Raw genomic sequence first — 57,671 nt, 5'->3', positions numbered from 1 at the left:
ACCGCCTGGAAGTCGTCGATCTTCGTGTAACCCGATACGTAACCCAGGAACACGTCGTTCAACCCAATGTTTTTCAACCAGGGCGTGTAGGTCAGGGATATTCCTGCATCCTCTTCGGCAAAAGCGAGTCTGGAAATGTTGTAGGCGATGGCATTGGCATCCCCCGAGATGGCTATTCCCGCATCGCCCATCGCCCCACTCCGCGCATCGGGTGTGATTGAGAGGAAAGGTACAGCGGTGGGTATCGCGTTTGGACACTTGGTACCATCCGGGTATTGAAGTTCTCCGGTGACGGGGTTGAGTTCGCACTGAGCCTGTACATATAGACCTGAAATCAGGAAAAGAAAAAACAGTACTATTTTTTTCATATTGTGGGTTGTAATTACTGAAACCATTTAAAATTCCTTTTTAAACGACCTCATTCAAAAGTCGGCAAATATAAAGTATATTTTGTACAATTAATTCAAGAGCAGAAGCTTTTGAAAGTCACTGTCCAATTGAGTGGGTTTATTGCCTGATTGTTCTACTATTTTGATTTTATAAATGTATACGCCATTGGCCAGTTTCTGAGCCCATTGATCTGTCCCGTCCCAATAAATACCACGAACCATTTGTCCGGTGGAATTTCGATTTTCTATAATTCGATGCACCAGCCGACCCGACGGTGTGAAAATATCGATGACGATCTTAAGATCCGCCCCGATCAATGGGTTCTCAAATTGAAATTCTGTGCGATCAAAAAACGGATTGGGGTAGTTCAACACATGCTCAATGGCCAACTCTTTCTTGTTGACATAGAATTCAACCGTTTTTTCTGATAAATTATTATAACTGTCCCATACTTTAATCGTCAGCGTATGTTTGCCCGGTTCCAGATTGTCCAGAGGAAATTCGACACTGCCCTTCGAGTAGGAATTCAGATCATATTTAAAATAGTTGTTGAGAACCGTTTCGGATTCCAACTGGTCATCGAGATAATAGATCAGATCATGGCCGATACCATTGCCGCTGACATTGATCCCGCTGGGATCTTCGATGTCCAGAAGCAATAATGCGTTGGGCTCGACCTCATCACCGCTCACAAAATTTTTATCACCCAAAAACACGTCGATGGCAGGACCCTGGTGGTCGTTCTCAATAGGTTGATCCGCCGATCCACCGATCAGAATGCTGTCTCCTGCGCCCCAGGCGTCCGAATTCATTCCGTCATCGGCGTACAAGCTCATTCGGCCAGGTCCGATCGTGTAATCAATATCCCGGGGTACGATGAATTCAAATTCAAACCGTCCCCGATCAACAGAAGCCCGACCTTTAAAAATGACATTTCGCCACACCTCAAAGCGTTCCGGGTAGTTGTCGTTCCCCTGGCCCAAGGTCTGCAGAGATTTCTTTTTGTCATAGAGCGTCGGAGCCAGTTCGCCATAGAAGTTGTCCTGAATTTGCCCCTGGCGGTTCTGAATATGACCGCTAACGGTAACTTTCTCCAGCGCACCCAACCGGATAGAATCTGCGGAGGCCGGATCTTTGCCGTTTATAGCGGTTATGACAGCTTCGTATTCCGGTATTCCGATTTTTAGTGCAGGATCTCCCAGGAGAGTGAATTTCCGCGAATTGATATCGAGGGTGTCGGACCGGTGTGCATTCTTGGCCAACCGGATCCATTCTCCCAATTCAGGTGGGGTGTCGATCCGTTCCATTAGTCGGTTAAACAATGATGTAGTCAGGCGGTCATTGCTGTTGGCATAGACCACCCGAGTGGTCGAAAATAAAGCAATGGCACCTTTGCCCGGCAGGACGAGTGAATACTCACCTGCCGTGACTTCGCGCGGGTCGTCATACCCGGCGAACGTACAGGTGGCTGTCACCAATACCGGGTATTTTTGGAAGTTGTTCCATTTTTCCAAATCGGCTTTGGCCAGGATCGCCTCATCAGCCCACCCTCTGGAGTTCCCGTGCCCCTGGTAGTTGATGATGAGTTGTCCTTCGTATGCGCTGTTGTTGATGATGGCATTTGTCTTTGGACTCAGTGTCCCGTTTGGTGTGATCTGTTTTTGCGTAGCATCTACGTAGGCTTTGTTAATCTGAAAAGGAGGCACGGTTTGTTCGATGTTGGCACTCAGGCGTTCGGTATAACCCAGGAATAAATTGTAGTTGCCGTCATCGGCAACCATAAGCATCTCTTTTCTCCACTCTCCATACCGACGCGGGTCTGTGTCATAAGCCAGTATTTTTTGGACCATAATCGCTGCTTCTGAAGCGGTCCGTACCGGGATGCGGCCGATGGAAATGTCAAGTGCTCCTTTGAGATCGCCACCCTCCCGGTCGTCGAGCAATGCATAGTAGTCGTCGGAAGGGAAAGCACGGATCGGATTGAGGGAGTTTTCAGTTTCAAAAACAGGAATAAAATTTTCATCCGCATAATTTGCATTTTTGGCGAGTTTGTAGTCAAAACTTCCATCTCCAAAAAGTAAAACGCGGATATCCTTGTTTCCGCGGTCGTACAACATCTTCAAAAAATTCCGAAGCGCGGAAGGATCTGTTTTCCCAGACGAAAACTCCTGATAGATATCCAGGATATTCACCATTTCCACTTTGAAACCATTGTGCTGCTGCCGGTGATTTGCAAGCTGCTGCACCTCCTGGCGGAATCGGGGGTGGTATACGATCAGATAATCTACAGACTGGATGCCATGAAGGTTTTGAGGGTCTACCTTTTTGATGCTGGATACTTTTGCAGCCTGTTTGGGGTTAAAAACCACGAAGTGCTGAGGTGTACCTATGACGGGATTCCCTCCTTCAAAAAAGAAAGATGAATTCTCATGCAGAGCCGGCACAACCGAGATCTCAAAAGGATTTGTGATCTGAAACGCCAACAGCCCCTGGCTGGCCTGCGTCACCTGGAAAGCTTCCGCACCGGAAAAGTCATGAAACTCCAATGGGACGTTCTCATATTTCAGAGGTTTGGTATATGCCAGTTCCAGGTAATCCAGCCACCCACGGCTGTTCCCTTGTTGGGTCTGATGTCGCAAGGAAAGATGAATCGGGTCCAGGGACAGGTTCTTCTGGAAGGTTGCTATCCGGGCGGCTACTCCATACCGGTCAGCCATTTGTACCGGTCCCACACTCTTGCTGTATTTCTGGTCACCAACCTCAAATGTTATCGTATTTTGAAAATCAGATCGCCCGGCAAAAGCTGCTGAAAATAAAACCTCCCGGTCCTGATCGATGGGAAGTGCTCCCACCATTGCGCTGTAATCCCGCGAGGTCGAACCGGTAAAAGCCTCTGTGTACCAGGTGCGTCCCGACCCCTGGATGATGCTTTCCAGGATGTTGTAATTGTCCTCTTCGTAGCGCCAGACATCAGCGCCTTTTGACACCGCTGCCGCTGGTTTTGCTGTTAGTGGTGGTGGTGGGTCTATTTGTCGACCGTTTTCTTCACCGTATCGCAGGTAATAATAGTTGGTGTCTGCATACACGTTGTGTTGAATGGTGAGAAACCCCGGTTCCTCGGATACCTCTTTCCGGTGACTCCCCACGGCATAAAACACCATTCCGTCTCCCTGTCGTGTCATTTCTCCGTCCAGATAATAAGGTACTTCCTGAAGGTCGTCGATTTTGGGATCGTCGACGCCATAGGGCAGGGGGCCGGGGTGTCCGGCGAACAGTTGGATCCGCTCCGGTGAAAAATTTTGGCTCGTCCACGCATCGGGTAGCTGCTCATAGTCAATGCGATATACCGTGCTTTCCAGTATAGGAAACCGGACAACCTGACCTTCTGAAAGGGCTGATTTGTTTGTGAAATCAACCCGGCGGGTCCGGATAGCGGGTTTACCAGGGATGATTGTAATTTTAAGCTGACCGGATTCAAGAACGGTCACATCACTGTGGCTGTTTTTTCGAATGGGGTAGAGATATATCGTTCCATACTGTTGGTCTTTTTCTGTCTCTGTATATGTGACGATTCGATAATCAGCAGAAAGATCACCAGGTGCCTGGTAATTGGCGAATCTTTTTTCCTGGCGGGCCACCAATTCAACCCGCAGGCTATCGCCTGAACCGATGGGTACTCTGCGAAATATAACCGGCAGGTTGCCAGAATCATGACCTTCATTCATCAGAACAAGTTGCTCTCCCCGGTTTTCCTTCCAAGTCAGGTCAATAGAAAGGGTGGATTGGCCATAAGCAAATCCGGCGGCAAACCCCATGATGGCAATGATGTAAAAAATTCTCATGGACTCAGCTTGATCTCAATATCATCGATTAAAAAATCCTGTTCTTTATAGTTCCAAAGGTAAAACTCTGTCTTCACCAAAGGCGGTTCGGGTTCCTGTAACGAAAATTGACCTTCCAGAGTATGCCATTTATCAGTATCTAACGATGTCAAATAGTGAATGTTATATGATTCATCATTCTGAGAATAGGTTTTGGCTACGACGGCCACATCGACAGGTGCTGCAGCTTTTAATCGGAAACGATATCCGAGCGCAGTTTTTCCTTTGAGCGCACTGCGGTGAAGCTGGAGAGTCGCACTGTATTCTGCGTTGGCGTCAAAAGATTCGGCTCGGTATCCGTCAAAAGAATCCCAGGGGGTGATTTGATCAGCCTGTACAAACCAAAAGGGACGGTTTGATTCATAATTCATCACATAATCTGCGGGTTCCCTTGAGGGTTCCTTTTCCTTGCTCGCCGGTTTGTTTTGGCCGGTGTTCAATACAAATACCATCAGGATGGGAATACCCGGTCCAAAGGCACTCAGGGGGAAAGTCTTCGTCGATATCATGAATATTACCATCAACAAAATCACCACCATGGTAACTCCAAAAAGGTGAAGTAATCCATCGGATCTAAATAGAAAAGTTGCCGTGTGCAGCCCAGGTTTTACCGCAATCTTCATCATTCCGGTATCGGTCGGGTGAACAGGGACGCGCTCCTGGTCGATGTAAGCAATCCAATCTTTGTGATAGTTTTGATTCAAGATCAGAAACTTTTCATACTGATTCAGAAATGACAACTCCCAGTGATGGTCGGAGTGGGAAAGGATGGTGATGTGCTCTTGAAGATGTGTATAAATTGGTGTGGCACTCCCGGTTGTGTCACGGCTAAGGTAGAACAAAGGGTAGCGTAGTTGTGCATTGTGATCCGGAGTGTCCATGTGCGTCGTCTGTCGGTCTGACCTCCACGGCCAGTAACCATCCTTGACCAGGGTCCTGGTAAGCGTTCCTATATTCCGTTGCCGATTTGGCCATGAGAAGTCACTATCCCTGAATTTGCCGACCGGTTGGTGAAGTTCGATGATCCCGTTCGATACACCAGCGGTGGCATGGGGTCGTTCAGTAGTAGTCCCTATCAGGTTTGGGGTGCTTAAATAGCTTTCCTGATTGATTCCCAGTTCTACCAAGATAAGTGAAGCTAAAGCGATCCATCGCCACCGTGGGAGACGGATAAAACATACGACAGATGCTATCAGGAGAAAAGAGACTGATTTCCAGAGGTCGGTTTGCTGTAGTCCAAATGGAAGTCCACTTGGATTCAAAAGCTTTAGAACGAGGGCTGTACCGACTGCGAGTCCCCCACTGATCAAGAAAAGGAATGGCAGTTTGCTTTGTGTGGTCGGTTTTACACTCTTGTCCAATCCCCTCAATCCCAGTACGATCAGAGCGCCGACGAAAAAAAATTTAAATCCGACAAGAGCTTCTGTTGTGATTACTGAAGTGCCGACCGTAGTAAACGATCGCAACAGAAGTAGCATCAGCGTCAATCCCAGAAAGATGAACGCTGCTAATCCGAGTCGACGATCAGTTCTCGTGGGGCGATGCATCCCGGTAAACACCGTCAGAATGATCAGAAGTATTCCGATATGCATCATGTGGTGTCCCGATTCTGCGCCAATCGGTAAATTTGCCTCCAACGCGGGTGTTTTTGGCAAGGCAAGACCGACCATATCCTGAAAAAAGTGAGATAATGTGGTGGGTGCTGGAATGAATTCGGCGGAATAATCGTACGTGCGCCACCGGATCAGATAGATTTTCCATACCAGGAAACCGGATAGCCCCGGAATACCGAGAGCATAAATTCGACGGTGCCTTCCCCTATTGTGATCGTGCGGTGACCACATCATCGTTTGAGCGAGTAGAAGTGTCCCGCCGGCCAGGACCAGACCCGGTGAGGTGGCAGTAGCAAACAGATAAAAACTCAATCCGAGAATCGCACCATAGCGGAATGTGCCTTTTCGCAAATAGCTCCTATGACTATAGAGTAGCACAGGCATCCATGCTGCAGTATTAATCACGTTAAGATCAGTACCGTGAGTTGTAAAAAAGCCGATGAGGGGATATATCAACCCGGCGAGAAAGACACTGTTTTTATTTTTAAGATAGCTTCCGGCCCATTTATAGAATCCCAATCCACTGACAAAAATCAAAAAAAGATGCAGAGTGTTCAAGGCGATACCGGGGGAGGAAAACAAGAGCGCTAATACTAAGTAGACCGGGTTCCAGTACACGGGGAATATCGAGGTGTTCAGGCCCTGGAGCTGGTACTTATTCCAAAGCGGGAATGTACCTTGTTGGAAGGCCTCCGCCATGTGCGAAAATGCAGAACAGATGAGGTCTGCCGTGCTTCCAGTCAATGTATACGTTCCAAAATAAAGCGGTCCGTACACTGCCAGAGTCAACATCCCCAGCGTCAATAAAAAAAGGTATGTAGGTCGGTGTCTGGTGCTCATTTCAGGATATAGATAATGCTTTTATGGCAAATAATATCGCTTGATAAAATAAGAATTCAAAAAAGCCGTTTTGAAAAGGACTGGAAAGAAATTAAATTTAGTTTACTTTTGAGCAAAAATTGAGATTTTACATGCGAACATATAGTTATATCGCTCTTACGGTAGCGTTTTTATTGGGCTTGGCTTCCTGTAAGAAGCAAGATGTTTCCTCCACCACAGGTTGGAAATACAACAGTGAAGAATGGGGTGGCTTTCAGAAGCTGGATTATGAAGGACAGATTACGGGACCCAACCTGGTATTGATCCCGGGCGGCACGTTTACCATGGGCAATCCCCAGGAAGATGTGATGTATCGCTGGGATGCGGTTCCACGTCGGGTGACGGTTTCTTCGTTTTATATGGATGAAACAGAGGTAGCGAATATTGATTATCGAGAATTTGTATACTGGAACAACCGGGTATTTGGAGAGCAATATCCGCAGCGGATCAAAGATATTCTGCCAGATACCATGGTATGGCGGGAAGAACTGGCTTACAACGAGCCCTATGTTGAAAATTATTTCCGGCATCCATCCTATGACGACTATCCGGTGGTTGGCGTATCCTGGGAGCAAGCGGTTGAGTATTGCAAATGGCGTACCGACCGGGTGAACGAGATGCTGTTGATCGAAAAAGGCATTCTCAATCCCAATCCGGATCAGAAAAATGCGGACAACTTCAATACAGAAGCCTACCTGGCGGGAAAATATGAAGGTTCTGTGAAGAAAAATTTGAAAGATCTTTCGACGGGTGGTGAACGTCCCGTTAATTATTCAGACGGTATTATGTTGCCCAGTTACCGGCTGCCCACGGAAGCGGAATGGGAATATGCCGCCTATGCGCTGGAAGGAAACCTCGAGTCAGAAGTCAACGATCTGATTACGGATCGCAAAATATATCCATGGAATGGAAATACGGTGCGCTACAAATGGCGCGGTAAATATCAAGGCGAATACATGGCGAACTTTAAACAAGGCGCTGGTAATTATATGGGTGTCGCCGGTCATCTGAATGACAAAGCTTCCATCCCCGGACCAACGGTCAGTTTTTATCCGAATGATTACGGCTTGTACAATATGGCCGGTAATGTGAGCGAATGGGTGGCTGATGTGTACCGTCCTATGCATAGTTTGACATTGAGAGATGCCGATAACCAGGATTTAAATCCATTTCGGGGGAACACATTTTCCACAGCTGTCAAAAACGACGACGGTTCACTAGCTGATAAAGATAGCCTGGGACGAATTCAGCGTCGGTTGATGACAGAAGAAGAAGTCGATAATGTGCAATCCATCTCCGTGGCTGATGCACGGAACTACAAGGATGGTGATGAAGATTCCGGTGCAGAATATATATATGGTGAGAACTCCTTGGTTTCGGACAGCACCCGTGTCATCAAAGGAGGTTCGTGGGCAGATCGACCATACTGGCTGAGTCCCGGAACAAGGCGGTACATGAATCAAGATATGTCAAGCCGGTCGGTGGGCTTCCGATGTGCCATGACCAGAAACGGACCGCCCAGCGGAAACGATGGTGATGGAGGGAATATGTTCAAAAAACGTAAGAAGTCAAAAAGAAGATATTGATTTTGGTGTACTGAAAAAAGTGCGTGCCGAGGCATATACCTTGCACGGTGTTTTTAAAATCATAAGAATTAGCACGAAAAGCTTCCATAGTTCATGGGAGCTTTTTTTATTTTAGAGCCATGAAAAAAGACCTTACTTTACTCGACCTTTTGCTGGAAAGCACAGGTGCAGACATTGACAGCCGGACCATTGAACCCGGTAACCTGTTTTTTGCATTGCCCGGTTCAAAGACCGATGGTTCCCGGTTTGCCTCGGACGCCCTTGAGAAGGGAGCCCGGGCAGTCATAGTGGCTCGGGACAGTGGGTTGGAAGGGGATGATTATTGGCTGGTGGAAGATGTGCTTCAGACCATGCAACAATTGGCCGGGGAATATCGTCGATGGCTGAATGTGCCGGTGTTGGCCATCACAGGAAGCAACGGTAAGACCACCAATAAGAATTTGCTGGCTGCTGCGTTGGGTACGAAGTATCAGGTTCATGCGACGGCCGGGAATTTTAATAACCATATTGGCTTACCACTGACCCTGCTCAATGCACCCAAAGAGACCGAATTTTTATTGTTGGAAATGGGAACCAATCACTTTGGGGAGATCGCCACGCTGTGCGAAATTGCCCAACCAAATTATGGGAGTATTCTCAATATTGGAAAATCCCACCTCGAGTTTTTACATTCAGTGGAGGGCGTCCTGAAAGCCAAAGCGGAGCTGGCTGATTACCTGAATCACCACGATGGTTATTTATTTCTCAACCTGGAGGAAGATAGTCTGGGTCCATTGAAGTCACATCCAGTTCAAAAGATTCGTTTTGATCGGAATCATCTTCCCGAAACGGATTACGTTGTGGAGATGGAGAAATTTTCAGGGGGCATCGAGCTTCGGTTGAAGTCGAAGAATGTAGACAAGACATTGACGTTAAAATCTTCTTTATGGGGTGGGCACAATGTCCAGAATCTGATTCATGCCCTTGCTGTGAGCAGCTACTTTAAAACAGACCTGGCCTCGGTGGTGGAGGCGCTTGCTGGTTATGTGCCCAAAAACAACCGGTCTCAAATACTGACCTGGAAAGGACACCGGGTTTATCTGGATGCATACAATGCCAATCCGACAAGTATGCGTCATTCTATTTCATTCTTTCGAGAAGAATACCCACACCAAGGGGTTCTTATATTAGGTGACATGGGGGAGTTGGGTGCTGCGACCCTTGAAGAGCATCAAAGTATTTTGGAATTGATCGATGCGTTGGGATTTGAGCAAGTGTGGCTGGTGGGGGAGTATTTTAGGATGGCCGCCGGGAAGGAATACCCTCATTTCAATTTTTGCCCGGAGGTGGAATTTGTGGATGAAAGAGCTATTCAAAAAGGGGATCCCATTTTGATCAAAGGATCCCGATCGATGGAGCTGGAACGATTGGTAGGGGGGTGAACTCCGGCAGCTGATCGACGACGAACGACTGCAAGCAACACACCACTGACCGTCGACAGATAAAGTTTTAAATATATCAGGAGTTGGTTATCTGCACTCCTATGTGAATTTTCTGCACAAAAAGTACACGGTCAGTGGTTCTACGGTCTTCCCCTTTTTCGGTTCTTCATTTCATGCCTGCAAAAATTGCTGTTTAATTCTGCATACTATCCAAGGAAGGAGTGAAAATATTTCATTGGTCTGCGACCCGTAGCCGGGTCGTTATTTGGAAAAGATCCAGCAGCTAATAAAATGAGACTTCCCTGAGGTCTTCCGTTGGCCGTCTCCGAAGTTATGCTGTTTGAAAAGTTATGAATGTCCGGGCTTTACAATCCTCCCGGCTCCAAGCTTCCACCGGCTTGCAAATCCCACACTCTGGAGGCACCTGTCGGACCCGATCGCGGGAAACATTATTTTAGCCTGGAATCTATGTCAAATATTTCATTGGTCTGCGACCCGTAGCCGGGTCGTTATTTGGAAAAGATCCAGCAGCTAATAAAATGAGACCTCCCTGAGGTCTTCCGTTGGCCGTCTTCGAAGTTATGCTGTTTGATAAGTATTGTGAGATGATACAATAGGATTTTAGTCTAAGCACCGATCGGAATTGACCTGGTTAGGGGCACAGGTAATTCGTTAGCCTGGATGGCAAATTATGTTCAGGCAAGGTCCATTTCGATGAATTTGGGAAATTTATGACAGGGCGTATGGGCGTGGATGTCCGGGCTTTACAATCCTCCCGGCTTCAAGCTTCCACCGGCTTGCAAATCCCACACTCTGGAGGCACCTGTCGGAATTAACCCGGTTAGGGGTCACAGGTTTAAGCTACTACTCTCCCACACAGGCGACGCTGCAAGTTCCTTCCATGGTCTTGGTGGAAGGCACCTTTGAGCGTGCCTTACACCTGGTCTGCTACACAGGTGTAAGGTACTACCTGCCTGCACAGGCGAGGCTGCAAGTTCCTTCCACCAGCGCAACCGCCCACGGTCTGCTGCCTGTGGTCATTTCACCACCACTCTTTTCTCGTTCACCCCATTAACCTGGACCGAATAAATGCCCTGCGCGAGGTTGCCCGAGGAAATGGTGATGGAGGATTGAGGCTGGCCATAGACTTTATCCACGACAATCTGGCCGAGCATATTGTATAATTGTACCGTGCTGATTTTTTGACCTTGAATGGTGATTTCGGAACCGGGGGCCACCGGATTCGGGAATACATTCAAGCGACTGTCTGCACCCAGGGTGACCAAGCGTACCAGACTGTAATCAAAGGAACCGTTGTAATCCACTTGTTTCAGTCGGTAGTAATTTTTGCCGGATCCGGGCTGCTCATCCGTGAATGCATAGCCGATGACTTGGCTGGAGGTCCCGGCGCCTTTTACTTCACCGATGGTGGTGTAATTCCGTCCGTCTGCCGATCGCTGTACTTCGAAATGGCTGTTGTTCAATTCCGTGGCGGTCTCCCAGTCCAGATCGACCATGTCCTGATGAGCGGAAGCGGAAAAGCTGAGGAGTTCGATCGGGAGGATGCCCGAAACAGCGACCGATGTGGTGCTGTTATTGTTTTCGATCTTGTCGTTCTCCAGCGGTGGGCCATCGAAAAACAAGGTGGATGAGATAGTTCTCGAATCTTGTTCTGTAGCGCCTTTGATAAGTATAATTACCTCGTTGCATTCTCCAGAGGGAATGGAGCCTATATTTTTAAGCAAAATATCAACACCATCGTTACTTATAATAGACCACATGGCAGTACTTTCAGAATCCAGTCCCACGATCTCCGTGGATACAGCGGGAACAGATACCTGAGGGTTTAATCTTTCTGCTGGAATGTGAATTTCAGGATTACCAAAATTGCAGATTTGAACACTAAGATGACCAACCTCTCCAACCTTTATGGTAGCTGGTGTCATCACAATATTAATATTGACTTCCTGCGCCTTGGATATCGCTTGGAGTGACACGCATAACAAAATGAAGCACAAGTTTTTTATAGAACATTTCATATATCAAGTATTTTAATTCTGAGTTATTTTAACAATGGCTGAATTGTTCGAAGAGTTTTTTTCTCCACCTGACCCTGCTACTATAGTTGTTGTAATGTTTTGCGAAGTATTTACAGGCGTATCCTCTTTGGAAGTTATGGTAAGGCCTAATATACTTTTGCTATTTCCCGGAATGGTTATCTCTGGTTTGGAGGTGAACGTTATAAAACCTGAATTTTCCGAAATGTCCCATTTGCCATTTTCATTGGCTATATTGCCAAATACATCGGAAGTGCCACTATTCGGTTCATAGGAAATTGTAAAAGCGGTTAATTTATTGATCCGTACTTTGATGGGACCCTCTGTCGGGGTATTATTTACCTCAAATATATTGACAATAAAGTCCTTTGGCGTAGAATATTGATCGAAGTTCAATCCCTTGATTCTTATCGTCGGAGTCAAATCCGGCACCGCCTGCTCCACCATCACATGTACCGTCGCCTGTGCACAGACCGATCCGTCATTGGTTCGGCAGGTGGTGTAGGTAAAGGTATGCGCACCGGAAAATCCGGCGGCGGGGGTAAAGGTGTAGCTTCCATCTGCAGACAGGACAAAGGTGCCTACGCCGGGTTCCGTGAAGTTTTGCGCGGTAACGGTTTGCGGTTCACCTTGCGGGTCTACATCGTTTGTGCTGACATTCCCGGTCATTGGCTCGCCATACGGTGTACGACCATAGTCGTCGGTAGCATCGGTCCAAGGGTCGACTCCATCCGGATTGACGGTAAAGTACTGCCAGGCCGTGCCACAGTTCGCAGGCGTTCCCTGGTCACAAATCTGATACTCCAATGAATCACGGCCTGTAAAACCAGGCTCCGGGGTGTATGTAATTTCTCCGGTGGTGGTATTGATCGAAGTCGTTCCATTATTTGGGGGTGTGACTATACTTATGCTGCTGGTATCCAGCGGTATGTTTTCGTTGCCCGGTCCGTCATTAGCTACGCTGTTGATCACGATCGGGGTGCCCTGTGGGCCACTTCCAAAGTCAGGATTTACGACCGGTGGATTGCTGGTGCTGTTGCCGTCCAACACGGTGATCTGCAGGGTGCGGGAGGTGATCGTTCCATTAACGGTGATGGGAACATCGTACCGGTATACGCCCGGGCTGCTTGTGGTAAAATCGTAGCTGCCATTAGCATTCAGATGTAATGCCCCTTCCGTGGGATTACTTTCACGTGGACTTGCCGGACCATAATGGGCCGGACCGATGGGTTGGTCATTAGTAGATACATCTCCTAGGACCGGAACATCGACCCAGGTGGTTTTGATATCTGGGTTGAGAATCCCCAGGCCGATGATGTTTTCCGAGCAAAAGGATTTTAAGGCCATCCCAAATATTTTAGTAGTGCCGATTTCAGTATCCGTTTGTGCCATGGTTATCTGAACTTCGTCAAAATCCCTGGTGGTAATAAATCCAACGGTTTGCCGATTAGGTTCGGTTTCTGTGGTCGAAGGGATGGACAGTAAATTTTCACCCGAGGCCTTTTCCTGTTGAGTCCCCGCCAGGTAGGTCGTGATGGTCAGATATTGCAACAATTGGGCACCCGGAAAGTCCGGATTGTCAATATCCATCCCGGCAAAACTCCCCTCTGGATAAGTCGAGACCTGATCCCGGATGGAAAAATGCCCCGTAGCGCTGCCCAAACCGACGGGCATTTCGATAGCGGCGTAACTTTGGGTATCGTTATCAACGGCATCGTGGGGTCTAGATACAGCCCCTAGATTCACGCCGGAAAAACCGGTGCGATCGGATTCTACGATGACTGCAAATTCCGGGTTCGCTAAGGTGGTATAGGTGCTGCAGGCCAACGATGAACCCGGGCCAAATTTCTTTACTTCGGCGTAGTAAACATCCAGCGAGCCCATAGCTCCTTCAAAAGTTACCCGAATCCGATCAAAATCTATGGAGGTATAAAATCCGATTTTTTCCTTTGGTCCCGGGAGCCCGAAGGCCAGCAAATTTCCGCCTCGGATAGATTCTGAAACGGTGCCGTCAGATACCGTAATCAAAATCCGTGCTGCAATACTAAACTCCGATTCCACCACAAACCCCGCCCAACTGCCTGCAGGAGCCACTTCATTAAACTGAACTTCAAGCCAGTCCCTCGACCCTAAGTTGGCATTCATGGAGGCAGCAGCACCAGGCTGTGCTGCGATGTTTTCCAAATTGGAAACACAGCCATTAAACAAACTGCAGCTGACATCACTGGAGTTCAAAACCGGATTCAGTCCATTAACCGTGGTGATCGGCGTGTATTGATTCGGCACCAAGTTGCTTGTTTGAGCAATTGTTTTCGAACCACAGTACAGGCTTATAAGCCCCATGAGCGCCACTATGGAATACATGCGTTGCAGGTTGAACTGCACGCCATATTGTATGGATATCATAGACGTTTTTCTTTCCCTATTGAGCGTAACCTCAATGTGATTTTAATTATAGTTTCTGTTTCGATAGTGGGGGAGCCAATCTGATGCTTGCACCAGGATGAAGCTCGAATGGCTTCAATTTGAGAAGGCAAAGCTATATATTGGTTTGGCTATAATCAAACGTTCAATTAAAATAAGCTGTAAAAAAGGAAAAACCCAATTATATTTTGAATCGTAACCCTCAGTACTGGTGCGGTTGCTGTGGGATAGCCGATGGTGGGATAATTTATTTGTTAAATTTATTATGAAATGAATTACGCGGTAAAAGTACTAATTTGACTCATTTGGCGTTCCTTTATGTGTGTATTATTTTCTATTTAAATATATTAATTGTCAATTTAAATAGATCTTAGATTCGATATAATTGTAAATAAATTGTGGTAGGTTAATCACGGTTGGCGAGGGGGGCGTATTCTTGATTAACTGCTCGCTTCCCTTTTTCTGCACCAGAAGTTAGCGGTCTGCGGTCTTGCCCCGTTGTGGTTTTTAATTTTATGTCTGGAAAGATTGCTATATTTAATTCTGTATACAATCTACACAAAGGATGGAAATGATTCATTGGTCTGCGACCCGTAGCCGGGTCGTTATTTGGAAAAGATCCAGCAGCTAATAAAACGAGACCTCCCTGAGGTCTTCCGTTGGCCGTCTCCGAAGTTATGCTGTTTGAAAAGTTATGAATGTCCGGGCTTTACAATCCTCCCGGCTCCAAGCTTCCACCGGCTTGCAAATCCCACACTCTGAAGGGACCGATTGGAATTGACCCGGTTAGGGGGCACAGGTATAAGGCACTTTTCTCCCGCACAGGCGGCAATGCAAGTCCCACCACCTTATTGGTTCTGGTTCGTCTAGGTTAGGTTTAGGATTTTTGGGATTGGGGAAGCTTGGAATCGGCTTGTGAGAGAGGAAGATTTCCGAGCCCCCCCTGATCTTGCAGATTTTCGCAGAACCTGCGCAGCATATAGCGGTATTTGCTATCACACCAAACCACAGGCTTAGTATTATCTGTGTTGATCTGTGTAATCTGCGGGGAAAAAAATAATGATACGGGCTTTGATCTTTGTGCTCTAGCTTTCTTCCACAAACGGGCTCGGTAAACCCGCAGACGCACGTCCTTGCGCACGGGCTTGCCGATCCCTTGGTGGAGGGCACCTTCGAGCGTGGCTTACACCTGGTTCGTTCTATAGGTGTCAGGTACTGCCCTCCCGCACAAGCGGCGCTGCAAGTTCCTTCCACCAGCTTCAAGTTCCTTCCACCAAAAAGCGGCGGTCCACGGTCGTCGGTCCCTCCGTCACTTCACCACTACTCTTTTTTCATCCACGCCATTTACTCTGGTGGTATAGATGCCCTGCGCGAGATTACCTGAGGAAATAGTGATGGAAGATTGGGGGTGGTCGTAGACTTTGTCCACGACGATCTGACCGAGCATATTGTAGATTTTGACAGTGCGGATTTTTTGGCCCTGGATGGTGATTTCGGAACCGGGAGCCACCGGGTTCGGGAATACGCTCAAGCGACTGTCTGCACCCAGGGTGACCATGCGTACCGGACTGTAATCAAACGAACCGTTATAATCCACCTGCTTTAGCCGGTAGTAGTTTTTGCCGGGTGTGGGCTGCTCATCCGTGAAGGCATAATCGAGGACCTGGCTGGATGTGCCGGCGCCCCGGACTTCACCGATGGTGGTGTAGTTCCGTCCATCTGGGGATCGCTGCACCTCAAAATGGCTGTTGTTCAACTCCGTCGCCGTCTCCCAATCCAGGTCGACCTCATCTTTATGGGCAAAAGCGGTGAAGCTGAGGAGTTCGATAGGGAGTATGCCTTCAACTGTACCTTCATTTGATGGATCATCATTTCCTGCGTTTGTGCTTGAATATGCTCCCGGAACTCCATTAGCTTGATAACGTACAATAGAACCATCTGTAGCTGTTTCAGGTACAGTTCCACAAACATTAAACCATGAATAATTTGCGAAGGGGATGGTAGAATTTTGTACAAAGTGGATTTGGACATTTGGATCTTCTGGCACGGTTACAGTGAAAAAATTTTCGTCGAGATAAACATCAGAAGAGTTGATAAACTCTACTGTTCGATTAATTAAATTTTGTGTTGATACATTTATCTCAAACGGAGCATTTGGCATAGGAGGATAATTTAAATCATTTCCAACAGCACCCATTTTAAGCACAAAACAAACAGTTTCATTCCTTTTAAAAGGTGTTCCTGTGCCGTCTGATTGACTGTAAATAGGTTCTCCTTGTACATCAGGATCTTGCGAAAAAGCTAAAATTGGAATAAAAAATAATAAAAGACTATAGAGTTTCATGTGATATAATTTTAAGGATTATAGGTGCTCGTTTCTTGATCTGTGTTATTCGATGTGTTTATTTCTCCTCCTGATCCTGGGGCAAGTGTTGTAGTGAAAATATATTTACCTGATCCTGAGCCATTAAAGGTTGCAGGAACTTGAAATTCAACGATTCCAAAACCGGGGATTATCTGTGTGTAATCAAAACGATGGAAAGGACCTTGTTGGCCTATATATGTCCATCCATTGATCACGTCATTTTGATTTATATTTAAGGTCCAAGTTGAACTTTGAGAAATAAGTACAGAAGTTGTTCCTTCTGATGCTGCATTCTCAAACTCTAAAACTCTAATTGTAATGTTGAATGATTGATTACTAGAGAAGATAGATGGATTAATAATGATATTTGGAACCAAGTCTGGTACCCCTGCTTCCACCATCACATGCACCGTCGCCTGTGCACAGATCGATCCGTCGTTGGTACGGCAGGTGGTGTAGGTGAAGGCGTGGGCGCCGGAGAATCCGTCGGCGGGGGTGAAGGTGTAGCTTCCATCTGCAGTCAGGACAAAGGTGCCTACGCCGGGTTCTGTGATGTTTTGTGCGTTGACGGTTTGCGGTTCACCCTGCGGGTCTACGTCGTTCGTGCTGACATTGCCAGTCACTGGCTCGCCATACGGTGTACGACCATAGTCGTCGGTAGCATCGGTCCAGGGATCGACGCCATCCGGATTGACGGTGAAGTATTGCCAGGCCGTGCCACAGTTGGCAGGTGTTCCCTGGTCACAGATCCGGTATTCCAGAGAATCTCTTCCTGTAAAACCAGGCTCCGGGGTGTAGGTTATTACTCCGGTGGTGGTATTGATCGAAGTCGATCCATTATTTGGAGTCGTGATGATGCTTACGCTGCTGGTATCCAGCGGTATGTTGTCGTTGCCCGGTCCGTCGTTGGCCACGCTATTGATCACAATAGGATCGCCTTGCGGACCACTTCCAAAGTCTGGGTTAACCACTGGTGGATTCGATGTGCTGTTCCCGTCTAATACGGTGATCTGCAGAGTGCGGGAGGTGGTCGTTCCACCTCCCATGATGGGAATGTCGTACCGGTAAACCCCCGGACTGCTTGCCGTAAAATCATAACTACCATCAATGCTTAGGTTTAAGGACCCCCCTGAGGGGTTACCGCTTTGTGGGCTCGCTGAACCATAGCTGGCCGATCCGTTGGGTTGATCATTGGTCGATACATCGCCCACCACAGGCAGATTAATCCAGGTGGCATTAAAGTCGGGATTGAAGGTGCCGATGTTGCACGTGTAAGCACCCCCGTCATTGACATAACGAAGGTCCGCAAAGGCGCTGTAGACATGCGCATGATTGAGCACGTTCGCTACGCCGGCAAAAGATATTTGGACCTCATCAAATGGCAATGTCGTCATGAAACTTGGTTGGAATTCGGCACCGGGGATGGTAATTATTCCCAGCAGGTCCAGGTTCAACAGATCATCACCGGTACCTGTTTCCTGTGGTGTCCCATCCAGATAGGTGGTGATGGTCAGCGATTCAAACAAATTTAGCTGTGACAGCGAGCTTTCGTTGCTGATCACAAAACCAGCAATTGCTCCTGCCGGATAGGTATTCGTGGCATCAACAACAGAAATCGATGCGGATCCGGCTACATTGGCAATCACCTCCACATCAGCAAAGTCATCCGGATTGTCGTTGGCTACATTCCAGGGGTTTTCGATTTTACTCGCACCGACGACCCCGGATGTTCCTGTTCGTTCCGAATTGATGTACACGGGCAGATTGTCTTTCCCTCCGATGAGGAAGTTCGTTTCGTTACAACTTAAGGTTCCGGCGCAGGTCGTGGTAAAGAGCGCATGGTAAATGCGGATGGTTCCCAGGTTAACCTGAGCGTTTTGATTAAAAGTGATTTTTACTTCGTCAAAGGTTTGATTGGCTATAATTCCTACGGGTTGTCGGCTGAATCCACCTTGCAATATCGTCGAGGTCACACCGGCCAGCAGGGCATCGCCGCTGCCCGTCTGGACAGAGACACCATCATTAAATAGTTCTATGGTCGTCGAACCCAACACATCCACGTCGAGCAACGGCTGAAGTCCCAACTCAAAACCGACAAAGGTGTTGGCGTCGTACTCGTCCAGGGCATTGGCGACGGAAAGGCTGATGTCTGTGAGCGCACCCACGGCAAAATCCACCGTCGCATAACTGCTCATGTCGTTATCGATCACATTTTCTGTATTGTTGATGGAACACGCGGCGCACACACCGATATCTACCCCCGTATTGGCTCCGTTGATGTACACCGGGAATTCCGGGTTGGTGCCCGGGGTGAGCGTATTGCAATCGGCGATGGTGCCCGGACAAAATTCTTTCACGACCATCCCATAGATCCGGGTGGTGCGGAGATCGAGGCCTGTTTGAGCCATGGTGACCCGAACTTCATCGAAGTCCTTAGTGGTTTTAAATCCGACCGTTTGGCGGCCGGTTCCCGATAGTAGTGATGATGGAACGGAAAGCAAGTTGCTCCCCGATATGGCTTCTTGTGACTGGCCGTCCAGATAAGTTGTAATGGTAAGACTTCCCAGCAAGTTTAAACCCAGGAGAGCGGGGTTGTCCAGGTCTATCCCGGCAAAGGCGCCCGCTGAAAAGGTTGTGGCTCGATCCTGAATCGAAAAATTGGCTGTAGACAGAACCCCTAGCGGCATAGTAATCGATGCCGAAGTGTTGGGATCGTCGTCAACAGCATTTTCGCGATTGGTGATAGTCCCCACATTGACTCCTCCTGTAAACCCCGTCCGATCCCGCTGTACAATTACCGGATACTCCGGACTGGTCAACGTGGTGTTGGTGTTGCAAGCTGGTTGTGGTCCCGCCATAAATTTCTTGACTTCGGCGTAATATACGGTGACATTATTTAGTAAACCTGCTGCAGAAACCGTTAGTCGAATCTTATCAAATTTTTGAGATGTGTAGAATCCAACTCGGGATTGACCCGACAGTACACCAAGTGTTAGTAGTGATCCGGCTGATACTGTTTCCTGTGCGACGTCGTCTAAATAGGTGGTCACTGTAGTATTGCCCAATAGTTCAAGGAGTCCACTGTTTCCTACCACAAATCCCGCATAACTACCCGCAGGATATTCCTCTCCGGTGGTCGCATTGGCGTCCTCTACTTCAATCCAGGCTGTTCCGCCTATAAGATAATCCCATGTTGCATTATTGGTGATCGTAGGATCTATGACATTTCCTTCACTTGAAAAATCATCAGTGCATATGTCAGGAAGTATTGGAACTGAATTAGGTAGACAAGTTTCACTTGATTTGACCGTCACGCCCCCAACAATATTTGTCGTCAGTGGCGTAAACTCATTCGGAGTCAAATTGCTTTGCTGGGCGCTTACTTTGGACCAGCTACCCAGGGTTAAGAATCCCCCCAGTACAAGTGAGAACACAAAGCGCAGCCGACAACACAGCATCGTACATAGAATTTTATTCATGGTTATGCAATTTTATACCCATATAGAACACAAAGTCCATTGGGTTTCCAATAAATTAAAATTTCTTTTGGTTAGCGGAGATAGTGCTGAAAAGCCATACGTTCCATATGACGATAGAGTGTATGGGTGTTAGATGTAAAGCAAATATAAGAAAAGGTTCAATATTAGGCAAGTGTGATGTATAGTTGCTTACGTAAATCAATGCAATATATAATTTTACAGAGGTTGTAATCGCCTGCTGGCCTAACGAATAGCATGTTCTCGAATATTAAAGTTAAAATTTTCTATAGAGCTTGTAATATTGAAAAATACATTAATATGAGATATAAAGGTCTATATATCTTTATGTTTTGTCGATAATGAATTTAACAGTATAGGTTATGCGAGCATAAAATGCTGCTATCTGATGCAGTGGGAGTATTTGCACATTTGGTAGCTCTGATTTTTTTAGTACAAATATGATTAATATATATATAAAATTAGCTGATATACATATAGTAGAATGTGTTTAAATTTATTATGACATGGTTATTTTCAATCATAGAGAAGTTGTACTATGGGGCAGGTGTGGTATGAATCAATTCGTCTAGTTGTTAGGGTGTAATATTAATGGAGTTTTTGATGTGACTTCATATTTGATGTGTATTTTCATATTTACATAAATATGTATAAATCATAAGTTGTATGATCATATTTATGCAATATCATACCATTCTAAAATGCGGTGCGGGATGTCCTCGTTCGCGGTAGCCTGGTATTCGTCGTAAGAGGTGGTGATCCACTGATGATGCGCAAGTTCCGGAGCCAGTTTAAAGGGGATTTTGTGAAACCACTGGTTGGTCAGCCGATCTTTGCAAAATTGCAGATTGCCGGACATCATGGACGATTCAATGGTGAAATCCTGTCGACGGTCTTCGGGGATCGGCCAAATCTGTGGTTTGGTGGCGGCTGCGTATTGATAGTACCACAGGATTTGCACCACGCTGTTCAGGGTCAACTGGTGAGGGTCGCGGTGGGGATGGTCCAATCCGTACAGCACCAAAAATTGGTTTTTGTGGCTTTGACCGGCCATGTAGGCGAGTTGATTGGCTTCTTCGGTAGTCAGACCACTGGGGTTGTTTCCGGATTGGGCCGGTGCATCCGCCCATCGAAGCGCATTGAGATTGATAAATAGTATGGTACTGTCTGCCAGGTGGGGGCGTGCTCGGGCGATATCCTGGTGCAGGGCACCCAGTCGCAGGTCATGTGGCAAGGCATTAATTTCCCCCGTCAGATGGAGTTGCTCCGCTAAAAAATTTTTTATTAGGATGTTTTCTTTGGTATTTTCCGTAAAATAAGTAAATTGAGGGTCTCTAGCTGCTGATTCCCCAATATATGAAACGGAGATTTTGTGATCTTGCAACGTCAATGCCTGGCTGATCATACGTAAGGCGCCTTTACCAGAGGTGAATAATGTATGCCTGGCGTTTTGTTCCTGGAAGCGACGATATACTTCGGTTTGATCGAAAAGCGCCTCCAGGTCAATATGGTGTTTTTGATGTTGTGCAGCATAAATTTCGAACAATGGATCGAAATGTTGATCGATCTGCTGCGTCAATGACTTTGAAAGTGCGAAGGTGTGAATAATCATAATTAAACCTAAATGTGAATTTGATTCCAAACTTAAATCTGTGAAGGTGGCTTTAATCTTCCGGATTTTATACATTATTTCCATTAAAATAATGTTATACTAGAAAAATAAAGTATTTTCATTTTGTGAATTAGTATCTTTGCTTGCAATCCGAAAAATATAAAATCTAATCCTATGACACGTATCCTACAAATTTTCTTTGGAACCCTGGCAATTTTGCTATTGGGACCGAGTATCATCTCGGCTCAAAATACCAAAACGACAGATTTGGAACCGGGAAATTACGGTTTTGCCGATAATCAGACCAAAAATCCAGAAATTAATGCACAGTGGAAAAAAGGAGATTATCCCTATCCGGCCCGACCGAAGGACATGTGGGAGCTGGGTGTCAATATCGGTCATTCCTTTGTCTCCGGGGACGTGGAAACGGAATTGCCGGCCAGTCTAGGCGTTGGGATCCATGTGCGTAAAGCGGTCAACTACCTGTTTTCAGTGCGGGCCGGAATTAACTACTACTCTGCCCGTGGACTGGATGCACGACCGACATCCTTGAGCGTTTTCAAACGGGAGAAAACATACAGCCAGAATAATCTGGGTGCCCGACTGGGAGACGTCAGAACCATTCACCGGAATTATAAAACCAAAATATGGGGTGGAAGCATCGAAGGGGTGCTCAATATAGGCAACCTCCTATTCCACAGCCCCGAACCCAAATGGGGACTAAACATGGCACTGGGACTTGGTATTAATGCGCCGCAGACGACGATTAATATTTTTGATGGAAACAGCAATTACAATTGGTCGAGTGCGACGCAAGGACTGGATATGAGTAAGAAGGAAGACCGGAAGACAGCCCGTCAGAACCTCCGGGATATGCTCGATGATTCCTGGGAAACCGATGGCGGTGAAGAAAATACCATACGTGCCTTGGGCGATGATAAAACGATCTATCCTACGCTAAAAGGTGGTTTTGGGGTGACCCGTAAGATTAACGATCGATTTAACATTGGTCTGCAACACGAAATAGTGTTTGCGGATAACGATCTGCTCGATGGATTTGAATACCGGACCGCTGTCGATCGGTCTGCCAATATAGATATGTTGCATTATACGAGCGTGACCATCAATTTCAACCTGGGATCCTTTAATAATCGGACACAACCCCTTTATTGGGTCAATCCGATGGCACCGGTGATGATGGATCTGGCGGAGGTCAAATCACGACCTGAACTGGACCTGACAGATACCGACGGCGACGGCGTGATTGATATGCTGGATCAGGAGCCGGATACACCAGTGGGTGCGCCGGTCGATGTGCGCGGGGTTGCATTGGACAGTGACCAGGATGGTGTGCCGGATTATATGGACAAAGAGCCGTTCTCCAAGCCTGGGTTTGATGTGGATGCCGATGGCGTAGCCATTGTTCCGGATCAAGGGTATCTGACTGAAGATGAAATCAACACGTTGGTCAACAATAAAATGTCCAACCTGCGAATGGACTGGTGGTTGCCGATGATCCATTTTGATCTCAATAAATATTACGTAAAACCAGCCTACTATGGCGCCTTGTTGCAAGTAGCCACGGTGATGAAAAATCAACCGGATCTCAAAGTGGTGGTTCAAGGATATACCGATAATCGCGGAAGTGCTGATTACAACCGGGTACTGTCTTATAATCGGTCAAAAGCAGTGGTGGATTATCTGGTCGATCGATATGATATCGCCCGCGAACGCCTGATTATTCAATACGGTGGCGAGAAAAATGAATTGGTACCTGAGCTGCAAGACAACTATGCACTCGATAAACGCGAGGAAATGCAGCAATACCTGAACCGTCGAGTGGAGTTTTATGTAGCACGACCCGGTGATGAACCCATGGAAAAACCAGAAGGACCGGAAGCCGGTGAAGGTACGCCGGGATCATCCAGATCAGGAACGAAGTACAGCGGAAATAAAAATTCCGGTTACTAGTATATAAAAATTATTTGAAGCTTCTGAAAAGGCAGGTCGGGATTCCCGATCTGCCTTTTTTACTTTGGGAAAAGAGTAAGGGGAAAGGAGAACAATAACTTAACCCGAAAAAGTCAAACGTCTTCAAAATAGGGGTATGTAATAAACCCAATTTTGAAATTTAAGCAATTGATGCACTGTATGGTGCATCAGAATAGATCGACGTGGTGCATACAGCGGATTAACCTTCTGCCTCTATAATGGTGGAGGTGTGGTGGATAAGTTGCCGGGGCTCGCTCCATAGCATAGCCCCCGATGAAAGTGGGCGAATGGATAGATAGAAATAATTTGAAAGCTGTAGGCTCGAACGATAACATTAGATCTACAGTTACAACCTTATGTTTTTTGTAGAAATAGTTGGATGGGTATGGGCTTGTGCACACCAAACCATTCAAATTTATTCGGTGATTTTGGTACTGCCCTGAGGTATGACTTCTTGCTTTTTCTAGCCTCCTGTGTATCCAAATAAAAACGGGGCCCAAGGCCCCGTAATTTGTTAGACTTCAATCAAATGGATGAACTAAAGTTTTCTTTCTTTTTATAGGTGGAGTAGGTAGAACAACAATAGTGCATGTGCTTGTACTAATAACCTCCTCTCGTATTAGGCTATTCCACTACCGCAGCATCTTCATGGGATGCTCCAGATAGGAACGAAGGGTCTGGATAAACTGTGCACCCACGGCCCCGTCTACCACGCGGTGGTCGCAGCTGAGCGTGACCTTCATCGTATTTCCGATCACGATTTCGCCATCTTTTACCACAGGTTTTGTGTTAATAGTTCCTACGGCCAGGATGCAGGCATCCGGTGGATTAATAATCGCAGTAAACTCATCCACGCCAAACATACCGAGGTTGGAAATGGTGAATGTGTTGCCCTGCATTTCATCCGGTTGCAGTTTTTTATTTCTGGCTTTCCCGGCTAATTCTACGATTTCAGATTTTATCTGGGACAATGACTTAAAGTCTGCGTTGTGTATGACGGGTACCAGCAATCCTTCGTCTACAGCAACGGCGACCCCAATATTGATGTCTCCGTGCTGAACGATTTTGTCTCCTTCCCAGGAACTGTTCACGAACGGATGTTTTCGAAGTGCCATCGCTACCGCTTTGATGACCAGGTCATTGAAAGATATTTTTTGTTGTTCATCGTCGCTATTCAAAGATTTTCGGGCTGCAATGGCGGCATCCATGTCAATCTCTGCAGTAATATAGAAATGGGGTGAGGTGAACTTACTTTCACCCAATCGTTTACCGATAACTTTCCGCATTTGAGAAACCGGAATCACGCGGTCTTCACCGGCTGATATCTGAATGGATGAAGCTGCCGCTGGTTGTTGAACGCCAGATTCAATCGCTTTTTCGATGTCTTTTTTGACAATCCGTCCTCCATCTCCGCTTCCACTGACAGACCGAAGATCAATGCCTTCGTCTTTAGCCATTTTTTTGGCAAGTGGAGAAGCTTTTATCCGGTCGTCATCACCGCTGTCGGACGGCTCACTCGTTTTTGTGGAACCTGTTTTTTCTGATGAACTTTCTTTGTCATCGGATGGCGCATCCTGATCCGACTCCGCTTCTTCCTCCTTGTCTTCTTTTTGATCTTCCTGCTCCGCTTTGGCTTCGTCGAGTACAGCCTGATAATCCTCGCCTTCGTCACCCAATACAGCGATGACCGAATCTACTGGTACAGGGCCTTCTTTGACAGCAATGTGTAAAAGTGTGCCTTCCTGATAGCTTTCCAGTTCCATGGTGGCCTTGTCTGTTTCCACCTCCGCGAGTAAATCACCCGGTTCAATTGCGTCTCCTTCTTTCTTAAGCCATCCGACGATCACTCCTTCTTCCATCGTGTCGCTCAATCGAGGCATTCGAATTACTTCAGCCATATTTTTTACTTATTTATTAGTGTTTACAGTGTTTACGTTCTTTTTTGTTGAGGCGTTGTTTAACATCCAACCTCCAGCCTCCAGCCTCCAACTTCCAGTTTCGGACTAAATACACTGGGCTTTACAATCCGTTCTCCCGGGTACTTTATCAAGTCCTCGGCATTCATGGGCTTGCAAATCCCTTATGTCCAGCATCCATCCTCCCATCGTTTTCTCTAACAAAAGCGCTGCCAGATTGTTAAAAACTCAACTCGCAGGGAATAAACCCGGGTTTTGAATTTCAACGCACTACTTCCCTTTTTCAAGTCAGCCACGGCAAAGATAAATAAACAAATTATAAATGATAATACCATGGAAGCGATAAAGAAAATGTTATTTTTGAGGCATGAATCATTTACCCAGTAGCTTTGAAGCCCTGATCCATTCATTGAGCCAGCTCCCGGGAATCGGAAAGAAGACCGCTATGCGCCTGGCCATGCATATCGTGGACCACAAAAAAAATGTTATCCCGGAGTTTTTATCATCCCTGGAACAGGTCGATGCCCAATTGACCAATTGTACGGTTTGCGGGAACTATGCAGATGATGCCGTGTGCACGATTTGCCGAAATCCCAAACGTCGGACCGGCGTGGTGTGTGTGGTCGAAAGCGTGAAAGATTTGATCGCAATCGAAGAAACCGGACAGTTTTCAGGCAGCTATCACGTCCTGGGCGGTTTGATTTCACCCATTGACGGAATCGGCCCCGACGATCTTCGCATCGATCAGCTGCTGAACCGGATCAAAGGGGAAGAAATCACAGAATTGATTATGGCGATTAGCTCGACCATCGAAGGAGACACCACCTTATATTATATCTCCCAGCAGGTTCATGATGACGTCTCAGTCAGTTCCATAGCCCGGGGTGTGGCTTTCGGAGGCGAACTGGAGTATGCGGACGATTTTACACTCGGACGAGCTATTCTGCGACGCACGCCGATCGACCAGCTGTTTAACGGAGATCGCTGATGGAACTGTCGGTAATTGTCGTGAATTACAACGTCCGGTATTTTCTTCGGATCTGCCTGGAATCGCTGCACGCGGCTACTGCCGGGATGGAAAGCGAAATTATTGTAGTAGATAACGCCTCTTCGGATGGTTCTGTGGATATGATCCGAAACCAGTTCCCCGCCGTTGATCTGATCGTCAATACAGAAAACACAGGATTCGGGCGGGCATGTAATGATGCATTGGCCCGGGCCAGCGGCCGGTATGTGCTTTTTATTAATCCCGATACCGTCGTGGGAGAGTCTCTGCTGACTGAGGCGATCAAAAATTTTGAATCGGATGATCAGACCGGGGCAGTCGGCGTATGTCTTTTGGACGGAAATGGTCAGGTGCTTCGGGAATCTAAGCGATCCATTCCATCGTTGTGGTCTTCATTCACCAAATTTTCCGGGTTGAGTGATGTTTTTAAGAACATTCCTTTCTTCAATGGGTATTATTTTCCGACGCTCCGCTATGACGAGACCGGCGACATTGATGTGTTACCGGGAGCATTTATGCTTATCCGAAAAAAAGTCCTGGATGACATCGGGGGGTTTGATCCCCGATTCTTTATGTATGCGGAAGACATTGATCTATCCTATCGGATTACCCGGGCCGGGTACCGGATCCGCTATGTTGGTTCATTGCACGTGATCCATTTTAAAGGAGAAAGTACCCAGAAAGATTTGTCGTCTTATACTACTACCTTTTACCAGTCGATGCGGCTGTTTATCCAGAAATACACCGGTGAGTTGTATACCCCTTTTGTAGCCGGTTTATTGCAGGGTATTGTACGAGGTATTGAAAATATGCAAAAAGTACAGAGAAGGATGCGTCGGCCACAGAGGAAGCACCGAAAACAGGGGCTGGCTGAATGCCTTTTTGTGTTGTCCAATGGTGATCAACTGACTTCGGTCCTGAATAAATCAGCACGCCAGGTGGTCCAGATTCCGGAAGAAGGTCATGGAAAGGCACCCTTCTATTTGCGCTACCTGCCTTCGTATCTTCACGCCCATCGGAACAGTGCACTGGTGGTTGATTTTCGCAGCCTCACTTTTGATCGTATTGTAGAGATTTGGAAACAAGAACGAACGAGCCCATTTTATGTGGCTGACAGTGACCACTCATTTATCATTAGCTCTCATAATAAGGAAAATCAAGGGGAAGTATATGTTTTTGATAGAACAGGCGAGCATTGACTTTTTAAGTATTAGTTTTTAGTTTTGAATGGAGACTTGTAGGAGGTCAAGTAACCAGTAACCAGTAACCAGTAACCAATAACCAATAATCAGTAACCGAAAAAACCATGCAGCACAGCGAACAAATAAAAGATTTGAGCAAAGAAATCCTGGATGAGGTCGTAGCGATGCGCCGGCATATACACCGCCATCCCGAACTTTCATTTGAAGAAAAGAATACCTCGCAATTCATCGCTGGAAAACTGAAAGAATGGGGCATCCCTTATAAAGAAAAGGTCGGGGGCTACGGTGTGGTCGGAATGATTTCGGGGAAGGACACGAATGGAAAGACCGTGGCCTTGCGGGCAGATATGGATGCTCTGCCTATCCAGGAAGAGAATCAAGTGGAATATGCATCAACCAATCCCGGCGTAATGCATGCCTGCGGCCACGATGTACATACTTCATCGCTGCTGGGGTCGGCATATGTACTAAATCAATTGCGGGACCAGTTTTCGGGACGCATCAAATTGATATTTCAACCCGCTGAAGAACAATTGCCGGGGGGAGCCTCGCTGATGATCAAAGCGGGAGTTCTAGAAAATCCGGCGCCGGATGTCATCCTCGGACAACATGTCCATCCGCCTTTGGAGGCTGGAAAGGTGGGGTTTCGCCCCGGTCAGTACATGGCTTCCAGCGATGAGATTTTTCTGACGGTAAACGGAAAGGGCGGCCACGGTGCCATGCCGCACAAGGGGGTGGACACCACACTGGTATCGGCTCATATCATCGTCGCGTTACAACAAATCGTCAGCCGGCGGTCTGACCCAACCAGCCCATCCGTGCTCACGCTAGGGAAAATTTATAGTGATGGTGGTTCGACGAACATTATCCCCGAAACGGTTCATATTCAAGGCACCTTCCGGGCGATGGATGAAGACTGGCGCTATCAGGCCCATGAACTCATCCGACAGACCGCCCGCCATACGGCACTCGCACTGGGCGCCGAGGTGGATGTAAATATTAAAGTGGGGTATCCGTTTTTATACAATCATCCTGAAACAACCCGTAAAATGCGTGGACGGGCGGAAGCGTTTTTGGGGCCGGAGCAGGTCGTCGATCTGCCCATACGGATGACCGCTGAGGATTTTGCGTACTATTCCCACGAAATGGATGCTTGTTTTTACCGATTGGGCGTCGCTGATCCGGGTCAACCGGGCGCACGTCAACTTCATACCTCGACTTTTGATGTCAACGAGGATTGTTTTGAGACCAGTGTGGGTTTGACCGCTTTTTTGACGCTGGCCGAACTTTCTGACTGTCAGTGAGATACCGGGCTTCTGTTAAAGAGAAAGTAAAATATTGATTTTTTTGTTTTGAAATTCAGGGTAAAAAGTTCTATATTTGACATATTATAAGAATTCATAATATATAAAATCCCTAAAACCTGATGCCCATGGCCCGAATTTTAATAGTCGATGATGAAGATGCTATACGACGAACCCTCAAGGATATCCTGACCTATGAAAAGTTTAAGGTGGAAGAAGCCAAGGATGGAATGGAAGGTTTGGCTAAAATCAAAAAGAATAGTTATGATGTTGTGCTGATGGACATCAAAATGCCCAACATGGATGGCATGGACGCGCTGGAGCGTCTGCAGGATATTCAGCCCGATCTCCCAGTCATTATGATCAGTGGGCATGCGAACATTGACAATGCGGTCGAAGCCGTCAAAAAAGGAGCCTTTGACTTTATTTCCAAGCCGCCTGATCTCAATCGTCTTTTGATTACGGTGCGCAATGCCTTGGAACAGGGGCATCTGGTTCATGAGAAAAAGAACCTTCAGCGGAAGGTCAACAACGCAGCGATCCAGGATATGATTGGTCAATCTGCCGCATTGGAACAGGTTCGGGACATGGTAGATAAAGTAGCCCCCACTGAAGCTCGGGTATTGATCACCGGCGACAACGGGACCGGCAAAGAATTGGTGGCCGGGTGGATCCACGCCAAAAGCGAACGGTCCGATAAACCACTGATCGCCGTTAACTGTGCAGCGATTCCTGCAGAGCTTATTGAAAGCGAACTTTTTGGACATGAAAAAGGTTCTTTTACCACGGCTGTAAAACAGCGGATCGGGAAGTTTGAACAAGCGAACAACGGGACGCTCTTTCTTGACGAGGTGGGAGATATGAGTTTGTCTGCACAGGCGAAAGTGCTTCGTGCGCTGGAGGAACGCCGTATCATGCGGGTCGGTGGCGATAAAATGATCGCCGTGAATGTACGGGTCCTGGCTGCGACCAATAAAGATTTGGCCCAAGAAATAAGGGATGGAAAATTTAGAGAAGATTTGTTTCACCGCCTTCAGGTGATCAATATCAAGGTGCCTTCGCTCAATGATCGCCGGGAAGACATACCTGAATTAGTGGCCTATTTTACAGAGAAAATCTGCTCGAACAACGGCTATCCCATCAAGAAATTTACCAAAGAATCCATTGCCATGTTGCAGCAGCACAATTGGACTGGCAATATTCGGGAGTTGCGGAACGTGGTCGAACGATTGATTATTCTGAGTTCCGGAAATATAGATGGTGCTATGGTCACCAAGTATGTGAATCCGGATGCGTACAGCAAACCGGGAATAAAAGATTTTATTAACCGGTTTTCCTCTCTGGAAGAAGCCACTGAATATTTAGAGCGAGCGTATAACCAAGATAGTTTGTAAGCTGTAGTCCGTGGTCGGTAGGGTGTAGAGCCTCTGACCAATGTGATAGAAACCAATAGGAGAACAACCAAAAAAGAAAATATGCCAGAGAACAATGATATTGATAAACAACCACAGAAGTCAAAAAAGCAATGGCGAAATCTTAAAGGAGACAATTCCTGGACTTTATTCAAAGTGGTTGCAGAAATTGTAGATGGTTTTGAGACTTTAAATGCGGTGGGCCCATGTGTTTCCATATTTGGATCAGCTCGGACCAAATCTGATCACGATTACTACAAAGCAGCGACCTATATTGCCCGTCGGTTGGTTCAGGAGGGCTATGGCGTGATTACGGGCGGTGGTCCCGGCGTGATGGAAGCTGGTAATCGCGGAGCCCACATGGAAGACGGGGTTTCGGTCGGGCTGAACATCGAACTCCCTTTTGAGTCGGGCTACAATAAGTATATCAACCCACGAAAGAATTTATCGCATCGGTATTTTTTCGTTCGCAAGGTGATGTTTGTCAAGTATGCACAGGCTATTGTTGTGATGCCGGGTGGATATGGAACCCTGGATGAATTGTTTGAAGTACTGACTTTGGTGCAAACCAAGACCATTTCTAAGATTCCGATTATTTTGTTTGGGTCGGATTACTGGTCTGGACTGAAAAATTGGTTGCACGATGTGGTTTATCAGATGGAAGGAAATATTCATGAAGCGGATTTGGATTTGCTGCCCATTACAGATGACGTGGAAGAAGTGATTTCCTATATCTGTGAGTTTTATGAAGGAGAAAAAGAAGGCAAGTTGCAACCCAACTTCGAGTTGTAATTAACCACACCGACCAGAGCAATCTTTCGCCAAAAATACCTCAATTTCTGAAAATCCATTCGATTCCCAGCCGAAGTGCCGGGTCCATCAGCGGATAATGGTAGGTGTCGTACAGAATCGTGTTTTTCTGCCAGAATAAATTACTGTTTTCCATCCGGATGAAGAACTTAAAAGTCCGAACCCGGAAAGCAAAAAACGGGTGGACCCGGTATTCTCCGGCTAACATTTGATTTGCGGGCACGAACGACTGCGTATAGGGCAGGTAGTAGTAGGTCTGGTGCGCATTTTTCCAATAGACCGTTAATCCCAGATTGAGGTGCATGCGGTTTTTGAACCATTTATCTTCGATGTAGATCGAATGACGCCCGGATAGCGTGGGGTAATAGGGATGGACACCGTCCGATGAACGGAATGCCAGTTCATTCTCCAGATGAAATATACCCAGATGCAACCGAAGCTCTGGTGATATGGTTACTGACGTCTGCTGGTTGATGGTGTCCGGCAGGCCCTGTTCGTTCAAATAACTCAGGTTGCTTTGAAAGAGTTGGGATAAAGAAATACCTGCTGTCAGTTTCTCCGATTCGTATTGGATGGTTCCGCCAAGGAGCTGAGTGAACATGGAAGGTGGCGAATTTGCCCAGGTTTTATCCCCAGAAAAATTTTGATAGCGAAAGAGCCATGGAGCTGCTGTGCGTTTTAGTGCGGCGTGGCCCGAGACTCCAAAACCTCTCCAATTCGTTCCGATCTCCCCGGATAGATCAAAGTACAGTTTATTGTCAAATATTCTTAAATCGAGATGGCTGCTGAGGTCGATGTATTCGGACTGAAAATTCAAATCCCCTTGCTGTACAAACTCCTGCCAATTTTCACTGTCGTCTGTAAAATTCAGTTGATTAAGGTGGATACCCGTAAGGGATCGAAGCGTAAATACAGATCGGGCGCTGTCTGAAAACTCCAGGACGGCACCGGGGAGTACACTCGTTTTTTTCAGATAAGTGTTCAGACCATCGACACCGGATATATTATAGGCTGGAAAAAAGGCTTCTTCTGTGCGAGGTGCTTCGCTGGTGGTGCTAATCTGCCGTTGCCCCACATCCACCCGGGCACCTATATTGACCCCATAATTCCGAAAACGCAGGGCTTTTAACATAAAACCCGCGCGACCGGTCTTGCTGTCATCACGGGATAATCCGTTTTGGAACTGAACAGGGTAGCCGGCTCGGTTGTCGTAAATATCTTGCTGCGGCCCGAAATAAAGCGAGTCCGTGGTAATCCCGCCATTGTTGTTTTGTTGAAAAACTTCGGAAGCGAAAAGAATATAGCCATACCACTTTTCCTTGTCAAAGGTCAATCCGGTATGAAAAATAGTGTTGTAACTCTTTTGATTCAGGTAGTCACCGGTGTAGTTGTACCTATTGTGGTCAAGAGCAAAACTGACGTCATTGATCTTTCGTGCAAAGTAGCCGTCAAATATGCTTTGATTGACCTGCGGCGTCTGGATGTAGGTTACCTTGGTGATGGGTAGCCCATCCTGAATAAATAAGAGGTCATCAAATTTTTTCCGGTAGGGGTCGAACGCTCGGTATCCCAGATCCCATCCGGCATCTTTGGGAATATAATACTGCGGACCGTATACCGGAGAACCCGAATACCCCAAAGTCATCAGGTGCGGCCACTGATCTTCTATAGGACCTGTAGTATGAAAATTTCCCTGCAAGGTGGTGTCTGTAATGATGTCGTCCTTGGCACGCAACTGATAGTCTGTGTACTGAATCGTATCGTTGATTTCCGTGGATTCAGATTGTTCTGAAGATTGAAGCTCGGTCTGAGCCACGACCCAGGGAGTGGTCAGGAACCATACGATGATTAATTTTACAAATTGTTTCGGCACGATCATAAATTTCATTCCTCTCCCTGGGGTTCCGTGCTCCTTCGCTGCAGGGCTGGTGACCCCTGCAGGCGGTAGGCACCATTATTTGTCCAATATCGCCGGGTTCATTCCCATGGATGAAAAACCACCATCGTGATACAGGTTTTGCATGGTCACCATCCGGGTATAGTCCGAAAACAAAGTGATGCAATAGTCTGCGCAATCATCTGCAGTAGCATTTCCCAGCGGGGACATCTTATCTGCATAATCAAAAAATTCGTGAAACCCTTTCACGCCTTGTCCGGCTGTTGTCATGGTCGGAGATTGGGAAATGGTGTTGACTCTGACTTTGTTCTTCACAGCCCAATGGTAGCCGAAGCTTCGTGCAAAAGATTCCAAAAGAGCTTTTGACTCGGCCATTTCACTATAATCCGGGAAGGTCCGTTGGGCAGCGATGTAGCTCAGCGCCAGGATGCTCCCCCACTCATTCACAGCATTGAGTTTCATGGCGGTTTGCATGACTTTATGAAAGGAGATAGCGGATACATCAAAGGTTTTTTCCATCCACGAGTAATTGAGCTCGGTGTAGGGTTTGTTTTTACGGACATTTACCGACATCCCGATGGAATGTAGAATAAAGTCAACGGGACCACCCAGGATTTCCATCGATTTGGAGAGCAGGTTTTCGAGATCTTCTTCGCTGGTGGCATCCGCGGGTATGACTTCGGCATTCAATGAATCGGCGAGTTCTTGTATTTGCCCCATCCGGAGTGCTACCGGTGCATTCGTTAAGGTGATTTTGGCACCTTCTTCCACTGCTTTTTCAGCAACTTTCCAGGCCATGGACTGGTCATCCAGTGCGCCAAAAATGATTCCTTTCTTACCTTCAAGTAAATTGTGTCCCATTTATAATATTATTTTGATCGTAACGAATGTATAAATAATTAATGACTTAGTGTTTTTTCCAAAAGATACTTTGCGTTTTCCAGGGCGGATGAACTGGGCGGATCACTGCTCATCATTATGGCCAGTTCTGTAATGCGTTCCTCTTTTTCCAGCTCCCGGATTTGAGATTCTGTTTTCTGTCCCGTTACTTCTTTGTACACGAACAGATGCTTGTCGGCCCGGGAAGCTACTTGTGGAGAGTGTGTGATGCAGATCACCTGATGATGTCGACCAAGATTGTAGAGCAAGGTTCCCATTTTGTCTGCTGCAGAACCGGATACAGCAGCATCGATTTCATCAAATACGATGGTTGGCAGCGGGATAGAACGAGCGATCAGAGCTTTGATGGACAAGGCCAGTCTGGAAATTTCACCCCCCGAAGCTACTTTTTCGACGGGTGAGAGTGCGACCCCGGGATTCGCAGAGAACAAAAACTTCAATTCGTCCCGACCGTGATCATTCAATTCATCCGCCGGGTGTATTTCAATCTTGAAATCAGCTTTGCCCAGATTGAGCAAGGTCAGATGTTCCAAAACCGCATCCCGGATGGGAGCAACTTGTTCTTTACGTGCTTGCGACAGGCTGTCCGCTTTCTGATGAAGCTCTTTTTCCAGGCGTCCGATCTCATCTTCCAACGCCTGTGTAGCGGTGTCGGTTTGCTCGATCTGGGCCAATTCGTCTTCCAGATTTTTTGTGAGTCTGGTGAGGGACTCTGCATCATCGAGGTGGTGCTTTTTAACGACTTTAAAAATCTCGGCCATTCGGTTTTCGATCCAGTCCGATCGCCCCGGGTCGACCTCTACAAGATCATCCAGCTGTGTGATTTCCTTGTAAAGATCTTCCAGTTCGATGTAATTGGATTCCAGGCGGGAGTTGAGCCGTTTAAGGGCTTCCATGTTGCCTTGAATAGCAGTCACGCGATGAATCAATCCACGAAATTGGTCGAGAAGATTGTTCTCAGCGCCCTCAAATAGATGATCGGCCAACTGAATAATATCTGAGATGTCAGCGGCATTCTTGACCACGTTGAGTTCCTCTTCCAATTCCTGGAATTCACCGGGTTGATATTGCAACTTTTGTATTTCATGGAGTTGAAATTCCAAAAAGTCTTTTTTTTGCCGAAGCGTTGCGAACTGTTCCCGCTGTGTTCTTAAATCCGTTTTACGCTTTTTTAATTGCGTAAAAAGCTGTTGATACTGAATCGTTTCTTTTAATTGACCGGCAAGACTGTCGATGACCTGAAACTGAAACCGTCGGTCTCTCAAAAAATGGCTGTCAAATTGTTCATGGATATCGATCAGATGATCGGCCAGACTTTTTAGTGTCGTAAGATTAACCAGGTTGTCATTAACAAATGCTCTGGACTTGCCGTTCGATCGGATTTCTCGTCGTAAGACGGTGATCGGTTCATAATCCAGCTCCTCGGTTTCGAAGACCGGTTCCAGGTCATAAGCCTGGAGATCAAAGGTGCCTTCGATAACACAGGTTTGATCCTGATTTGCGACCAGCGATGTATCTGCCCGCTGACCGAGAATAAGGTTCAATGCCCCCAGTAATATGGATTTTCCAGCACCAGTTTCACCCGTGATCGTCGTCAGATGATCCGAGAATTGGATGGTCAACTCATCGATGAGCACGAAATTTTTTATATGGAGTGATTTCAGCATTCAGATATCATAATACACAATGAGCAGCAAAGATCCATAAAAGTTTGGATATATTATAATGGGGCGCTACGCTTTTGGAGCGCTTTGTTTTTGGGATTCTGCGCCTCCCAGGTTTGCTACGGAAGGCAAACAGTAGGACGCTGGCGCTTTGGGTATTGGGACGCTGCGCTGTTGATTAATGGTACGCTATGTCGCTCTGCTTTGCAACTTATCGCTGATGCATATCTTTATTTTACAATTTGAGCACCTTTTTCAGTTCATCATAGAGGGCATCCTCTGAAGGTGTTTCGGCAATGTAGATCTTGTCTTCGGGAACATTGAGGGTGAGCAGGGTATCCGCTGTCGGTTGTCCAATGGCGATGCAGGCCTGTTCCGGTTCGGTATTGTTTTCAAAAAAAGCAATGGCGTTGCGTCCACTGGTAAAAATACCAATGTCTACCGGAGGAAATTCCTTTTCGATCAATTGGTTGTCATAGATGACGATGTGACTGGCGTCTCGATGCTCTGAAATTAATTGATAAAGCCTGTTGCGGGAATGGGATGCCCGGAAAAAAACCACCGATTCTGAGGGCTTACTGTGTTCCAGAAATTGGGTAGCGATCTCTTCGGCCTCACCACGGCCTACAAAATCGCTGGTAATGCCCCACCCTTTGAGTGACTCTGCAGTGCCTTCGCCCATGGCTGCCCAACGGATGTCTTTCATCTTAGGATTGGATTTCCATTTTTGCTCCCATTGCTTTGCAAAGCATTCCACTCCATTTTTGCTGTAAAAAAAGAACCAGTCAGCGACCGGTAATTGGTCTACCGGATTGGGGTGAATGCTAATCAACGATTCATGAATGAGGGTGACCCCTGCGGCGGATTCTACCTGGCGAAGCGGACTGTCAGGATCCAGGGCTCTCGAAATAAAAATATGTGTTTTCAAAATATATCATCTAGTTCTCCCCGTTGCCAGAGGTGATTAAAGCATTTCGTGGTAGCCAGAACGTCGTTCCGGGCATTGTTCGGACCGGCGTATCCGGCATCAAAGCAGGCGACGTGTAATTCAGTCAATGTCGGCCACTTGTATCGGCCATCTCTTCCTTCCAGCTTGCAAAAATAAGTGGACTCCTGCATGAGGCAATATTTTTCTGAATGATGAAGTCGGTGATTGATCCCATGCCGCACGTATTCCGCCCCGACCACATTCTCATTGTAATTGAGATTGAAGGAAAAAATGTATTCGGCTTTGTCAACCACTGTTTTAAATTTATTAAGAACTTCTTCGATGTCCTTGCCTTCTTCTTCTATTTGATTTAAATCCAGTTTGTGCAGACGAAGTGACTTTTCCGGAATTTCAAGCGCATGGTTTTTGATTAAATGGTTCTCATCTTCCACCAGATTCCCTTCATCATCATAAGCCAACCAGGATATATGAATCATTCGTGGCCAGTTAAAGGTATCGGTGTATGGTTTTTTATAGCTTTTGGGTTTCCCCGCCGCTGAGGTGTCAAATAGTAGTATCATTCTTGAGTTTTTTTACAATAGTTTCTGCTAATTCGTGATCGGTACTGGCAGAATACTGAACAAAACGCAACGGATGTTTCCAGTCTTCAGCAAAACAAGCCCAGACGTGTAAATAGCCATTGTTGTCTTTGACACAATAGGCACCCAGGGGCATATGACATCCGCCGCCCATTTGCTGGAGGATTCTACGTTCCACGTTGGTGGTTTCAATCAACTTCTTGTCTGTTAATTTGCCCAGAGTCTTGCGAAGTTCTATGTTTTCTTCCCGGGTCTGAAAGGCGACGATGCCCTGACCGGGTGCCGGAACAAATTCCCGGGGGTTGAGTGTCAGTGTTTCCAGTTTCGTAAGATCTGCGTCGATGCGGTCTACGCCCGCCCGGGCAATAATAATTGCATCGAATTCTTTTTCTCTTAGTTTTTTGATCCGGGTCGGGACATTGCCCCGAATATCCTTAATGCCTACGTCCGGTCGATAGTATTTGATCAGTCCTTTTCGGCGTTGAGACGACGTTCCGACCACGGCATTTTTTCGCAATTTAAATGGTTGATCGTTTTCAAAACTTTCCGGGTTGATCAAAAGTATATCCGATGGATTGGCCCGGTCAGAAAGACCAGCGGTCACCAGACCTTCCGGACTCTGTGTCGGCAAATCCTTCAGTGAGTGCACAGCTACGTCAATCGTCTTATTCAACAGCGCATCTTCGATTTCCTTGGTGAAAAAGCCTTTGCCTTCTATTTTGTCAAAGCTCAGATTCTTCGCCACATCCCCTTTGGTTTTAATTATCTTTATTTCACTTTCCATATCGTTGTCCTGGAGAAGCGATGCAAAATAATTTGCCTGCCAAAGTGCTAATTTACTGCCTCGGGTACCAATTTTTATCATGGCAATTTCTTATGTTTGAGAAAAAGATGAAAGTAAAGGTACATCAAATTGCTGATCTAATAAAAGCAGAAGTGGAAGGAAATCCTGATGAAATGATTACACATCCGGATAAAATAGAGACGGCGGGTCGCGGAGCCATTACTTTTTTTTCCAATCCAAAGTACGAAAAATATCTTTATTCCACACAAGCGGCAGCGGTATTAATCGATGCGAATTACCAACTTTCAAAACCCGTTCCGGCAACCTTGCTTCGGGTGGAAAATGTTTATCTGGCGCTTTCTGAACTTTTTTCATTTTTTGATCAAAACAAACCCAAACCGGCTGAAATATCCAACCAGGCAAGTATTCATGCGGGAGCAACGCTGGGGAAAGATGCTTTTGTCGGTGCATTTACGGTCATTGAAGCGGATGTGTCAATAGGTGATCATGCTCAGATTGGGAGTCAGGTTTACATCGGCGCTGGTGTTCACATCGGGGACCATGTGCGGATCCATCCAGGCGTGAAGATATACCATGGTTGCCAGATCGGTGACCATGTCGTACTGCATGCGAATGCAGTTATTGGCAGCGATGGATTTGGATTTGCACAAGATGACAAAGGTCAGTACACCAAAATTCCTCAAATAGGTCACGTGGAGATTGGCGATTATGTGGAGATCGGCGCCAATACAGTAATCGACCGTGCTTCGATGGGTAAGACGATTCTCCACCAGGGCGTCAAACTGGATAATCTCATACAAATTGGGCACAATGTCGTGATCGGTAGCAATACCGTGATTGCTGCGCAGACCGGTATTTCCGGGAGTACGCATATCGGAGAAAACAACCAAATCGGGGGACAGGTCGGTACAGCTGGACACATTAGCATCGGATCCAATTTGAAAATAGGAGGAGGAACGGGGATTATTTCAGATATTAAGGATGGTGGCAATTATTTTGGGACACCGGCCATGCCGCTCAAAAATTTTATGCGTTCGTACGCCATATTCAGGCAATTGCCTGCAATGGATAAGGATTTGCACCAATTAAAAAAGACAGTCGCGGAGAACAAGAAGCGCTGAGATAGTTCTTAGATAGCCGTCCAGTTTTATATGTTTTCAAGTGGAATCTGTTATCTTTGCCAAATTATCTAATCCATACCTATGCGAAAAACACTTCGAGCGCACTTTTCTGTTAAAGGAACTGGTATCCATACGGGTGTTTATGCCGAAGTGGAGGTTCTTCCTTCTTTTTCTGAAAAAGGAATTTATTTTTCTTATCAGAATGCGGCCAGTGGTGAGCAAGGATACATTCCATGCCATGTCGCCAATGTGGTTTCTACACGGCGGTGCACGGTGTTGGGTAATGGCGAACACACAGTCTCCACGGTGGAGCATTTACTGGCTACTCTTCATGCGAATGGAATCACCGATGCTGAGCTGAAGATTGACGGGCCCGAGGTTCCGATACTTGATGGAAGTGGAGCAGAAATTCAAAAAAAAATTGATGAAGCTGGAATCGAGGAGTACGAAGGAGATGACTGGAGTGTGCTGGTCATTGATGAACCGTTGGAATTCACTTGTCATACCAGCGGTGCAGAATACCACCTGACGCCCAGTGAAGCGTATGAACTGGAAGCCGTTTTAGAATATGACAATGCGCTGTTGGGCGGGATGAAGGCGGATTGGCAATACGGTGATGATTATGCCGAAAAGATTGCACCAGCACGGACTTTTAGCCTGTATAGTGAAGTAGCCGGACTGCTGAAAGGAGGGATGATTCAGGGCGGGTCCCTAAAAAATGCGCTGGTGGTACTGGACGATGATCTGACCGAAGAAGATGTGAAATCAGATTTAAATAAATACATTTCAGGTGGTTCGGACGTTTCAATAAGGAACCATGTGATTAATGGGCCTATGTTTTTTGAAAATGAACCGGCCCGGCACAAGATATTGGATTTATTAGGTGATTTATCTTTACTGAATCTCCGTATTCAAGGCCGTGTATCCGCTACCCGGCCGGGGCATACCGGAAACTATAATTTAGCCAGATATCTAATTAATGCATTCTATGGATAACAATAACGAAAAACAAATTCCACATTATGATCCAAATCAAACGCCGGTCAAGGATATCCGGGAGATTATGGATATGTTGCCGCATCGCTACCCGTTCTTATTGGTAGATAAGATCATCGAACTGAGTGCGGACAAAGTGGTCGGAATCAAAAATATTACGATGAATGAAGCCTGTTTTCAGGGTCATTTTCCAGGCAATCCCATATTTCCGGGGGTCTTACAGGTCGAAGCATTGGCCCAAACTGGCGGTATTTTGGCCTTGTCACAGATGAATCAGGATGTAAAATGGGATACTTATTTTTTGAAAATTGATAACACCAAATTTCGAAAGATGGTTGGCCCGGGTGATACACTGATCCTGGTCATGGAATTGATTCATCCGATTCGTAGAGGATTCTGCCACATGCACGGAAGAACGTATGTGGGGGACACATTGGTCTCAGAAGGTGATTTTACCGCTAAAATTGAAAAGAGAAAGAACTCATGATTGTGAATGATAATGCCTTTATCCATCCCGCGGCAAAACTGGGGAGCGATGTAAAAGTAGATCCTTTTTCAACCATAGCAGGTGATGTAGAAATCGGAGAAGGAACATGGATCGGCTCCCATGTGACCATCATGGATGGTGTGAAAATAGGCCGAAACTGTAATATTTTTCCGGGTGCTGTACTCGGTGCTATTCCACAAGATCTCAAATATAGTGGTGAAGATACCCGACTTATCATTGGTGATAATGTAACGATCAGAGAGTATTGCACGCTCAACAAAGGAACCGAAGCCGGTGGTTCGACCACGATTGGTGATAATTGTTTGTTAATGGCCTATGTACACATCGCGCATGATTGTATACTGGATAACAATTGCGTACTGGCAAATTGTGTGAATCTTGCTGGTCACATTCACCTGGAGCCATTTGTCCAGCTCGGCGGATTGACGGCGGTCCATCAGTTTGTGAAGATTGGTGCACATAGCTTTGTAGGCGGAGGATCACTGGTGCGAAAAGATGTGCCGCCATATATCAAAGCTGCCCGGGAACCGTTGGCGTTTTCAGGGGTGAATACGATTGGCCTGCGTCGCCGTGGGTTTTCATCCGAAGCCGTTCATGAGATCGAAGACATCTACCGTACCTTGTACGTAAAAGGCAACAATGTGCGTCAGGCTGTGGAGCAAATCAGTGCGCATGCACCTGACTCCGAATACAAGAAGGCTATTCTGGATTTTATTGAAAATAGTGAACGAGGGCTGATCCGCGGATATAAAAATCGATAAACGCCCATGCCTGGACTCCTTATTGAGGCTGAAAATATTAGCAAAGAATACAATTATACATCCATTTTCCAGCAGCTGAACGGCCACTTTGAAAGTGATCAATCGGTCGCTGTACTCGGAGATAACGGGAGCGGAAAATCAACCTTGCTTCAGATATTGTCCGGAATGACAGAACCCACAAGTGGTGTGGTCACATGGAGGTACGACGATAAAAAAATTCCTGATTATCGTTGGTATGAATACTTGTCTTATTGTTCACCTCATCTTTATTTTGATCCCCGGTTTACTGTCGATGAAATCATCAGGCAGTTTCAGCGGGTTAAGCAGTTCCAAAATGATCTGACCCATGATGACCTGATTGAATTGATGCGATTTCAACCCCATCGATCCAAGTACATCAATGAATTGAGTAGTGGTATGAATCAACGCGTCCGGTTGGTCCTAACCATTTGTGCTGATGTGCCCGCATTGTTCCTGGATGAGCCATGCTCAAACCTAGATCAACAAGGCGTGGACTGGTATCATGAACTCATCTCCACGTATGGACCCGGTAAACTCATCTTTGTCGCCTCCAATGATCCCCGGGAATTTGACTTTTGTGAAAAACGTTTGTCTTTGATGGATTTTAAGAAGCACTAACCCACTTTATTCACCACGTCAATCTAGTATGATGCATTATCCTCGGGACAGAGCCCTCCCACAGCCAAGGCGGGGCCAGGTTGGTTCACTAATCCAAGGTTCACCGAACCCTTGTGCCCCGACAAAGCCGAGGCTTCATTCGCTCATCTTCATCAAAGATGGATTTACCATCTTGGGTCTGCGCTGCACTCCGACTATATTCAGCCATTCCTTGCATCTGCACCTGTCTAACTGCCATTAAAACAATAATCAACGCCAGGTAGGTAAATCAAAAGCCGTGAATTTTCGGGGCTAAGACGGTAGTCAGTAGCCGCTGGTAGACCAGGGAAGTGGCGGGTAGTACAGTAGTAGTACACCCCAAGCAAGTGGTAAAATCTAAGTGCTAAATTTTTTCTGCATCGAGCGCAGTCCCGACCGAACCTTTTTTAACCGGTCGATGATTTCATCCAGATTTTTTTCTTTCTCCTGCCGTTTTTTATAGGCTGCTTTTGCACCTTCGATTGTAAATCCTTCTTCCTTCAGGAGCGTGTAAATGGTTTTAATTCTTCGAATATCTTTCGTGGTATACCGCCGGTCTCCCTTTCGGTTTTTTCCCGGACTGATTTGTGGAAACTCTGTTTCCCAGTACCGCAATAAGGATGTAGATACATCGAACATGTCTGCAACTTCTCCGATGGAGTAGTATAGTTTGGTCAGCTTGTCGATGTCTAAGTTCATAAATGGGCGCCTATGGATATGATCCGGATTTCAAAGGGTGTTAATCGAGTGATTTATTGGATTCTGCGGCTTTCTCAACCAACTGGCTGTATTCTTCAGGAGAGAGCCCATCTAATACATACTGAATAGGATTTACTGCCTTTCCCTTGTAGTGTACTTCATAATGCAAATGGGGTGCCGTCGAAGTACCGGTATCTCCTATCAGACCGATGACTTCTCCTTTTTTCACTTCCTGACCTTCTTTGACCAGTATTTTGTGCATGTGAGCATACAGGGTCTCGTATCCGTAGCCGTGATTTATTTTTATGCTCAGACCATACCCCGTGGATTTGTTTTCTACCCGTTCGACCACCCCATCTCCGGTAGCTTGAATCTCTGTTCCTTCGGGTGCGGTAAAGTCAATTCCTTTGTGAAACTTCAAAATTTTATGGATGGGGTGCATCCGCATTCCGAAACCGGAAAGATAGTTGATCTTTCGTGCGAGTTTATCTTGTCGGACGGGTTTGATCGAAGGGGTAGAGCTCAGCCTGCTTTCCCGCTCCAGGGTCATGGTCTCCAGCTTGTCCAATGCCATGGACTGTAAGCTCAATTTTCGGGACAGTCCATCGGCATTGTTGAGTGTCGAAACCAACAGATCTTTGGTGTCGTAATCAATGAGCTCGTCGTATTGACGGTGTCCGCCGATACCGCCATTCCACACATTATCATCCATGGGTTTTGTACCAAAAAGGATCTCATGGATATTGGAATTTCTCTGATGGATGTTTTCTAACACGGAATTGAGCGTAGCCATGCGTTCGTTGACCAGATTAAATTTCACTTTCATCTGCTCAAGTTCCTGACTCAATTGCTGTTCTTTCAGTTTAATTTCCGGAATAAATGTTCCCAGGTAATTGAATGACAAGTATCCGGTAATCGCGGAAATTAATAAAAAAGCCGTCGCTTTTAAAAGTGTTTTGGAGACCGATTTTTTAACTTTGTCATACTGTAAAGTGTCGGGGTTAAATACAAATTGTTCTTTACTCATTTTATAGATCGAATTGCGATAATAATAGTACTTTTGATCAACGGTATAATTGTTGAATCATTATCGGAGTTGGGAAACGAAAGTACAAATTTAACAAACTACTTCACGTTATAAAAAAATTTAACATTTGATGAATTCTGGCGAAATTAGACAACGGTTTTTTTCCTACTTTGAGGACAAAGGTCATAAGATTGTTCCATCCGCACCCATTGTTAACAAGAATGATCCGACATTATTGTTCACCAATGCCGGGATGAATCAATTCAAGGATTATTTTCTCGGTACCAAAAAGATCGAGAATACGCGCGTAGCTGATACACAAAAATGTCTTCGGGTGTCCGGCAAGCACAATGATCTGGAGGAAGTCGGTGTGGACGGATACCATCACACGATGTTTGAAATGCTGGGGAATTGGTCATTTGGCGACTATTTTAAAGAAGAAATTATCGACTGGTCCTTCGATTTGCTGACAGAGGTGTATGGATTGCCCCAGGAACGGTTGTATGCCACTGTTTTTGAAGGGGACCAGGGGGATGGATTGACCAAAGATCAGGAGGCGGAAGATCTCTGGAAGAAGTACCTGCCGGAAGACCGTATCCTGGAAGGTTCCAAAAAGGATAATTTTTGGGAAATGGGTGACACCGGGCCCTGTGGTCCGTGTTCTGAGATTCACATCGACCTGCGCAGCGACGCCGATATCGATAAATTGCCCGGACGGGAATTGATCAATAAAGATCACCCACTGGTGGTGGAACTCTGGAATCTGGTATTTATTCAGTTTAACCGGTTGTCGGATGGTTCACTTCAGTCGCTGGACAAAAATCATGTTGATACCGGTATGGGCTTCGAGCGTCTGTGCATGGCAATTCAGGGAAAAACATCCAACTACGAAACGGATGTGTTTACTGGTTTGTTGGATAAAATAGGATCCATAACTCGTCACCAGTATCACAATTCGTATGAAGCCGATGCAAAGGTCGATATGACCTTTCGGGTGGTTGCTGATCATTTACGAGCGGTGGCGTTTACCATCATGGATGGACAAATCCCGGGTAACTCTGGGGCGGGCTATGTCATTCGGCGCATTCTGCGCAGAGCGGTCCGCTATTATTATACTTTTCTGGACTGGAAGGAGCCGTTGTTGCATCAGCTTGTCGGTACATTGGCCACCCAATTTGAAGCTGTGTTTCCTGAAATGAAAGCTCAGGAAACGTTTATCACAAAGGTGATTTATGAGGAAGAGAAAAGTTTTCTCCGGACCCTGGCGGAAGGTATCCAACGATTTCACCTGCTCGAAGCAAAAAATAATATGATTCAGGGTGAAGATGCCTTTTTGTTGTATGATACCTATGGTTTTCCGATTGATCTGACGCAATTAATGGCGCGGGAGATGAAGCTCGATGTAGACATTGCGGGGTTTAAGGAGGAACTGGAAAAACAAAAAAAACGGTCCCGTCAGGATGCTGCCCAAAAGGTTGGAGATTGGACGATCGTCCGTGAAACAGATCGTGATCCGGTGTTTTTGGGCTACGATCAGACCGAAGTTCAGGAAGCGCATATCCTGCGCTACCGTACCATTGAGAAGAAGAAAAGTACAATTCATCAGATCGTACTGGATCAGACCCCATTTTACGCAGAAGGGGGTGGACAGATCGGTGATACGGGGCTGATTCAGATGCAGGATGGTGAACGCTTGCTGGTGTTGGATACTGTCCGGGAAAATGATCTGATCGTACATCTGACGGATCGTTTGCCTAATGATCCGGCGCAGAATCTGACCGGGCATGTAGATCACGATCGAAGACATCGGATTGCACTCAATCACTCAGCAACCCATCTGCTTCATGCTGCATTGCGCCAGGTGTTGGGAAAACACGTACAGCAAAAAGGATCACTCGTCGCAGAAACCCACCTGCGTTTTGATTTTAGTCATTACGAAAAGATCAGTGAAGAACAACTTTCAGAAGTAGAGCGGATTGTAAATGAAAAAATCAGTCAAAATATCCCACTGCAGGAGGACCGGTCAATGGCCTTGGACGAGGCGAGGAAAGCCGGCGCCATGATGCTATTTGGAGAGAAATATGGTGAAACCGTTCGCATGATCACTTTTGATCCCGATTATTCACGGGAACTCTGTGGAGGAATCCATGTGAACCGGACCAGTGAGATTCGATTGTTTAAGATAACCAGTGAAAGCTCTGTGGCAGCAGGAATACGTCGGGTTGAAGCCCGTACAGGAACAGCAGCAGTTCAGTTTTTGGAAGACCAGGTGAATGAGCTTAACGCTATTCGGCGTCTTTTCCGCTCGACGGGTAATATCAAAGGACAAATAGAAAAACTACTATCGGAGAATGCTTCATTGACGGCAGATTTAATGGCTTTTCAACAAGAACAAAATCAAAATTTGCGGCAGAAACTGACGGATAAAGCGATTCGGCAGGATGACTATGCCCTGGTGGCTGAGGAGGTGGAGGACCTGGACGGAGATCAACTTAAAAACCTGGTTTACGAGCTTGGTGATAAATTGGCGCCTGCAGTGATAGTAATCGGGAACCGGCAGAAAGAAAAAGCCCAGCTGATGGTGTACATTGATAAAACATTGACCGATATTTTTGATTTCCATGCCGGTAAACTAATCCGCGATGCCGCGCCTTTGATCAGTGGCGGGGGTGGGGGACAACCGTTTTTTGCTACGGCAGGCGGAAAAAATCCAGACGGGCTACATGACGCAGTAGAGCGAATAGTGCGTGCGATCGAAACCGCTACAAACACTAAAAAATAATGGTATTTAATTATTTCTATACGATCGTATTTTTAGTCAGCGTTCTATTGTTTCTGAATATTATAAACCGCATTTTATTTATGCGGTTTGTGAAGCGTTTGCCTGCTACGCAAGCCGGACTCAAGGTGAATGATCTGCTGGATCAGAAGACATTTGCCAATCTTATTGGTAAATTGAATTCGCAAGAACAGGAAAAAGCCATTAAGACGCGGTCGTGGCTGATCCGGATCATTGTAGCCATGTTCGTTGTCATTGTATTGATTATTATCGTTGGAATACTTTCGTATATAGCTTAAATCATGAATATAGGGATTATTGGAGTCGGACATCTGGGAAGGATACACATACGGTGTATAAAAGATATCTCGGACTATAAAATTGTAGGAATTTATGATGCGGACCCTAATCATGCCCGGAAGGTTGGTGAAGAATTTGGAGTGCCTGTGTTTGATGATTTGGATCAATTGCTGGATCTGACGGAGGCAGTAAGCATCGTGACCCCCACGACGACGCATTTTGATATAGCCCGGCGAGCACTGGAAAAGAAAAAGCATGTGTTTATAGAAAAACCTGTGACAGACACTTCTGAGAAAGCCCGAAAACTGTTGGCACTCGCCCGGGAAAAAGGTGTGAAAGTACAAGTAGGACACGTGGAACGGTTTAATCCGGCACTGCTGGCTCTGGAAGGAGAGATTCTGAAGCCTGCTTTTGTCGAAGTGCATCGTCTGGCCAACTACAATCCACGAAGTATGGATGTATCTGTCATCCAGGACCTCATGATCCATGATCTGGATATCCTATTGCATTTTATTGATCAACCGGTCCGTGATGTCCGTGCCAACGGACTCAATATTATAAGCCCGACCGAAGATATTTGCAGCGCACGGATCGAATTTGAGAATGGTGCTGTGGCCAATGTTACTGCTTCCAGGGTTTCTGTGAAAAACATGCGAAAGATGCGCTTGTTTCAGTCGGACGCTTATATCTCGATTGATTTTCTTGACAAAAAATCTCAGGTGATCCGGATTGATGACGAAAAGAAAGGCAAAGACGCCATGGCTCTGGATATGGGAGACCGTCAAAAATTCATCACGATCAATCATATCGAAGGACCCCAAACCAATGCGATTATGCAAGAGTTTGAATCATTTTATCAATCCATTGATGAAAATACGCCGGAAGTGGTATCCCTGAACGATGGGCTTCGAGCACTGGAACTGGCGGAGCAAATCCAGAAGGCAGTTTCCCGTCAACAAAAAACAAATGATTTTACTCACCCTGCTGACGGTGGTATGGCATGAGAAGTGTCCGGCGCAGAGCATTGATTCTTTATGCGGCCATGGATGTTGTCATCAGTGGCGGAGTATGGCTGTTGTTCCAATTCAACCGGTCCAGATCTTCCTATGAAGTATTTGCCGCAGAATATCTAACCGATAGTTTGGATCTGCTTCGTTTCAGCATTGTTCCCCTCTTTTGGCTTTTTCTCTTTCTTTTTGTGGATGAATATCAGGACCCGTATCGGAAGACACGGTTTCGAACGCTGTCACGCACTTTTTGGCATGTCATTTTGGGGGTTTTGTTGCTGTATTTCTTCCAGCTTCTGGGTGCCGATTCCCCCGGTATGGATGTGGTGCTTTCTTATTTTCTGACCCAGTTCTTAACCATCGGAATAGCCCGGATCATATATCTGACCATCCTGCATGATCAGATCCAGAAAGGCCAGGTAGCATTTAACACTTTACTTATCGGGAGCAATGAACGGGCGTGGAATCTTTACCGTGAAGTACATGAACAAAAGGAATATCCGGGGTACAATATTATAGGCTATATCAATATCAACGGAACCACAGATCCCCGGCTTTCCGATTCATTGAAGCACCTTGGCGGGGTAAATGACATCGATAAAGTGATAAAAAGTCATCAAATCGAGGAAGGGCTGGTCGCACTGGAAGACAACGAATACACCAAACTTCGAACCGTTTTGGATGCATTGTTTGATTATTCAGGACAATTGACCATCCGGATCATTCCGGACTTGTATGACATCCTATTGGGGAAGGTGCGATTAAATTATGTTTTTGGTGCGATTTTGATTGAGGTTGAACGGGAGATTATGCCCCGGTGGCAACGGGTGCTCAAACGGGTGTTTGATATCACTGTATCGGTTTTGGTATTTCTCCTTTTCTGGTGGTTGTACCTGTACATTGCGATCCGGGTTCGTTTCTCTTCCAAAGGTCCCATATTTTATACGCAGGAGCGCATCGGAAAAGGCGGTGTGCCATTTAATATTTACAAATTCCGGTCGATGAAAGTTAACGCTGAAGAAGCAGGTCCGCAATTGTCCTTTGAGGGCGATGATCGGTGTACGCCCTGGGGTAGTGTGATGCGTAAATGGCGGATCGACGAACTTCCTCAATTTTGGAATGTGCTTAAAGGTGAAATGTCGCTGGTGGGGCCCCGACCGGAGCGGAAGTATTACATTGATAAAATCATGGAGGTGGCTCCCCACTACAAGCATTTGTTGCGTATCAAACCGGGTATTACCTCCTGGGGGCAAGTCAAGTACGGCTATGCGTCTACCGTGGAAGAGATGATCCAGCGATTAAAATATGATATTCTCTATATCGAGAACCGGTCTTTTGCATTGGATCTGAAAATACTGTTCTATACCACCCTCGTGTTGATTAAAGGATCCGGAAAATAATTCATATACTAATTTAATTTAATATCTTTGTGCAGCGAAGCTATTAACCGTACCAAAATCCGAATTAGCCTACCTATGACCATCAGTAAATTCATTTTGTTTTCCCTGGCAATGATGGCAGGAATTGTATCTGCTTATTCCCAGGCTTCAGTGTATAAAAGAATCGCCCTCTCCCAGGCAGACTATGAATTGGCCCGGCCCTGGATCGAAGCCGATCACGTTCATCAGCAAGGAGATAAAGTCGTGGTGGAAATGTTAGCGGCCCGCTTGGACAAGCTACATAATTCAGGTTTATCGTACGAAGTGCTGGTCGAGGACATGACCACATTTTATCAACAACAGAATCGAGAAATAAAATACCGTTCGCGCAATACATCCTGTGATGAATACAACCGGCCTGTGCCGCAAAATTTTAAACTGGGCTCCATGGGGGGGTATCTGACCCTGGAAGAACTCGAATCTGAATTGGATGATATGCACGCAAAATTTCCGGATTTGATCACCAAAGCACAGCCTGTATCGACGTTTAAGACCTACGAGGGTCGGCCCATTTTGTGGACGGCAATCACCGGTTCCACAAACCAAAGTGGGGCCAAGAAGAATGTGTTGTATACAGCATTGCACCACGCCCGGGAGCCCCTTAGTATGCACCAGTTGGTTTACTTTATGTGGTACCTGTTGGAGAATTACCATTCCGATCCCCATGTACAGCATATTTTGGATAATACACAACTCTATTTTATCCCGTGCGTAAACCCGGACGGATATGCTTATAATGCTGCTGTCTCACCGGAAGGCGGAGGGATGTGGCGGAAGAACAGGCGCCCGGTAGGAAATGGAAATTTTGGGGTTGATCTTAATCGAAATTACGGGTATCAGTGGGGGTACAATAGCACAGGATCATCCGATGATCCGGCCTCTGACCTGTATCGGGGTTCAGTTGCTTTTTCCGAACCCGAAACTCAGGCTGTTAAGTGGTTCTGTGAAAATCACGATATTTTTTCTGCACTCAATTATCATTCATTTGGCGATTACCTGATCTATCCCTGGGGATATATGTCAGAACCGACGATGGAAGACAAGATTTATCAATCGTTGGCGCGTGGTCTGAGTTTCGAGAAGCGTATTCGCTATGGAACCAGCCGGGAAACCGTACTGTATACGACAAACGGAGATACGGACGACTGGATGTATGGAGAAACCCAATCAAAAAATAAAATTTATTCGATGACACCGGAAGTGGGACCGGCGGAATTTGGATTCTGGCCGCCGGAAGACAAAATTCAGATGCTTTGTGCCCGAGAATTAACTCAGAATCTAAGAATGGCTATGGCGCCGCATGGATTTGTGTTTATGGTTCCCTCTTCCGATCCCATATTTCACGGTGATCAACTGCAGTACCGGTATTACCTGTATCCCGTGACCACCGAAGATATAGCGGTTCAGGTGAAAATTACACCACTGACTTACAATATCAAGGATTACGATGAACAACTATATACCTTGGGCATAGGGAATAAAGAAGAATACCAATTGGATATTGATTTGCGGTCGGGAATGCAGGATGGAGAGTTAGTCCAATTCGTAATGACCCTGGACAACGGTACCCTAATCACGAATGATACCATGACCTATATTTATTCCAATAGCGATGATGGCATTGATGTCCTGGCCCGGTCCACCGACATCGAGAACTGGGTGCGTTCCAGTTCTTCTTCACACGAATGGGGAAATACGACCAGTGATTTTTATACAGCGCCTTCTTCCATTACAGATTCTCCTAATGGATTGTACGCTACCGCGGAAGAAAATGCAATCATCAGTGCAGAAAGCTACAAAATTCCCGGAGGGGAAGAAGTTTTCCTTAGCTTTAAGGCCCGGTGGGACATCACCTATGGTGAAGACTTTGCCCAACTGTCCATAAGTACGGATGGGGTAAACTTTACTCCGTTGTGCGGTCAACTCACCACGGAAAACTTTGATTACAAGGGGGATATTAGTCCGGTGTATACCGGAATTCAGAAGGAATGGCTGACCGAGAAAATATCACTGAATAATTATAAGGGACAAAAGGTCTACTTCAAATGGAATATGGTGTCTACTTCGGCGGATGCCAGAGATGGTATCTTTGTCGATGATATGAAAATCACCTATTCCCAAACCATCACCTCCAACCGGGACAATCTATTTTCAGAAAACCCTTATCACTTATTTCCCAATCCGGTGTCGGGAGGGGTCCTGTACCTTGACTCAAAATCAAATGATCCATCTGCAGCGGTCGATCGCTATGAAATACGGAACCAGTTGGGGCAGATCGTCCGGAAGCGACGAATGCATCAGACAGAGAATCACATTCGGGTTCAAGGCTTACCAGCCGGTCTCTATTATCTGAATCTGATGACTTCTTCTCAGCGGCTAAAGGCTAAAAAATTTGTGATTCTTCCTTAGGATTATTAAGAGATCTTTCTCTTAATAGCGACATTATATCTATATATTTGTCGATGCAAAACCCATTGTCAAACTATAATTATAATCTCAAAAAGTTATTATGAATTTGAAACAGTACGGAATATCACTCGCATTCCTATGCATGACTTTCTCTGGTTTTTCTCAAAATATTATTCAGGGAGAAGTTTTAGATACTTTGGATCATCAACCATTGGTCGGGGCATTGATTTTAGTGGAGCCTGGCGGAACCGGAACAGTGACGGATGATAATGGACATTTTGAAATCAAAACAGCATCGACGGATAAGTATATCGTCGTCAGGTATCTGGGGTATGAGGAAGTTCGTATCGGGATTGGTGAAGACAGATCTGGTATAAATCAGGTGTGGATGAATCGGTCCAGTACGGCACTTGATGAAGTGATCGTGAGTGCTTCTCCGAACAGCTATAAAGGGAATTTTAAAGGAAGCAATTTTCGGATATCCCCCATCGCCTTAAAAAATATTAATCCGCTGAGTACCGAAGAAGTCCTGAAAACCGTACCGGGAGTGAATATAGTGGGTGATATGGGGTTGTCCAATCGTCCCAATATCAGTATCAGGGGGTCCTGGGGACGCCGATCGAAGAAAGTGCTGTTGATGGAAGATGGTACCCCCCTGGCACCGGCTCCGTATATCGCGCCAGGTGCTTATTACAATCCGGTCAGTGACCGAATAACGGCAATGGAAGTATACAAGGGTGCTGACATGCTCCGATATGGCCCCAATAATATGTATGGTGCGATCAATTATATTACAGCTTTACCGCCTCAAAAACCAGAACTTCGGGTTAAACTAGTGGGGGGTGAGCGGAATTATCAGACCGGTTTGATATCCTACGGCGGAACTTGGAACAATCTGGGTGCACTAGTAGAGGGGGTATACAAGTCGTTTGATGGTTTTACAGACAACTCTTCGGTGGAAGTCCTTAACCTGAACGCTAAAGTGTTTGCGAAACTTTCTGAGAATCAATCACTTTACTTTAAGGTAAGCAGTCAGCATGAAGATAATCAGGCTTCACTAAGCTCTCAGACCCCTTTTACTTTTGATTCCAGTCCGATCCAGAATCCTTTGGACGCGGACCAGTTTACCATGAGAAGATACGGGGTTGATATCATTCATAAATGGTTGCCCACAGACCAGCTCAGCTTTACATCCAAGGTGTATGCTTCCGATTTTGAACGCGACTGGTGGCGTCAGGTTACTGCAAAGGTGAAAGCTTCAGAGGCGCGCAATTATTTGGGAGAGGATATCTTCAATGATCGTTATCAATATCTATCTGGGAAAACCCCCGGGGAAGAGGACTATGTGATCGTTGGTCGGGTGACGAATGGGTTAGAATCGACTACAGATAGTCGGTGGACTTATACGGTGGCTGGAATTAAGGAAACCATGAGTTTGAATTGGGATGGATTTGGAAGTCCGCAAGAACTAGAGGTGAGTATGAATCTTCACCGCGAAATTTTTAAGGACCGGTTTTTGGTCGCCAATGGTAGTCGTTGGGCACGTCATGGAGCGACGACAAAGGATTTGTGGTACCGACTTTGGTCTTTCAATGGATTTATCAGAAATCAATTTAATATCGGTTCCTGGGGGGTGACACCGATTCTTCGGTTTGAACACGTAGACATGTACCGCCAGGATCTTATGGCTCTGGCTCAAAATCCAGACATCACAGGCACAGACAGTGGAAAAGAGCCCAATATTTATAACCAATTGTTGCCCGGGCTGACATTGGATTATCAGATCGGAGACGGGGAGTTGTACGGAAGCATTTATCAGGGTATGATTGCGCCGTCAAAGGTTTTTGGTTTTTTGGTGGAACAGGATGGTATCGTGACCAATCCTTTGGCTGGCCAAGACATTAATATCGCTCCGGAGTTGAGTTGGAACAAAGAGCTTGGTTGGCGGGGAAGTTTTTTGAAGGACCGTGTTGACGGCCAAGTGACCTGGTTCGATATTACAACTCGTAACTTTTACGCGGGAGGTAGAAATGAAATTTTTGAAGAACTTGGTAAGATTAATGTCCGGGGGGTGGAACTAGCTTTTGGGGCTGACCTGCTTCGGGTCAACCAACATGAATTCCGCTTGTCAGGAAATGTTAACTTTATGAAATCATCGGTTCTGGAAGGGCGGTTGATGGACAAAGATCTTTTCGCTCAGGTCATTCACAGCAGCGCTACGCGTCAAGAATATTTGGATAAAGTCAATGCAAACAGATCTGCGTTTGATATATATGCTTCTGATGGGAGCAATGGAGAGGTATTATTAACTCAGAATGTGATCGAACTTTCGGACTTCGATCAAATATCTAAAAGTGTTATTCATTTTGGAGAAGATGCTGGTGAGCAGGGGGAAGCCCCTTACACGCCCCGGTGGAATGCAAATATGGGGTTGAATTATTATTGGAACGATTTATCGGCTGGAATTAGCGGGAACTATGTGAGTGAGCAATATACCGAATTCCATAATTTCACGCACGAATCTGCAGACGGAGCTATTGGCCAGTTGCCTGCTTTCTTGACGTTTGATTTCTTTTTAAATTATCATTTTAAAGTCAGGAACATAGAACGTCTCACGGTGTTTGTTAATGGTAAAAATATGACCAATTCGATCTATCGGGCATCCCGCTTAAACAGAGCGACGTCCGGGGTGTTTGGTGGTGGGTTTCGGCAAATTATTTTTGGTGTAGACGTGAAAATATAATAAACTCGTGCTACGCACTAAAATGGAGTCTCATCCTTGTTTTGTATTCGGGAATCATCATTTATGGATAGTATGGAATGGGTTATATTCACGGAAGATGTTCCCCTGAGGAATATAATCAGGATGGAAATCGTTCAATCACCAAGTCGAATATAAAACCTTATGCGCGCCATTAATTACGACAAAGATCAAAAAACATCGACGCTTTATTTTGATGAAGTCCCCATACCGGATCCTGATTCCGATGAAGTGCTGATTCGTGTTCATGCGTTTGGGCTCAATAGAGCAGATTTGCTGCAGGTTCGGGGGCAGTATCCGCCTCCTGCAGGTGCATCGGAAATTCCGGGACTCGAATGCAGTGGCATCATAGAGGAAGTCGGCGAAAATGTAACTAAATGGAAGGCCGGGGATCACGTTTGTGGTTTGGTGGATGGTGGGGCTTATGCGGAGTATTGTCTTCTGGATTCAGGGATGATCTGGCGTAAACCGGAGGGAGCTAGCTGGGTGGAGGCAGCAGCTATGCCTGAAACCTATCTGACAGCCTATCAGGCTTTGTATCAATTGATGGATGTGACAACGATGGAACGGGTGCTGATCCATGCAGCAGCTTCTGGGGTCGGATCGGCTGCGGTTCAACTTTTGTCCGATCTTGATATTAAAAAATGGGGGACTGCGTCGGGTCCCAAAATTGACTTTTGCTTGGACCGTGGGTATGACGCGGTGATCGATTATCAAAAATATTCCTTTTTAGAAAAAGTAATGGGTTGGACCGGAGGGTCCGGCGTAGACGGGATCGTTGATGTGGTCGGTGGCGATTATTTTCAAGATAATATAAAGGCACTGGCCCTGGACGGGACCCTGGTCATGCTTGGACTGCTCAGTGGCGTGCAAGCAGGACAAGTCAATATTCTCCCTTTGATCAGTCGCCGCTTAACCATACAAGGCAGTACGCTTCGGTCCCGGTCGGTCTCTTATAAAAGAGAGTTGGTGCGAGGATTCTTGGATCGATTCCATTCAAAAATTCAGCGTGGTGAATTGAAACCTGAAATTTACAAGAATCTTTCCTGGGCGGATAGCGCCCAAGCCCATGATCTCATGCGACAAAATAAAAATAGTGGAAAAATAGTTTTGTCAATTCAATAATTTTTTTATTATAAAATTAAGAGTTGGTTTTATAACCGTTTGATGGAATAGCTCAAGCAAATCCGCCGATATATCTCTCTGCCCTGCAGTTCGGACCATATATATTAGCGTATGAGATCTTCGTAAAAATCACGAAGAGGAATCTTTTGTGTTGATAGCATAGGAAGCGTTGTGTGGATGATAGTTTGTGAATCAATCCCTTGTGTTATACGTGGTGGGAGTGACAGTGGTGTGATTGAATCGGATTTTATACTATACCACTGACCAGTAATAAGAGGCTTGAGGCGGGAATTTTCCGGCTGGAAAAATAATAATAAAAATAGAGGATAAAAATGTCCTTTATAAAATCTTGTTTTGTATCTTTGACATGTATTCAGAAGTCACTTAAAACAGATTGAGGTTGAGGACTGGAGCAGTTCATTTAAATTAAACTTACTTATTACTAAAAACAGATATTATGAAAATGCTACAAATGAAAAAAGCAATGAGTAACTGGCTTAAAGCCGGAATGCTTGTGATGGTCACCTTTTTCTTTGTTTCCTGCGGCTCACAGGATAAGAAGGTCGATACCTCTCAGATTAAGGTGACCGGATCGATTCAAGCCGAATTAACTTCTCCGCCACACGTCCCGGCGCCTGTCGGTAATCGGGAGGCCAAACGCGTCAAAGTAGAACTTGAGATCATAGAGGAAGAAGGAACTATGGTGGACGGATCCAAGTATCTGTACTGGACTTTTGGCGGTACTGTGCCGGGCAGCTTTATCCGTACGCGAGTAGGGGATAAGGTAGAATTTCATCTTCAAAACCACCCAGATAATAAACTTCCTCACAATATCGATTTGCATGCGGTGACAGGTCCAGGTGGCGGAGCCGAGTCTTCTTTTGTGGCACCCGGAAAGGAAATTGTTTTTTCTTTTAAGACCCTGAATCCCGGGCTTTATGTCTATCATTGTGCCACAGCGCCGGTGGGGATGCACATTGCCAATGGGATGTACGGTCTGATTCTGGTAGAGCCCGAAGGCGGACTGGAGCCGGTGGATAGAGAATACTATGTGATGCAGGGTGACTTTTATACGGAAGGCAGCTACGGTGAACGTGGTTTGCAGGCCTTTGATATGGGAAAAGCAATTGCGGAAGATCCAGACTATGTCGTTTTCAACGGAAGTGTTGGGGCCCTCAACAATGAAAATGCCCTTCAAGCCAAAGTGGGAGAGACGGTGCGACTATATATGGGAAATGGAGGGCCGAACCTGGTATCTTCTTTCCACGTCATCGGTGAGATCTTTGATAAAGTCTACGTAGAAGGAGGAACTTTGGTGAATGAAAATATCCAAACGACCATGATCCCGGCAGGTGGAGCAGCAATTGTTGAGTTTATGGTAGATGTCCCTGGCACGCTTATATTGGTTGATCACTCGATATTCCGGGCGTTTAATAAAGGCGCATTGGGCATGCTTACAGTAACCGGTGATGAAAATGAGAAAATTTATACGGGTACCCAGCAGGAAGGAATTTACTTGCCGGAGGGTGGTGCAATTCAAAGAATGCCTGGAAGTAAGGAACCTGCGCAAGAAGAACTGGCTCAAAATCTGGATGAACGACTCGAGTTTGGGAAGGATATATATACCCGAACCTGTGCCGCTTGTCACCAGCAAAATGGGGAAGGATTGCCGAATGCATTTCCTCCTGTGGCCAATTCTGATTATCTGAATGAGGATATTGATCGGGCGATTGATGTGGTGCTCAATGGATTGCAGGGTGAAGTCACGGTTAATGGAGAGGTTTACAACAGTGTAATGCCTGGACAAAACCTGACAGATGAAGAAGTAGCAAACGTATTGACTTACATCACCCACCAATGGGATAATACACCCGTGGAAGTGACGCCAGAAATGGTCAAGGCCCAAAAAGAGAAGAGCTAAT

General features: G+C 46.2%; 39 protein-coding genes (1 of these 39 running past the window's edge). 21 read left to right on the top strand and 18 right to left on the bottom strand.

Going from position 1 to position 57,671, the window contains the following annotated elements; translation table 11 throughout:
* From porV to KUV50_RS07105, 3 genes are all read right to left on the bottom strand, one after another.
* Positions 1 to 368, bottom strand: partial view of a type IX secretion system outer membrane channel protein PorV gene (gene porV, locus KUV50_RS07115; protein ID WP_222579412.1) — the start only. It extends 823 nt beyond the left edge of the window; the window shows 368 of its 1,191 coding nt (coding positions 1-368); the start codon lies at positions 366 to 368; the stop codon falls past the left edge of the window.
* Positions 369 to 458: 90 nt separating this feature from the next.
* The gene (porU, locus tag KUV50_RS07110; RefSeq protein WP_222579411.1) at positions 459 to 4,232 is read right to left on the bottom strand and encodes a type IX secretion system sortase PorU; all 3,774 of its coding nucleotides are present in this window, start codon (positions 4,230 to 4,232) and stop codon (positions 459 to 461) included.
* Positions 4,229 to 6,724 (bottom strand): hypothetical protein, encoded by a 2,496-nt coding sequence (locus KUV50_RS07105; RefSeq protein ID WP_222579410.1) that lies wholly within the window; start codon positions 6,722 to 6,724, stop codon positions 4,229 to 4,231. Before KUV50_RS07105 ends, porU begins: the two co-directional genes overlap by 4 nt.
* Positions 6,725 to 6,855: 131 nt before the next feature.
* Between KUV50_RS07105 and KUV50_RS07100 the strand changes: the two genes are divergently transcribed.
* Positions 6,856 to 8,349 (top strand): SUMF1/EgtB/PvdO family nonheme iron enzyme, encoded by a 1,494-nt coding sequence (locus KUV50_RS07100; RefSeq protein WP_222579409.1) that lies wholly within the window; start codon positions 6,856 to 6,858, stop codon positions 8,347 to 8,349.
* A 119-nt stretch (positions 8,350 to 8,468) separates the two neighbouring features.
* Positions 8,469 to 9,770: a UDP-N-acetylmuramoyl-tripeptide--D-alanyl-D-alanine ligase gene (gene murF, locus KUV50_RS07095; RefSeq protein ID WP_222579408.1), complete on the top strand. Its 1,302-nt coding sequence runs from the start codon at positions 8,469 to 8,471 to the stop codon at positions 9,768 to 9,770.
* Positions 9,771 to 10,807: 1,037 nt separating this feature from the next.
* Here the strand turns inward: murF and KUV50_RS07090 are convergent.
* The 5 genes from KUV50_RS07090 to KUV50_RS07070 all read right to left on the bottom strand — a co-directional run bounded on the left by KUV50_RS07090 (position 10,808) and on the right by KUV50_RS07070 (position 21,725).
* A complete protein-coding gene (locus tag KUV50_RS07090; RefSeq protein WP_222579407.1) occupies positions 10,808 to 11,809 on the bottom strand; it encodes a T9SS type A sorting domain-containing protein in 1,002 nt (333 codons plus the stop codon).
* A 12-nt stretch (positions 11,810 to 11,821) separates the two neighbouring features.
* Positions 11,822 to 14,233, bottom strand: a complete 2,412-nt coding sequence (locus KUV50_RS07085) for an Ig-like domain-containing protein (protein WP_222579406.1) — start codon at positions 14,231 to 14,233, stop codon at positions 11,822 to 11,824.
* Between the two features lie 1,327 nt (positions 14,234 to 15,560).
* Positions 15,561 to 16,595: a T9SS type A sorting domain-containing protein gene (locus tag KUV50_RS07080; protein ID WP_222579405.1), complete on the bottom strand. Its 1,035-nt coding sequence runs from the start codon at positions 16,593 to 16,595 to the stop codon at positions 15,561 to 15,563.
* 11 nt (positions 16,596 to 16,606) lie between these two features.
* The gene (locus KUV50_RS07075) at positions 16,607 to 20,095 is read right to left on the bottom strand and encodes an Ig-like domain-containing protein (RefSeq protein ID WP_222579404.1); all 3,489 of its coding nucleotides are present in this window, start codon (positions 20,093 to 20,095) and stop codon (positions 16,607 to 16,609) included.
* 694 nt (positions 20,096 to 20,789) lie between these two features.
* Entirely contained in the window at positions 20,790 to 21,725 is a 936-nt protein-coding gene (locus KUV50_RS07070; protein WP_222579403.1) for a hypothetical protein, read from the bottom strand.
* A gap of 174 nt (positions 21,726 to 21,899) precedes the next feature.
* On the opposite strand from KUV50_RS07070, the gene KUV50_RS07065 reads away from it, so the two are divergent.
* Positions 21,900 to 23,696 (top strand): OmpA family protein, encoded by a 1,797-nt coding sequence (locus KUV50_RS07065; RefSeq protein ID WP_222579402.1) that lies wholly within the window; start codon positions 21,900 to 21,902, stop codon positions 23,694 to 23,696.
* A 653-nt stretch (positions 23,697 to 24,349) separates the two neighbouring features.
* Here the strand turns inward: KUV50_RS07065 and KUV50_RS07060 are convergent.
* Positions 24,350 to 25,615 carry a pyruvate dehydrogenase complex dihydrolipoamide acetyltransferase gene (locus KUV50_RS07060; RefSeq protein WP_222579401.1) on the bottom strand — a complete coding sequence of 422 codons (1,266 nt, stop codon included), beginning with the start codon at positions 25,613 to 25,615 and terminating at the stop codon, positions 24,350 to 24,352.
* A 385-nt stretch (positions 25,616 to 26,000) separates the two neighbouring features.
* On the opposite strand from KUV50_RS07060, the gene recR reads away from it, so the two are divergent.
* From recR to KUV50_RS07035, 5 genes are all read left to right on the top strand, one after another.
* Positions 26,001 to 26,621, top strand: coding sequence for a recombination mediator RecR (gene recR, locus KUV50_RS07055; protein ID WP_222579400.1), 621 nt, complete (start codon positions 26,001 to 26,003; stop codon positions 26,619 to 26,621).
* On the top strand, positions 26,621 to 27,838 hold the full coding sequence (locus KUV50_RS07050) for a glycosyltransferase family 2 protein (RefSeq protein WP_222579399.1): 1,218 nt from the start codon (positions 26,621 to 26,623) through the stop codon (positions 27,836 to 27,838). The genes recR and KUV50_RS07050 overlap by 1 nt, the downstream gene beginning before the upstream one ends.
* 107 nt (positions 27,839 to 27,945) lie before the next feature.
* Complete coding sequence (locus KUV50_RS07045) at positions 27,946 to 29,145, top strand: M20 family metallopeptidase (RefSeq protein ID WP_222579398.1); 1,200 nt, start codon at positions 27,946 to 27,948, stop codon at positions 29,143 to 29,145.
* Between the two features lie 128 nt (positions 29,146 to 29,273).
* On the top strand, positions 29,274 to 30,539 hold the full coding sequence (locus tag KUV50_RS07040; protein WP_222579397.1) for a sigma-54-dependent transcriptional regulator: 1,266 nt from the start codon (positions 29,274 to 29,276) through the stop codon (positions 30,537 to 30,539).
* A gap of 81 nt (positions 30,540 to 30,620) precedes the next feature.
* Positions 30,621 to 31,349 (top strand): TIGR00730 family Rossman fold protein, encoded by a 729-nt coding sequence (locus tag KUV50_RS07035; protein ID WP_222579396.1) that lies wholly within the window; start codon positions 30,621 to 30,623, stop codon positions 31,347 to 31,349.
* Positions 31,350 to 31,389: 40 nt separating this feature from the next.
* Here the strand turns inward: KUV50_RS07035 and KUV50_RS07030 are convergent, their stop codons facing one another.
* From KUV50_RS07030 to hemC, 6 genes are all read right to left on the bottom strand, one after another.
* On the bottom strand, positions 31,390 to 33,240 hold the full coding sequence (locus KUV50_RS07030) for a putative porin (protein WP_222579395.1): 1,851 nt from the start codon (positions 33,238 to 33,240) through the stop codon (positions 31,390 to 31,392).
* Between the two features lie 81 nt (positions 33,241 to 33,321).
* Entirely contained in the window at positions 33,322 to 34,125 is an 804-nt protein-coding gene (locus KUV50_RS07025; RefSeq protein WP_222579394.1) for an enoyl-ACP reductase, read from the bottom strand.
* A 38-nt stretch (positions 34,126 to 34,163) separates the two neighbouring features.
* Positions 34,164 to 35,831 carry a DNA repair protein RecN gene (gene recN, locus KUV50_RS07020; RefSeq protein ID WP_222579393.1) on the bottom strand — a complete coding sequence of 556 codons (1,668 nt, stop codon included), beginning with the start codon at positions 35,829 to 35,831 and terminating at the stop codon, positions 34,164 to 34,166.
* 232 nt (positions 35,832 to 36,063) lie between these two features.
* Complete coding sequence (locus tag KUV50_RS07015; RefSeq protein ID WP_222579392.1) at positions 36,064 to 36,756, bottom strand: uroporphyrinogen-III synthase; 693 nt, start codon at positions 36,754 to 36,756, stop codon at positions 36,064 to 36,066.
* A complete protein-coding gene (locus KUV50_RS07010; RefSeq protein ID WP_222579391.1) occupies positions 36,753 to 37,337 on the bottom strand; it encodes a hypothetical protein in 585 nt (194 codons plus the stop codon). The genes KUV50_RS07015 and KUV50_RS07010 overlap by 4 nt, the downstream gene beginning before the upstream one ends.
* On the bottom strand, positions 37,321 to 38,220 hold the full coding sequence (gene hemC, locus KUV50_RS07005) for a hydroxymethylbilane synthase (RefSeq protein ID WP_261395032.1): 900 nt from the start codon (positions 38,218 to 38,220) through the stop codon (positions 37,321 to 37,323). Before hemC ends, KUV50_RS07010 begins: the two co-directional genes overlap by 17 nt.
* Before the next feature lie 26 nt (positions 38,221 to 38,246).
* Here hemC and lpxD point away from each other — a divergent pair, with 26 nt between their 5' ends.
* From lpxD to KUV50_RS06980, 5 genes are all read left to right on the top strand, one after another.
* Entirely contained in the window at positions 38,247 to 39,281 is a 1,035-nt protein-coding gene (gene lpxD / locus KUV50_RS07000) for a UDP-3-O-(3-hydroxymyristoyl)glucosamine N-acyltransferase (RefSeq protein ID WP_222579390.1), read from the top strand.
* 81 nt (positions 39,282 to 39,362) lie between these two features.
* Positions 39,363 to 40,277, top strand: coding sequence for a UDP-3-O-acyl-N-acetylglucosamine deacetylase (locus KUV50_RS06995; protein ID WP_222579389.1), 915 nt, complete (start codon positions 39,363 to 39,365; stop codon positions 40,275 to 40,277).
* The gene (fabZ, locus tag KUV50_RS06990; RefSeq protein WP_222579388.1) at positions 40,270 to 40,764 is read left to right on the top strand and encodes a 3-hydroxyacyl-ACP dehydratase FabZ; all 495 of its coding nucleotides are present in this window, start codon (positions 40,270 to 40,272) and stop codon (positions 40,762 to 40,764) included. Before KUV50_RS06995 ends, fabZ begins: the two co-directional genes overlap by 8 nt.
* The gene (lpxA, locus tag KUV50_RS06985) at positions 40,761 to 41,546 is read left to right on the top strand and encodes an acyl-ACP--UDP-N-acetylglucosamine O-acyltransferase (RefSeq protein WP_222579387.1); all 786 of its coding nucleotides are present in this window, start codon (positions 40,761 to 40,763) and stop codon (positions 41,544 to 41,546) included. The genes fabZ and lpxA overlap by 4 nt, the downstream gene beginning before the upstream one ends.
* Before the next feature lie 6 nt (positions 41,547 to 41,552).
* Positions 41,553 to 42,185 (top strand): ATP-binding cassette domain-containing protein, encoded by a 633-nt coding sequence (locus KUV50_RS06980; RefSeq protein ID WP_222579386.1) that lies wholly within the window; start codon positions 41,553 to 41,555, stop codon positions 42,183 to 42,185.
* Between the two features lie 100 nt (positions 42,186 to 42,285).
* Here the strand turns inward: KUV50_RS06980 and KUV50_RS06975 are convergent, their stop codons facing one another.
* The 3 genes from KUV50_RS06975 to KUV50_RS06965 all read right to left on the bottom strand — a co-directional run bounded on the left by KUV50_RS06975 (position 42,286) and on the right by KUV50_RS06965 (position 43,929).
* The gene (locus KUV50_RS06975) at positions 42,286 to 42,423 is read right to left on the bottom strand and encodes a hypothetical protein (protein WP_222579385.1); all 138 of its coding nucleotides are present in this window, start codon (positions 42,421 to 42,423) and stop codon (positions 42,286 to 42,288) included.
* A gap of 137 nt (positions 42,424 to 42,560) precedes the next feature.
* On the bottom strand, positions 42,561 to 42,902 hold the full coding sequence (locus KUV50_RS06970; RefSeq protein ID WP_222579384.1) for a MerR family transcriptional regulator: 342 nt from the start codon (positions 42,900 to 42,902) through the stop codon (positions 42,561 to 42,563).
* A 40-nt stretch (positions 42,903 to 42,942) separates the two neighbouring features.
* Positions 42,943 to 43,929: a M23 family metallopeptidase gene (locus KUV50_RS06965; RefSeq protein ID WP_222579383.1), complete on the bottom strand. Its 987-nt coding sequence runs from the start codon at positions 43,927 to 43,929 to the stop codon at positions 42,943 to 42,945.
* A gap of 130 nt (positions 43,930 to 44,059) precedes the next feature.
* Here KUV50_RS06965 and alaS point away from each other — a divergent pair, with 130 nt between their 5' ends.
* From alaS to nirK, 8 genes are all read left to right on the top strand, one after another.
* Positions 44,060 to 46,711, top strand: a complete 2,652-nt coding sequence (alaS, locus tag KUV50_RS06960) for an alanine--tRNA ligase (protein WP_222579382.1) — start codon at positions 44,060 to 44,062, stop codon at positions 46,709 to 46,711.
* Positions 46,711 to 47,007: a hypothetical protein gene (locus tag KUV50_RS06955; RefSeq protein ID WP_222579381.1), complete on the top strand. Its 297-nt coding sequence runs from the start codon at positions 46,711 to 46,713 to the stop codon at positions 47,005 to 47,007. The genes alaS and KUV50_RS06955 overlap by 1 nt, the downstream gene beginning before the upstream one ends.
* 3 nt (positions 47,008 to 47,010) lie before the next feature.
* Positions 47,011 to 48,012, top strand: a complete 1,002-nt coding sequence (locus KUV50_RS06950; protein ID WP_222579380.1) for a Gfo/Idh/MocA family protein — start codon at positions 47,011 to 47,013, stop codon at positions 48,010 to 48,012.
* Positions 48,009 to 49,415, top strand: coding sequence for a sugar transferase (locus KUV50_RS06945; protein WP_222579379.1), 1,407 nt, complete (start codon positions 48,009 to 48,011; stop codon positions 49,413 to 49,415). Before KUV50_RS06950 ends, KUV50_RS06945 begins: the two co-directional genes overlap by 4 nt.
* 75 nt (positions 49,416 to 49,490) lie before the next feature.
* Positions 49,491 to 51,863 (top strand): M14 family zinc carboxypeptidase, encoded by a 2,373-nt coding sequence (locus KUV50_RS06940; protein ID WP_222579378.1) that lies wholly within the window; start codon positions 49,491 to 49,493, stop codon positions 51,861 to 51,863.
* Positions 51,864 to 51,963: 100 nt separating this feature from the next.
* Positions 51,964 to 54,606 (top strand): TonB-dependent receptor, encoded by a 2,643-nt coding sequence (locus KUV50_RS06935; RefSeq protein WP_222579377.1) that lies wholly within the window; start codon positions 51,964 to 51,966, stop codon positions 54,604 to 54,606.
* Between the two features lie 162 nt (positions 54,607 to 54,768).
* Entirely contained in the window at positions 54,769 to 55,749 is a 981-nt protein-coding gene (locus tag KUV50_RS06930) for an NAD(P)H-quinone oxidoreductase (RefSeq protein WP_222579376.1), read from the top strand.
* Between the two features lie 457 nt (positions 55,750 to 56,206).
* A complete protein-coding gene (gene nirK, locus KUV50_RS06925; RefSeq protein WP_222579375.1) occupies positions 56,207 to 57,670 on the top strand; it encodes a copper-containing nitrite reductase in 1,464 nt (487 codons plus the stop codon).
* Position 57,671: the final 1 nt, after the last annotated feature.

It is taken from the genome of Membranihabitans marinus, from assembly GCF_019802045.1.
Lineage (GTDB): Bacteria > Bacteroidota > Bacteroidia > Chitinophagales > Saprospiraceae > Membranihabitans > Membranihabitans marinus_A.
The sequence above is the reverse complement of the archived record's forward strand: the minus strand, read 5'-3'. Positions and strand labels throughout refer to the sequence as shown.

What these genes read in the sequence shown, in the direction of transcription:
- nirK (WP_222579375.1), top strand. Translation starts at nt 56,207, where the DNA reads ATGAAAATGCTACAAATGAAAAAAGCAATGAGTAACTGGCTTAAAGCC.
- KUV50_RS07085 (WP_222579406.1), bottom strand. Translation starts at nt 14,233, where the DNA reads ATGATATCCATACAATATGGCGTGCAGTTCAACCTGCAACGCATGTAT.
- KUV50_RS07045 (WP_222579398.1), top strand. Translation starts at nt 27,946, where the DNA reads ATGCAGCACAGCGAACAAATAAAAGATTTGAGCAAAGAAATCCTGGAT.
- KUV50_RS07025 (WP_222579394.1), bottom strand. Translation starts at nt 34,125, where the DNA reads ATGGGACACAATTTACTTGAAGGTAAGAAAGGAATCATTTTTGGCGCA.
- alaS (WP_222579382.1), top strand. Translation starts at nt 44,060, where the DNA reads ATGAATTCTGGCGAAATTAGACAACGGTTTTTTTCCTACTTTGAGGAC.
- KUV50_RS07075 (WP_222579404.1), bottom strand. Translation starts at nt 20,095, where the DNA reads ATGAATAAAATTCTATGTACGATGCTGTGTTGTCGGCTGCGCTTTGTG.
- KUV50_RS07090 (WP_222579407.1), bottom strand. Translation starts at nt 11,809, where the DNA reads ATGAAATGTTCTATAAAAAACTTGTGCTTCATTTTGTTATGCGTGTCA.
- KUV50_RS07010 (WP_222579391.1), bottom strand. Translation starts at nt 37,337, where the DNA reads ATGATACTACTATTTGACACCTCAGCGGCGGGGAAACCCAAAAGCTAT.
- KUV50_RS06935 (WP_222579377.1), top strand. Translation starts at nt 51,964, where the DNA reads ATGAATTTGAAACAGTACGGAATATCACTCGCATTCCTATGCATGACT.
- lpxD (WP_222579390.1), top strand. Translation starts at nt 38,247, where the DNA reads ATGAAAGTAAAGGTACATCAAATTGCTGATCTAATAAAAGCAGAAGTG.
- KUV50_RS06970 (WP_222579384.1), bottom strand. Translation starts at nt 42,902, where the DNA reads ATGAACTTAGACATCGACAAGCTGACCAAACTATACTACTCCATCGGA.
- hemC (WP_261395032.1), bottom strand. Translation starts at nt 38,220, where the DNA reads ATGATAAAAATTGGTACCCGAGGCAGTAAATTAGCACTTTGGCAGGCA.
- KUV50_RS07080 (WP_222579405.1), bottom strand. Translation starts at nt 16,595, where the DNA reads ATGAAACTCTATAGTCTTTTATTATTTTTTATTCCAATTTTAGCTTTT.
- KUV50_RS06980 (WP_222579386.1), top strand. Translation starts at nt 41,553, where the DNA reads ATGCCTGGACTCCTTATTGAGGCTGAAAATATTAGCAAAGAATACAAT.
- KUV50_RS07035 (WP_222579396.1), top strand. Translation starts at nt 30,621, where the DNA reads ATGCCAGAGAACAATGATATTGATAAACAACCACAGAAGTCAAAAAAG.
- KUV50_RS07100 (WP_222579409.1), top strand. Translation starts at nt 6,856, where the DNA reads ATGCGAACATATAGTTATATCGCTCTTACGGTAGCGTTTTTATTGGGC.
- lpxA (WP_222579387.1), top strand. Translation starts at nt 40,761, where the DNA reads ATGATTGTGAATGATAATGCCTTTATCCATCCCGCGGCAAAACTGGGG.
- murF (WP_222579408.1), top strand. Translation starts at nt 8,469, where the DNA reads ATGAAAAAAGACCTTACTTTACTCGACCTTTTGCTGGAAAGCACAGGT.
- KUV50_RS06930 (WP_222579376.1), top strand. Translation starts at nt 54,769, where the DNA reads ATGCGCGCCATTAATTACGACAAAGATCAAAAAACATCGACGCTTTAT.
- KUV50_RS07065 (WP_222579402.1), top strand. Translation starts at nt 21,900, where the DNA reads ATGACACGTATCCTACAAATTTTCTTTGGAACCCTGGCAATTTTGCTA.
- KUV50_RS07070 (WP_222579403.1), bottom strand. Translation starts at nt 21,725, where the DNA reads ATGATTATTCACACCTTCGCACTTTCAAAGTCATTGACGCAGCAGATC.
- KUV50_RS07060 (WP_222579401.1), bottom strand. Translation starts at nt 25,615, where the DNA reads ATGGCTGAAGTAATTCGAATGCCTCGATTGAGCGACACGATGGAAGAA.
- KUV50_RS07105 (WP_222579410.1), bottom strand. Translation starts at nt 6,724, where the DNA reads ATGAGCACCAGACACCGACCTACATACCTTTTTTTATTGACGCTGGGG.
- KUV50_RS06995 (WP_222579389.1), top strand. Translation starts at nt 39,363, where the DNA reads ATGCGAAAAACACTTCGAGCGCACTTTTCTGTTAAAGGAACTGGTATC.
- KUV50_RS07050 (WP_222579399.1), top strand. Translation starts at nt 26,621, where the DNA reads ATGGAACTGTCGGTAATTGTCGTGAATTACAACGTCCGGTATTTTCTT.
- KUV50_RS06955 (WP_222579381.1), top strand. Translation starts at nt 46,711, where the DNA reads ATGGTATTTAATTATTTCTATACGATCGTATTTTTAGTCAGCGTTCTA.
- KUV50_RS07040 (WP_222579397.1), top strand. Translation starts at nt 29,274, where the DNA reads ATGGCCCGAATTTTAATAGTCGATGATGAAGATGCTATACGACGAACC.
- KUV50_RS06945 (WP_222579379.1), top strand. Translation starts at nt 48,009, where the DNA reads ATGAGAAGTGTCCGGCGCAGAGCATTGATTCTTTATGCGGCCATGGAT.
- KUV50_RS06940 (WP_222579378.1), top strand. Translation starts at nt 49,491, where the DNA reads ATGACCATCAGTAAATTCATTTTGTTTTCCCTGGCAATGATGGCAGGA.
- recN (WP_222579393.1), bottom strand. Translation starts at nt 35,831, where the DNA reads ATGCTGAAATCACTCCATATAAAAAATTTCGTGCTCATCGATGAGTTG.
- KUV50_RS06975 (WP_222579385.1), bottom strand. Translation starts at nt 42,423, where the DNA reads ATGGCAGTTAGACAGGTGCAGATGCAAGGAATGGCTGAATATAGTCGG.
- KUV50_RS06950 (WP_222579380.1), top strand. Translation starts at nt 47,011, where the DNA reads ATGAATATAGGGATTATTGGAGTCGGACATCTGGGAAGGATACACATA.
- recR (WP_222579400.1), top strand. Translation starts at nt 26,001, where the DNA reads ATGAATCATTTACCCAGTAGCTTTGAAGCCCTGATCCATTCATTGAGC.
- porU (WP_222579411.1), bottom strand. Translation starts at nt 4,232, where the DNA reads ATGAGAATTTTTTACATCATTGCCATCATGGGGTTTGCCGCCGGATTT.
- KUV50_RS06965 (WP_222579383.1), bottom strand. Translation starts at nt 43,929, where the DNA reads ATGAGTAAAGAACAATTTGTATTTAACCCCGACACTTTACAGTATGAC.
- fabZ (WP_222579388.1), top strand. Translation starts at nt 40,270, where the DNA reads ATGGATAACAATAACGAAAAACAAATTCCACATTATGATCCAAATCAA.